The 55,993-nt window shown below is 53.5% G+C and carries 58 protein-coding genes and 2 tRNA genes (2 of these 60 only partly in view); 14 read left to right on the forward strand and 46 right to left on the reverse strand.

All coding sequences use genetic code 11. From position 1 onward, the window contains the following. Window positions 1-182 carry the 3' portion of a YceI family protein gene (locus tag E2L00_RS05465; RefSeq protein WP_167609613.1) on the forward strand. Its footprint begins 391 nt before the window's first position, so 182 of the gene's 573 nt are visible here — the last part of the coding sequence; its start codon lies off the left edge, out of view; the stop codon is at window positions 180-182. A gap of 203 nt (window positions 183-385) precedes the next feature. Here the strand turns inward: E2L00_RS05465 and trhO are convergent, their stop codons facing one another. Beyond that, the gene (trhO, locus tag E2L00_RS05470) at window positions 386-1,435 is read right to left on the reverse strand and encodes an oxygen-dependent tRNA uridine(34) hydroxylase TrhO (RefSeq protein WP_167608127.1); all 1,050 of its coding nucleotides are present in this window, start codon (window positions 1,433-1,435) and stop codon (window positions 386-388) included. A gap of 227 nt (window positions 1,436-1,662) precedes the next feature. Between trhO and E2L00_RS05475 the strand changes: the two genes are divergently transcribed. The 3 genes from E2L00_RS05475 to E2L00_RS05485 all read left to right on the forward strand — a co-directional run bounded on the left by E2L00_RS05475 (window position 1,663) and on the right by E2L00_RS05485 (window position 4,468). Beyond that, complete coding sequence (locus E2L00_RS05475) at window positions 1,663-2,586, forward strand: Kdo(2)-lipid IV(A) acyltransferase (RefSeq protein ID WP_167608130.1); 924 nt, start codon at window positions 1,663-1,665, stop codon at window positions 2,584-2,586. A gap of 162 nt (window positions 2,587-2,748) precedes the next feature. After that, the gene (mdtG, locus tag E2L00_RS05480) at window positions 2,749-3,975 is read left to right on the forward strand and encodes a multidrug efflux MFS transporter MdtG (RefSeq protein ID WP_167608132.1); all 1,227 of its coding nucleotides are present in this window, start codon (window positions 2,749-2,751) and stop codon (window positions 3,973-3,975) included. A 118-nt stretch (window positions 3,976-4,093) separates the two neighbouring features. After that, window positions 4,094-4,468, forward strand: coding sequence for a MysB family protein (locus E2L00_RS05485; RefSeq protein WP_167608135.1), 375 nt, complete (start codon window positions 4,094-4,096; stop codon window positions 4,466-4,468). A gap of 3 nt (window positions 4,469-4,471) precedes the next feature. Here E2L00_RS05485 and E2L00_RS05490 read toward each other — a convergent pair whose 3' ends face one another. The 3 genes from E2L00_RS05490 to mdoG all read right to left on the reverse strand — a co-directional run bounded on the left by E2L00_RS05490 (window position 4,472) and on the right by mdoG (window position 8,855). Further along, window positions 4,472-4,702, reverse strand: a complete 231-nt coding sequence (locus E2L00_RS05490; RefSeq protein WP_167608138.1) for a YceK/YidQ family lipoprotein — start codon at window positions 4,700-4,702, stop codon at window positions 4,472-4,474. Between the two features lie 93 nt (window positions 4,703-4,795). Continuing rightward, on the reverse strand, window positions 4,796-7,327 hold the full coding sequence (mdoH, locus tag E2L00_RS05495) for a glucans biosynthesis glucosyltransferase MdoH (protein WP_167608141.1): 2,532 nt from the start codon (window positions 7,325-7,327) through the stop codon (window positions 4,796-4,798). Further along, the gene (mdoG, locus tag E2L00_RS05500; protein ID WP_167609616.1) at window positions 7,320-8,855 is read right to left on the reverse strand and encodes a glucans biosynthesis protein MdoG; all 1,536 of its coding nucleotides are present in this window, start codon (window positions 8,853-8,855) and stop codon (window positions 7,320-7,322) included. Before mdoG ends, mdoH begins: the two co-directional genes overlap by 8 nt. Before the next feature lie 294 nt (window positions 8,856-9,149). Between mdoG and mdoC the strand changes: the two genes are divergently transcribed. Continuing rightward, the gene (gene mdoC, locus E2L00_RS05505; protein ID WP_167608143.1) at window positions 9,150-10,310 is read left to right on the forward strand and encodes a glucans biosynthesis protein MdoC; all 1,161 of its coding nucleotides are present in this window, start codon (window positions 9,150-9,152) and stop codon (window positions 10,308-10,310) included. On the opposite strand, the gene E2L00_RS05510 is transcribed toward mdoC, so the two are convergent. From E2L00_RS05510 to csgB, 23 genes are all read right to left on the reverse strand, one after another. After that, complete coding sequence (locus E2L00_RS05510; protein WP_420808839.1) at window positions 10,311-11,798, reverse strand: phospholipase D family protein; 1,488 nt, start codon at window positions 11,796-11,798, stop codon at window positions 10,311-10,313. After that, on the reverse strand, window positions 11,749-12,273 hold the full coding sequence (gene ymdB / locus E2L00_RS05515; protein ID WP_167608148.1) for an O-acetyl-ADP-ribose deacetylase: 525 nt from the start codon (window positions 12,271-12,273) through the stop codon (window positions 11,749-11,751). Before ymdB ends, E2L00_RS05510 begins: the two co-directional genes overlap by 50 nt. Before the next feature lie 123 nt (window positions 12,274-12,396). Further along, window positions 12,397-13,002, reverse strand: coding sequence for a 4'-phosphopantetheinyl transferase superfamily protein (locus tag E2L00_RS05520; RefSeq protein ID WP_167608151.1), 606 nt, complete (start codon window positions 13,000-13,002; stop codon window positions 12,397-12,399). After that, window positions 13,002-14,231: a beta-ketoacyl-ACP synthase gene (locus E2L00_RS05525; protein WP_167608153.1), complete on the reverse strand. Its 1,230-nt coding sequence runs from the start codon at window positions 14,229-14,231 to the stop codon at window positions 13,002-13,004. The genes E2L00_RS05520 and E2L00_RS05525 overlap by 1 nt, the downstream gene beginning before the upstream one ends. Then, complete coding sequence (locus E2L00_RS05530) at window positions 14,228-14,959, reverse strand: 3-ketoacyl-ACP reductase FabG2 (RefSeq protein WP_167608156.1); 732 nt, start codon at window positions 14,957-14,959, stop codon at window positions 14,228-14,230. The genes E2L00_RS05525 and E2L00_RS05530 overlap by 4 nt, the downstream gene beginning before the upstream one ends. Window positions 14,960-15,115: 156 nt before the next feature. Continuing rightward, entirely contained in the window at window positions 15,116-15,574 is a 459-nt protein-coding gene (locus E2L00_RS05535; RefSeq protein WP_167608159.1) for an ApeP family dehydratase, read from the reverse strand. Continuing rightward, window positions 15,567-16,724, reverse strand: a complete 1,158-nt coding sequence (locus tag E2L00_RS05540) for a beta-ketoacyl-[acyl-carrier-protein] synthase family protein (protein WP_167608161.1) — start codon at window positions 16,722-16,724, stop codon at window positions 15,567-15,569. Before E2L00_RS05540 ends, E2L00_RS05535 begins: the two co-directional genes overlap by 8 nt. Beyond that, a complete protein-coding gene (locus E2L00_RS05545; protein WP_167608164.1) occupies window positions 16,721-17,302 on the reverse strand; it encodes a DUF3261 domain-containing protein in 582 nt (193 codons plus the stop codon). Before E2L00_RS05545 ends, E2L00_RS05540 begins: the two co-directional genes overlap by 4 nt. After that, window positions 17,299-19,620 carry an MMPL family transporter gene (locus E2L00_RS05550; RefSeq protein WP_167608166.1) on the reverse strand — a complete coding sequence of 774 codons (2,322 nt, stop codon included), beginning with the start codon at window positions 19,618-19,620 and terminating at the stop codon, window positions 17,299-17,301. Before E2L00_RS05550 ends, E2L00_RS05545 begins: the two co-directional genes overlap by 4 nt. Next, window positions 19,592-20,197 (reverse strand): outer membrane lipoprotein carrier protein LolA, encoded by a 606-nt coding sequence (locus E2L00_RS05555; protein WP_167608169.1) that lies wholly within the window; start codon window positions 20,195-20,197, stop codon window positions 19,592-19,594. Before E2L00_RS05555 ends, E2L00_RS05550 begins: the two co-directional genes overlap by 29 nt. Then, entirely contained in the window at window positions 20,194-20,616 is a 423-nt protein-coding gene (locus tag E2L00_RS05560; protein ID WP_167608171.1) for an acyl-CoA thioesterase, read from the reverse strand. Before E2L00_RS05560 ends, E2L00_RS05555 begins: the two co-directional genes overlap by 4 nt. After that, window positions 20,610-22,334 (reverse strand): glycosyltransferase family 2 protein, encoded by a 1,725-nt coding sequence (locus E2L00_RS05565; RefSeq protein ID WP_167608174.1) that lies wholly within the window; start codon window positions 22,332-22,334, stop codon window positions 20,610-20,612. Before E2L00_RS05565 ends, E2L00_RS05560 begins: the two co-directional genes overlap by 7 nt. Next, the gene (locus E2L00_RS05570) at window positions 22,325-22,675 is read right to left on the reverse strand and encodes a 3-hydroxyacyl-ACP dehydratase FabZ family protein (protein WP_167608177.1); all 351 of its coding nucleotides are present in this window, start codon (window positions 22,673-22,675) and stop codon (window positions 22,325-22,327) included. The genes E2L00_RS05565 and E2L00_RS05570 overlap by 10 nt, the downstream gene beginning before the upstream one ends. After that, a complete protein-coding gene (locus E2L00_RS05575) occupies window positions 22,662-23,993 on the reverse strand; it encodes an AMP-binding protein (protein WP_167608180.1) in 1,332 nt (443 codons plus the stop codon). The genes E2L00_RS05570 and E2L00_RS05575 overlap by 14 nt, the downstream gene beginning before the upstream one ends. Continuing rightward, complete coding sequence (locus tag E2L00_RS05580) at window positions 23,986-24,561, reverse strand: COG4648 family protein (RefSeq protein WP_420808832.1); 576 nt, start codon at window positions 24,559-24,561, stop codon at window positions 23,986-23,988. Before E2L00_RS05580 ends, E2L00_RS05575 begins: the two co-directional genes overlap by 8 nt. After that, a complete protein-coding gene (locus E2L00_RS05585; RefSeq protein WP_167608183.1) occupies window positions 24,561-24,809 on the reverse strand; it encodes an acyl carrier protein in 249 nt (82 codons plus the stop codon). Before E2L00_RS05585 ends, E2L00_RS05580 begins: the two co-directional genes overlap by 1 nt. A 23-nt stretch (window positions 24,810-24,832) precedes the next feature. Then, window positions 24,833-25,105, reverse strand: coding sequence for a phosphopantetheine-binding protein (locus tag E2L00_RS05590; RefSeq protein ID WP_167608185.1), 273 nt, complete (start codon window positions 25,103-25,105; stop codon window positions 24,833-24,835). A gap of 15 nt (window positions 25,106-25,120) precedes the next feature. Next, on the reverse strand, window positions 25,121-25,903 hold the full coding sequence (locus tag E2L00_RS05595; protein ID WP_167609622.1) for a lysophospholipid acyltransferase family protein: 783 nt from the start codon (window positions 25,901-25,903) through the stop codon (window positions 25,121-25,123). Next, window positions 25,903-26,625: a beta-ketoacyl synthase chain length factor gene (locus E2L00_RS05600; protein WP_167608188.1), complete on the reverse strand. Its 723-nt coding sequence runs from the start codon at window positions 26,623-26,625 to the stop codon at window positions 25,903-25,905. The genes E2L00_RS05595 and E2L00_RS05600 overlap by 1 nt, the downstream gene beginning before the upstream one ends. Before the next feature lie 214 nt (window positions 26,626-26,839). Then, on the reverse strand, window positions 26,840-27,151 hold the full coding sequence (locus E2L00_RS05605; protein ID WP_236127683.1) for a hypothetical protein: 312 nt from the start codon (window positions 27,149-27,151) through the stop codon (window positions 26,840-26,842). Window positions 27,152-27,284: 133 nt separating this feature from the next. Then, window positions 27,285-27,614, reverse strand: coding sequence for a curli assembly chaperone CsgC (gene csgC / locus E2L00_RS05610; protein WP_167608190.1), 330 nt, complete (start codon window positions 27,612-27,614; stop codon window positions 27,285-27,287). A gap of 63 nt (window positions 27,615-27,677) precedes the next feature. Further along, window positions 27,678-28,037 carry a curlin gene (locus tag E2L00_RS05615; RefSeq protein WP_167608193.1) on the reverse strand — a complete coding sequence of 120 codons (360 nt, stop codon included), beginning with the start codon at window positions 28,035-28,037 and terminating at the stop codon, window positions 27,678-27,680. Window positions 28,038-28,084: 47 nt separating this feature from the next. Then, window positions 28,085-28,540: a curli minor subunit CsgB gene (csgB, locus tag E2L00_RS05620; RefSeq protein ID WP_167608195.1), complete on the reverse strand. Its 456-nt coding sequence runs from the start codon at window positions 28,538-28,540 to the stop codon at window positions 28,085-28,087. A 778-nt stretch (window positions 28,541-29,318) separates the two neighbouring features. Here csgB and csgD point away from each other — a divergent pair. The 4 genes from csgD to csgG are packed head-to-tail and all read left to right on the forward strand — an operon-like array spanning window position 29,319 to window position 31,662. After that, a complete protein-coding gene (gene csgD, locus E2L00_RS05625; protein WP_167608198.1) occupies window positions 29,319-29,969 on the forward strand; it encodes a biofilm master transcriptional regulator CsgD in 651 nt (216 codons plus the stop codon). 4 nt (window positions 29,970-29,973) lie between these two features. Next, window positions 29,974-30,363, forward strand: a complete 390-nt coding sequence (gene csgE, locus E2L00_RS05630) for a curli production assembly/transport protein CsgE (protein WP_167608201.1) — start codon at window positions 29,974-29,976, stop codon at window positions 30,361-30,363. Between the two features lie 9 nt (window positions 30,364-30,372). Beyond that, a complete protein-coding gene (csgF, locus tag E2L00_RS05635; RefSeq protein WP_167608204.1) occupies window positions 30,373-30,789 on the forward strand; it encodes a curli production assembly/transport protein CsgF in 417 nt (138 codons plus the stop codon). 39 nt (window positions 30,790-30,828) lie between these two features. After that, a complete protein-coding gene (gene csgG / locus E2L00_RS05640) occupies window positions 30,829-31,662 on the forward strand; it encodes a curli production assembly/transport protein CsgG (protein ID WP_167608207.1) in 834 nt (277 codons plus the stop codon). 41 nt (window positions 31,663-31,703) lie between these two features. Here csgG and E2L00_RS05645 read toward each other — a convergent pair whose 3' ends face one another. From E2L00_RS05645 to ghrA, 4 genes are all read right to left on the reverse strand, one after another. Next, window positions 31,704-32,180, reverse strand: a complete 477-nt coding sequence (locus tag E2L00_RS05645) for a DUF1097 domain-containing protein (protein WP_167608210.1) — start codon at window positions 32,178-32,180, stop codon at window positions 31,704-31,706. Window positions 32,181-32,284: 104 nt separating this feature from the next. Continuing rightward, window positions 32,285-32,839, reverse strand: a complete 555-nt coding sequence (locus tag E2L00_RS05650) for a TorD/DmsD family molecular chaperone (RefSeq protein WP_167608212.1) — start codon at window positions 32,837-32,839, stop codon at window positions 32,285-32,287. Between the two features lie 26 nt (window positions 32,840-32,865). Further along, a complete protein-coding gene (locus E2L00_RS05655; RefSeq protein WP_167608215.1) occupies window positions 32,866-33,603 on the reverse strand; it encodes a phosphatase in 738 nt (245 codons plus the stop codon). Between the two features lie 80 nt (window positions 33,604-33,683). After that, the gene (ghrA, locus tag E2L00_RS05660) at window positions 33,684-34,625 is read right to left on the reverse strand and encodes a glyoxylate/hydroxypyruvate reductase GhrA (protein ID WP_167608218.1); all 942 of its coding nucleotides are present in this window, start codon (window positions 34,623-34,625) and stop codon (window positions 33,684-33,686) included. Window positions 34,626-34,830: 205 nt separating this feature from the next. Here ghrA and E2L00_RS05665 point away from each other — a divergent pair. Together E2L00_RS05665 and E2L00_RS05670 are read left to right on the forward strand one after the other, a co-directional pair. Beyond that, window positions 34,831-34,918 (forward strand) — tRNA-Ser (locus E2L00_RS05665). Window positions 34,919-35,576: 658 nt separating this feature from the next. Next, window positions 35,577-35,664: transfer RNA gene (locus E2L00_RS05670), tRNA-Ser, on the forward strand. Window positions 35,665-36,095: 431 nt separating this feature from the next. Here the strand turns inward: E2L00_RS05670 and E2L00_RS05675 are convergent. From E2L00_RS05675 to putP, 12 genes are all read right to left on the reverse strand, one after another. Further along, the gene (locus tag E2L00_RS05675) at window positions 36,096-36,440 is read right to left on the reverse strand and encodes a nitrous oxide-stimulated promoter family protein (RefSeq protein WP_167608221.1); all 345 of its coding nucleotides are present in this window, start codon (window positions 36,438-36,440) and stop codon (window positions 36,096-36,098) included. Between the two features lie 171 nt (window positions 36,441-36,611). Continuing rightward, window positions 36,612-37,373, reverse strand: a complete 762-nt coding sequence (gene chbG / locus E2L00_RS05680) for a chitin disaccharide deacetylase (RefSeq protein WP_167608224.1) — start codon at window positions 37,371-37,373, stop codon at window positions 36,612-36,614. 52 nt (window positions 37,374-37,425) lie between these two features. Beyond that, the gene (locus tag E2L00_RS05685) at window positions 37,426-38,769 is read right to left on the reverse strand and encodes a 6-phospho-beta-glucosidase (protein WP_167608227.1); all 1,344 of its coding nucleotides are present in this window, start codon (window positions 38,767-38,769) and stop codon (window positions 37,426-37,428) included. A gap of 100 nt (window positions 38,770-38,869) precedes the next feature. Further along, on the reverse strand, window positions 38,870-39,706 hold the full coding sequence (gene chbR, locus E2L00_RS05690; protein WP_167608230.1) for a transcriptional regulator ChbR: 837 nt from the start codon (window positions 39,704-39,706) through the stop codon (window positions 38,870-38,872). 14 nt (window positions 39,707-39,720) lie between these two features. Continuing rightward, window positions 39,721-40,065: a PTS N,N'-diacetylchitobiose transporter subunit IIA gene (chbA, locus tag E2L00_RS05695; RefSeq protein ID WP_167608232.1), complete on the reverse strand. Its 345-nt coding sequence runs from the start codon at window positions 40,063-40,065 to the stop codon at window positions 39,721-39,723. A 66-nt stretch (window positions 40,066-40,131) separates the two neighbouring features. Then, window positions 40,132-41,490 carry a PTS N,N'-diacetylchitobiose transporter subunit IIC gene (gene chbC, locus E2L00_RS05700; RefSeq protein WP_167608235.1) on the reverse strand — a complete coding sequence of 453 codons (1,359 nt, stop codon included), beginning with the start codon at window positions 41,488-41,490 and terminating at the stop codon, window positions 40,132-40,134. Between the two features lie 83 nt (window positions 41,491-41,573). Then, window positions 41,574-41,894: a PTS sugar transporter subunit IIB gene (locus tag E2L00_RS05705; protein WP_167608238.1), complete on the reverse strand. Its 321-nt coding sequence runs from the start codon at window positions 41,892-41,894 to the stop codon at window positions 41,574-41,576. A gap of 276 nt (window positions 41,895-42,170) precedes the next feature. Next, complete coding sequence (gene phoH, locus E2L00_RS05710) at window positions 42,171-42,959, reverse strand: phosphate starvation-inducible protein PhoH (RefSeq protein ID WP_201279317.1); 789 nt, start codon at window positions 42,957-42,959, stop codon at window positions 42,171-42,173. Window positions 42,960-43,491: 532 nt separating this feature from the next. Then, on the reverse strand, window positions 43,492-44,775 hold the full coding sequence (gene efeB / locus E2L00_RS05715; RefSeq protein WP_167608240.1) for an iron uptake transporter deferrochelatase/peroxidase subunit: 1,284 nt from the start codon (window positions 44,773-44,775) through the stop codon (window positions 43,492-43,494). Between the two features lie 5 nt (window positions 44,776-44,780). Continuing rightward, window positions 44,781-45,905, reverse strand: a complete 1,125-nt coding sequence (efeO, locus tag E2L00_RS05720; protein WP_167608243.1) for an iron uptake system protein EfeO — start codon at window positions 45,903-45,905, stop codon at window positions 44,781-44,783. A 61-nt stretch (window positions 45,906-45,966) separates the two neighbouring features. Further along, entirely contained in the window at window positions 45,967-46,800 is an 834-nt protein-coding gene (gene efeU / locus E2L00_RS05725) for an iron uptake transporter permease EfeU (protein ID WP_167608246.1), read from the reverse strand. Window positions 46,801-47,187: 387 nt separating this feature from the next. Further along, on the reverse strand, window positions 47,188-48,696 hold the full coding sequence (gene putP / locus E2L00_RS05730) for a sodium/proline symporter PutP (protein WP_167608248.1): 1,509 nt from the start codon (window positions 48,694-48,696) through the stop codon (window positions 47,188-47,190). A 436-nt stretch (window positions 48,697-49,132) separates the two neighbouring features. On the opposite strand from putP, the gene putA reads away from it, so the two are divergent. Both putA and E2L00_RS05740 read left to right on the forward strand, forming a co-directional pair. Continuing rightward, window positions 49,133-53,095 carry a trifunctional transcriptional regulator/proline dehydrogenase/L-glutamate gamma-semialdehyde dehydrogenase gene (gene putA, locus E2L00_RS05735; protein WP_167608251.1) on the forward strand — a complete coding sequence of 1,321 codons (3,963 nt, stop codon included), beginning with the start codon at window positions 49,133-49,135 and terminating at the stop codon, window positions 53,093-53,095. A 60-nt stretch (window positions 53,096-53,155) separates the two neighbouring features. After that, window positions 53,156-53,554, forward strand: coding sequence for a lysozyme inhibitor LprI family protein (locus tag E2L00_RS05740; protein ID WP_167608253.1), 399 nt, complete (start codon window positions 53,156-53,158; stop codon window positions 53,552-53,554). Here the strand turns inward: E2L00_RS05740 and rutR are convergent. The 3 genes from rutR to E2L00_RS05755 all read right to left on the reverse strand — a co-directional run bounded on the left by rutR (window position 53,551) and on the right by E2L00_RS05755 (window position 55,525). Then, complete coding sequence (rutR, locus tag E2L00_RS05745; RefSeq protein ID WP_167608256.1) at window positions 53,551-54,195, reverse strand: HTH-type transcriptional regulator RutR; 645 nt, start codon at window positions 54,193-54,195, stop codon at window positions 53,551-53,553. The two genes, E2L00_RS05740 and rutR, sit on opposite strands and share 4 nt — an antisense overlap. 49 nt (window positions 54,196-54,244) lie before the next feature. Next, complete coding sequence (locus E2L00_RS05750; RefSeq protein ID WP_167608259.1) at window positions 54,245-55,168, reverse strand: DMT family transporter; 924 nt, start codon at window positions 55,166-55,168, stop codon at window positions 54,245-54,247. A gap of 174 nt (window positions 55,169-55,342) precedes the next feature. Further along, complete coding sequence (locus tag E2L00_RS05755) at window positions 55,343-55,525, reverse strand: con-10 family general stress protein (RefSeq protein WP_121267345.1); 183 nt, start codon at window positions 55,523-55,525, stop codon at window positions 55,343-55,345. Between the two features lie 394 nt (window positions 55,526-55,919). On the opposite strand from E2L00_RS05755, the gene wrbA reads away from it, so the two are divergent. After that, window positions 55,920-55,993: the beginning of an NAD(P)H:quinone oxidoreductase gene (gene wrbA / locus E2L00_RS05760; protein WP_167608262.1), read on the forward strand. 523 nt of this gene lie beyond the right edge of the window; 74 of the gene's 597 nt are visible here — the first part of the coding sequence; the start codon lies at window positions 55,920-55,922; the stop codon falls past the right edge of the window.

Genomic DNA, 55,993 nt, shown 5'->3' on the forward strand with positions numbered 1-55,993 from the left:
CAAAACCGGTCACGCTTGAAGCCAAATTAATTGGCCAGGGCGACGATCCGTGGGGCGGCGTGCGCGCTGGTTTTGAAGCGGAAGGCAAAATTCGACTGAAAGACTTTAATATCACCACCGATCTGGGACCTGCGTCGCAGGAAGTGGATCTGATTATTTCTGTGGAAGGCATTCGCCAGTAAGCGAAATAAATGTCTCCCTTCACAGGGAGACATGAGACTGATGACAAACCTCATCGCTTACGAAGTTCTGAAAAATGTCACCCGAAAATTAACGGCAAAATCAATTGATTGATTTTCGGCAAATAATCACAAAGAAGGAAAAACCACGTTTTTTCCTTCTTTGTCAGCAACCTGATGTCTCCCTTCACAGGGAAACATCGATTTTATTCCGGGTCAGGAATCCCCAGCGTGGTATTTAGCGCGCCACGAGATTTATTGAAGATTTTATTGCCGTTTTCACGCCCGGCACGACGCCGACGCTGCTCTTCAGGTGAGAGCGCAAGCTCTTCCTTGCACAATTCACTGCAACAACCGTGGAATTTCTCCGCACAGCTCGGGCACTGAATAAACAGCAGATGACAGCCGTCATTTTTGCAGTTGGTGTGGCTGTCGCAGGCGGTGCCGCACTGATGGCAGTGCGCAATCACGTCGTCTGAAATTCGCTCGCCCATACGCTCGTCAAAAACAAAGTTCTTGCCAACGAAGCGAACCGGAATGCCCTGTTCACGGGCGCGACGCGCATATTCAATAATGCCGCCTTCAATGTGATAAACATTTTTAAAGCCGTTATGGCGCATCCAGGCGCTGGCTTTCTCACAGCGGATACCGCCGGTACAGTACATGACGATTTTTTTATCTTTATCGTCCTGTAGCATATCAACGGCTTTCGGCAGCTGCTCGCGGAAGGTATCCGCCGGAATTTCCATCGCATTGTGAAAATGCCCCACTTCGTATTCATAGTGGTTGCGCATGTCGATAAACACGGCTTCAGGATCGTCCAGCATGCTGTTAACTTCAGCCGCCTTGAGATAGGCACCCACGTCGCTGGCGTCAAAAGATGGATCGTCAATGCCGTCGGCGACAATACGGTCGCGCACCTTCATCCGCAGCACCCAGAACGACTTTCCGTCATCGTCCAGCGCCACGTTCAGACGAAGGTTGTTAAGCGCTGGATGAAAGGCATACAGCATTTCACGAAATGCATCCACGCGGCTTTGCGGCACGCTGATTTGGGCATTGATCCCTTCACGGGCCAGATAAACACGGCCAAATACATCCAGCGAGACAAACGCTTTGTAGAGCGCATCGCGGGTGGTCTGTGGTTCATCAATTGTGAAATATTTATAGAATGAGAGAGTGGTACGCGGCTCGGTTTCGGCCAGCATGCGCTCACGCAGTTCCTCATTCGATATACGGTTATGTAACACTGGCATGGTGTTCGCTCGGCTATCGTTGATAAAAAAGTGGGCAGCATCATAAAGCAATTAACGTTAATTTACATCCCTGCTTTTTACGTTACATTTGCCTCAACCATTGGCATAAAGAACAACATCTGTTGAATTATCAGGCATTCTGCCGCCGTTAATTTTGGCTGGACAGCAAAAAATGTCACAATAGCCCAATTACGAAGATCCGGCATTTGCCGTCACTAAGGTTTTACATGACGAATTTACCGCAATTCTCGCGTGCGCTGCTCCATCCCCGCTATTGGGGAACCTGGTTTGGAATTGGTTTGCTCTATTTAGTTACTCTGCTTCCTTATCCTGTTATTTATCGCCTCGGGCTAGGACTTGGTCATTTAGCCCGGCGGTTTATGAAACGCCGCGTGAGGATCACACGCCGCAATCTTGAGCTGGCTTTTCCGCAAAAGAGCCCGCAGGAACGCGAGCATATCCTGCTTAAAAACTTTGAATCCGTGGGCCTTGGCCTGATGGAAACCGGCATTGCCTGGTTCTGGCCGCTCTGGCGTATCCGGCGCTGGTGCGATGTCAGCGGCGTTGATCAAATCCATGCGGTTCAGGAAGCAAAGCGCGGCGTGCTGCTCATCGGTATCCACTTCCTGTCGCTTGAACTCGGCGCCCGCATGTTCGGCATGAATACACCCGGTATCGGCGTCTATCGCCCAAATGACAATGCCCTGCTCGACTGGCTGCAAACCTGGGGCCGCATGCGCTCCAATAAAAGCATGATTGACCGCAAAGACCTGAAGGGAATGATCCGCGCCCTGAAACAGGGAGAGATAATCTGGTACGCACCGGATCATGATTACGGCCCTCGCGGCAGCGTTTTTGTCCCCTTCTTCGGCGTGGATGAAGCCGCCACCACGACGGGGACTTACACGCTTGCGCGTATGTCCGGGGCAGCTATTGTTCCTATGGTGCCGCGCCGCAAACCCGATGGTCAGGGATACGAGCTAATTATCCTGCCTGCCGAATTTTCACCACCGCTTGAAACGCCCGAAGGTACGGCGCTGTGGATGAACCAAATTATTGAGCAGTGCATTTTAATGGCGCCAGAGCAATATATGTGGCTCCATCGGCGTTTCAAAACACGGCCACAAGGCACTCCTTCTCGTTATAAATAAACGGCTTAAGTCTTCTCCTTCGTAAGAGGGAGAAAGCATTTTCATTTAACTAAAAAAGCTTTCCGGTTTGCCTCTTTCCACACTTCAGGCGCATACTTAGCAGGTTAATATTTTCTTTTCCCAGCCTTTTTCGCGCTGGTTTTGCCGATTGTCTGGAGCGTTATGACTCCCCCTGAGAGCAGCATTAACTGGAAACGCAACCTCGCCATCGCCTGGCTGGGATGTTTTCTGACGGGCGCAGCCTTTAGCCTTGTGATGCCATTCCTGCCGCTTTATGTCGAGCTCCTCGGCGTAACCGGCCACAGTTCCCTGAATATGTGGTCCGGGGTAGTGTTCAGCATCACCTTCCTGTTTTCCGCTATCGCATCTCCCTTCTGGGGCGGCCTTGCCGACCGCAAAGGCCGAAAGCTCATGCTGCTGCGTTCAGCGCTGGGCATGTCTGTCGTGATGGTGCTGATGGGGTTTGCCCAGAATATCTGGCAGTTTCTTGCCCTGCGCGCCCTGCTTGGGTTACTGGGCGGATTTGTCCCTAACGCCAATGCGCTGATCGCCACTCAGGTTCCACGGCATAAAAGCGGCTGGGCACTGGGCACGCTTTCAACGGGCGGCGTAAGCGGCGCCTTGTTAGGTCCCTTAATCGGCGGCCTGCTTGCCGACAGCTACGGCCTGCGTCCGGTATTTTTCATCACGGCTTCGGTACTGTTCGTCTGCTTTATCCTGACGCTCTTTTGCATTCGTGAGGTGTTCACGCCGGTTCCTAAAAAAGATATGCTTCACGCGCGCCAGGTACTCACTTCGCTCAAAAATCCCCGTCTGGTACTTAGCCTGTTCGTCACTACCATGATCATTCAGGTGGCCACCGGGTCGATTGCTCCTATCCTGACGCTCTACGTACGCGACCTCGCCGGTAACGTGAGCAACCTGGCATTTATCAGCGGGATGATTGCCTCGGTGCCGGGCGTGGCGGCGCTGATCAGCGCTCCGCGCCTTGGCAAACTAGGCGATCGCATCGGGCCGGAGAAGATCTTAATCTGCGCGCTGACGATCTCCGTTGCGCTACTGATCCCGATGTCGATGGTGCAAAATCCCTGGCAGCTTGGCATTCTGCGTTTTTTACTGGGCGCGGCGGACGGGGCGCTGTTACCTGCGGTGCAAACCCTGTTGATATACAACGCCAGCAACCAGATTGCCGGACGAATCTTCAGCTACAACCAGTCCTTCCGTGATATCGGCAACGTTACCGGTCCGCTAATCGGCGCGGCGATTTCAGCCAGCTACGGCTTCCGAACCGTTTTTATCGTTACCGCGAGCGTCGTGTTGTTTAACGCCTTTTACTCCTGGGTTAGCCTGCGCAGCCCGCCGGAAAGAATCCGTCTTCCAGGCGAGTAATCGATCATTTTATCGTCATTTAAATTCTCAGACTTGCAACTTTGCGAACAGCGTCAACAATTAACATGAAATTGCTACGGAGCATCCGCTCCCTGACCTCTGCCATAAGGAGATTTTCATGAGCATGTACGCAACGCTTGAAGAAGCCATTGATGCCGCACGAGAATTATTCCTCGCCGATCATCCGGATGTGGATGAAGAGTCTGCCAGCGTGCAGCAACTTAACGTCCAGAAATACGTTCTGCAGGATGGCGATATCATGTGGCAGGTAGAGTTTTTTGCTGACGACAGCGAAACCGGTGAATGTTTACCTATGCTGAGCGGTGAAGCCGCACAAAGCGTTTTTGACGGCGATTATGAAGAGATTGAGCTGCGTCAGGAATGGCTTGAGGAGAACACGCTGCACGAGTGGGATGAAGGGGAATTTCAACTGGAGCCGCCTCTGGATACCGAGGAAGGCCAGACCGCAGCCGACGAATGGGAGGAAAGATAAGCCTTATTCGTAAGGACCGTGGCTGGCGTCAATGGGCAACAGCAGAGTGTCAAAGACCAGCGAGAACGGTAAGTCCAGCACCGTGATATAGCGCCACGCGCTGTCACGCACGTCCCACTGCACGCCGGGGTAATACTGATTCCCGTGTCCCTGCCCCGGCACCGCACGGCTGATAATACTGCCACAGCCGCTCAGCGTGCAGGCCACCATAATGACCACTAGCGCTTTTAACAACGTCTCTCTCCTGTTGTGTTCCGGCTGAGTAAATCTCCGGCGTTGAGCGTAAAAAAATGCCGACCCGGAGGTCGGCAGTTTCACATCGTCTTTTTACTTTGTCCGTAACGCGGCCGGGTTCAGCGACAGCGCGTTGTAATTGTCCACCCACGAAGAGTAACGCTGTGGATTAGACCAGACGCGGTAATGCAAACGAGACATCGTCACCGGGTCGCTAAGCAGCACCAGACGACGGTCGCGGTTGAGTTTATCCGGCGTTTCGTTAAGCGCCTGCTCAACGTGGCGATCGCGGGCTATCTCAAGCACCTGGCTTGCGCGGTGACGCGCCGTTGCCATCGCTGTCGCCAAGGCGTTAAACGACGGGTTAAATACCGCGTGCATAAAGCCATCTTCCAGCGTACGGCTGCGGTTGAGCTTCAGATAGTTGTCGGTATCCACCAGCACCTGAGGAGGAGAATACTCTTCCGGGATCAGGAACAGCTTCCAGCGTTTGGTGCGCAGGCCCACCGTGCTACGGCTGGAAATCACCGAGACAAACGGCGAAAGGATCAGCGAGAACACGATTGGCGCAAGCCAGAACAGGAAACGCAGATCCAGCCACGCCATGCCGACCGCCCACACCAGACCCAACAATAACTGAGAACCGTGGCGCATAAAGGCTTCACCCCAGGGAGTGGAGTCGTCATCGCGCTGCGGAGAGTTCCAGACCACTTCCCAACCCAGAAACGCGCTGACCACAAACACCGTATGGAACAGCATGCGCACCGGCGCCAGCAGCACGGAAAACAGCACTTCGAGCAGCAGAGAAAGCGTGACCCGCAGGAAGCCGCCGTATTCTTTCGAGCCTTTGCACCAGATAAGGATGATGCTCAGCAGCTTAGGCAGGAACAGCAGCACCATGGTCGAGGCAAACAGCGCAATCGCCAGTTCAGGACGCCACTGCGGCCACACCGGGAACAGCTGACGCGGCTGCAGAAAGTACTGCGGCTCCGTCAGGGCATGCACCACCTGCAACGCGGTAGACAACGCCAGGAACATAAACCACAGCGGCGCCGACAGGTAAGACATGACGCCGGTCAGGAATACCGCACGGTGAACCGGGTGCATGCCTTTAACCAGGAACAGACGGAAGTTCATCAGGTTACCATGGCACCAGCGGCGGTCACGCTTCAGTTCATCGAGCAGGTTTGGCGGCAGCTCTTCATAAGAGCCCGGCAGATCGTAGGCAATCCACACGCCCCAGCCCGCACGGCGCATCAACGCCGCTTCCACGAAGTCATGCGACAGAATAGAACCCGCGAACGATCCTTCACCCGGCAACGGCGCCAGCGCACAATGCTCGATAAACGGCTTAACGCGGATGATAGCGTTATGGCCCCAGTAGTGGGACTCACCCAGCTGCCAGAAGTGCAGGCCTGCGGTAAACAGCGGCCCGTACACACGGGTTGCGAACTGCTGGCAACGCGCATACAGCGTGTCCATACCGGATGCTTTCGGCGAAGACTGGATGATGCCGGCATTCGGATTCGCTTCCATCAGGCGCACGAGATTGGTCAGGCAGTCGCCGCTCATCACGGAGTCTGCATCCAGCACCACCATGTAGCTGTACTGGTTGCCCCAGCGACGGCAGAAGTCATCGATGTTGCCGCTCTTACGTTTTACACGACGACGACGACGGCGATAGAAAATCTGCCCTTCACCCTGCACTTCCGCAATCAGTTCCATCCACGCCTTTTGCTCGGCAACGCAGATATCCGGGTTGTAGCTGTCGCTCAGGATGTAAACGTCGAAATGCTGCTGCTGACCGGTGGCTTTCACCGACTCCCAGGTAGCACGCAGCCCGGCAAACACGCGGTCCACATCTTCGTTACAGATAGGCATAATCAGCGCGGTGCGGTGCGCCGGATTGATAGGCTCATCCCCAACGGTCGAGGCGGAAATACTGTATTTGTCTTTGCCCATCAGCAGTTGCAGGAAGCCCATAAGCGCAGTCCAGAAACCGGCGGAGACCCAGCAGAAGAGGATGGCGAACAGAATCAGAATGCCGCTTTGCAGCACGTACGGCAGCAGCTGCATAAAGGACACCCACACATCCTGGCCAACCATGTCGGCAGGATTGATAAGCGCCCAGCCCTGGTACGGCAAAATAGTCTTCATGTACCAGGTTGCAACCACGGTCTGCGCAAGCGTCAGGATCAGCAGGATGTAACGGCGGATAGTCCCGACGGTACGCCATTTCTGCTCGGCTTCGGCTTCTTCCTTCGACAGATAACGCGGATTAATTTCCCGCCCGCGTAACCGGTCCCAGAAGCGACCGATCGGGTTGGTGCGCCACGGGTCCGGGAACATGGAAGAACGCGTTGCTTTTGGCATTGCCTGCAGCTGGGTACGCCCTTCGTCATCGTCGATGAGCTGACTGCCGCCCAGCGAATCCGGCCAGCTTGCCTCAAGGCGAGCTTTTACGGACCCTAAGGGAGCGTCGTCGTCGCGATCGTAACGGTGCCCTGACGCATCCAGCGCTTCGTGCACCGCTTGCAGATCGGCTGCCGGCAGAGCCGCCTTTTCGGCGGCCGTAAGGGGAAGTGCCTTGATATAGTCAGGCGCTGTATCGGTAGACTTATTCATTAGCAGGTAACTGGTAGCTCCAGGTTTCACTCAGTGTCCGATCGCCGTTGACCAGGGCCGCGCGCATTTCCGTCGGCTTTTTGTCGTCTTTGACTTTCACACGCATTGTCAAACGCCAGCCTTTGGTAACCGGGTTATAGCGCACCTGGTTATCAACGATTTCACCGTTATCGCCGATGCTGACCTGTGCGGTGATCGGCGTATCTTCCGGCAGATCTTTCATCGCCGCGCCGGTGTAATCCACCACAAAGGCGATAGTGCCATCTGGCTGACGAATCAGGTTCGACTGCTTCACATCACCCGTCGAACGGCGAGTCTGGGCAACATAGGCGTTATCCGGCGCATGCATTTTGTCTTCATCGCGGCTGAAGGTGATGGTGTATTTAAAGTTCATCTCCTTGCCCGGCTCCGGAAGCTGATCCGGGGTCCAGTAGGCCACGATGTTGTCATTAGTTTCGTCGTTGGTTGGGATTTCTACCAGCTCAACGCGACCTTTGCCCCAGTCGCCCTGCGGCGTAACCCAGGCGCTTGGTCGCTGGTCGTAGCGATCGTCCAGATCCTCAAAGCGCGAGAACTCGCGGCCACGCTGCAGCAGGCCAAAGCCCAACGGTTTTTCGGTAGCAAAGGAGCTTACCGCCAGGTGCTTTGGATTATTCAGCGGACGCCAGATCCACTCGTCGTTACCGGCATGGATGGACAGACCGTTGGAATCATGCAGCTCAGGACGGAAATTGGTGGACGGCGACGGCTGATTCGGCCCAAAGAGGAACATACTGGTCAGCGGAGCGACGCCCAGCTTGCCCACTTTATCGCGCAGATAAACTTTAGACTGCACGTTTACCACGGTGTCACGCCCGGGCGTAATCACAAAGCGATAGGCGCCGGTTGCTCGCGGGGAATCAAGCAAAGCGTACAGCGTAAGCGTTTTCTCGCCGGTCTTTGGTCGTTCAATCCAGTATTCGCGAAAACGAGGGAACTCTTCGCCAGAAGGCAAAGCGGTATCGATAGCAAGGCCGCGCGCGGACAGACCGTAAACCTGGCCTGAGCCTATTACGCGGAAGTAACTCGCCCCGAGCATGCTGACAATTTCGTCGTTCTTATCTTTGCTGTTGATCGGATAGAGCACTTTGAACCCGGCAAATCCGAGGTCCTTCACGGTGTCTTTATCGTGTTTAACGTTACCGAAATTAAAATAATCCGGGCTGTACTTGATCTTGTGGACAGCGCTTGCGGTCACTTCATTGATGGCAACCGGCGTGTCGAAGTACATGCCCTGATGGTAGAATTCAAGCTTGAACGGGGTCTTAAGCTTACTCCAGTAGGCTTTGTCATGGTTGAACTGGATCTGCTGATAGTCCGCATATTTCATATCGCGAAATTGCGAAGGCAGATTGCTTTTCGGTGCTTCGTAGCTTTTGCCCGCTAATGTTTTCGCCTGTTTTGCGACATCATCGATAGTGAAGGCCCAAACCGTAGTAGTATAAAGGGACAACATCACTGCAATGCCCAGCCCACACATTTTCATCATTTTTGGTTTATGTTTCATATTAACCAGCACATCCCCCTTTGTGTGCTTAAAGCAATCCAATCCATTTTAATGGAAACTTCCGCTTTCCGACAACCAAATACCCGTATTGTTCAGCACGCTGGCTCAGGCTTTAAGCAAAAAAAGACAACTGCTTACGCTTTAAGACGTTACCCTGAAGACAGAATGTCACGGTTAGTGTAGGGTTGCCACGGAAAGTCATCCAAATTAGCCGTAGAGCCTGAAGGATAGCTATCTTAAGGATAAGACGATTAGTCCGATAATGTCTGGAGTATTATGAGTAACGCACCTCAGCAACGCGAATTTTTTCTGGATTCTATCCGGGCCTGGTTAATGTTATTGGGCATTCCATTCCATATCTCATTAATCTATTCAAGCCACAGCTGGCACGTGAACAGCGCCCTGCCCTCCTGGTGGCTGACCCTGTTTAATGACTTTATCCATGCCTTCCGCATGCAGGTATTTTTTGTCATTTCGGGTTATTTTTCTTATATGCTTTTTTTGCGCTACCCGCTTAAACGCTGGTGGAAAGTGCGCGTTGAGCGCGTCGGCATCCCAATGCTTACGGCAATCCCTCTGCTCACGCTGCCGCAGTTTCTGATGCTGCAATACGTTAACGGCAAAGCGGCGAACTGGCACAGGTTAACGGCTTATGAAAAATACAATACGCTGGTCTGGGAACTGATTTCACATTTATGGTTTTTACTGGTGATGGTCGTATTAACGACAGTTTGTCTTATTTTGTTTAAAAAGATGAACAGATACGTTACGCGGCATAAAGAAAATAACAGCGCATCCCTTTCCTTAGGAAGACTCTCAATTTTATTTCTCGCCTGCGGAATTTTATACGGCGCAATTCGCCGCCTGATTTTTATTATTTACGCCCCGTTATTAAGTGACGGGCTGTTTAATTTTGTGGTGATGCAGACGCTCTTTTACCTGCCGTTTTTCCTGCTCGGCGCGCTGGCCTTTACCCGCCCGAAACTGAAGTCGTTATTCACCACGCCTTCTCCGTGGTGCTTCGTTGGCGCAGCGCTGGCCTTTGTCGCCTATCTGCTGAACCAACGCTATGGCAGCGGCGATGCGTGGATGTACGAAACCGAAAGCGTGATTACCATGCTGATGGGGCTATGGATGGTCAACGTGGTGTTTTCTCTGGGCCATAAATTGCTTAACTTCCACTCTCCACGCGTGACCTATTTCGTGAATGCATCGCTGTTTATCTATCTGGTGCATCATCCCCTGACGCTATTTTTCGGCGCGTTTATCACGCCGCATATCACCTCTAACACGCTTGGATTTATTGCCGGGTTAATATTTGTGGTGGGCATTGCTGTCCTGCTTTACGAAATGCATCTGCGCGTACCCGTGCTGCGTTTCCTGTTCTCTGGCAAGCCGCAGAATAAAGCCGCCAATGCGTCAAAATCCGCCGGATAATTATAACAGCCACTCTACCGGCAAACGGTAAACCAGCCTTACCAGCACCCGCTGCCAGAAGCGGGTGTGGGGTTCTTTCTTCCAGACAATTTCTTTACCGCCGTGGTTTTCTACCCAGTTCACTCGACCCCAGCGATCGAGACGCAGCGTCCAGGCGGCGTCTCGTTGACTTTGACTAAAACGCGCATGGATATCTTCGGCAAGCGTGGCGCTTTCGATGACAAACCCCATTTCGGTATTCAGCATGGCAGAGCGCGGATCAAAGTTAAACGAGCCAATAAAAACCTGTCGCTTGTCCACGCTAAAAGTTTTGGCGTGCAGGCTCGAGCCCGAATTGCCGGTCAGCCCGCGGTCGTGGGGAATATCCCCTCCCTCATGCTGCGGCTTTAACTCGAAAAGCTTGACGCCGTGACGCAACAGCTTCTTTCGCCAGCGGGCATAGCCTGCATGTACGGGCGCCACGTCATTGGCGGCGAGAGAGTTGGTCAGAATGGCGATTTTCACCCCTTTGCGTACCAGCCCCAGAATCTGCGCAATGCCCGCGCGGGTGGGCACAAAATAGGCTGAAATAATATCGATTTCCTGCTGCGGCTGCCCGATAACCTTCAGCAAACGTTGAGGCAGCAGCGTATGGTTGCGCGCTCTGCCCTGCCCTTTACGCGGATCGTCGCTTAGCAGTCTTGTTTTCGCCCAGTACATTTTTAGCGTGCGGGAAACCAGGTGCGTCGCAAACTGGCTGGTGGCCAGCCTGTCGAGATAGCGCCGGGCTATCGGATCTTCCCGCCAGTCATCAGGTAGCTGCACGCGCTGTTGCAGCGCTTCTTCGTCCATATCGAGCACTTTGTCCAGCGTCGAAACCGACTGGCAGCGCCAGTAACGCTCAAAATCCTGACACACCTCCGCGACAACCGGCCCCACGGCCAGCACGTCAAGATCGGAAAACAGCGGCTGTTCCCCTGCGCCAAAGTAGGCGTCGCCCACGTTGCGTCCGCCGATAATCGTTGTCTCACCGTCTACCGTGAAGCTTTTATTGTGCATGCGCCGGTTCAGGCGTGCGAAATCCGTAAGGTAGCCAATCGCACGGAACAGGCGAAACGAGAAAGGATTAAACAGGCGGATTTCAATATTCGGATGCGAATTCAGCAGCCGTAACGTGTCATCAAGACCGTTGGTATTGTTATCGTCCAATAGCAGGCGCACGTGCACGCCGCGTTCGGCGGCGGAGAGTAAGGCGCTGAATAACAGTCTGCCGGACATGTCGTCTTCCCAGATGTAATACTGCACATCGAGCGATTTTTCCGCCATGCCGCACAGCATGTAACGCGCGGCGAAGGCATCCAGGCTGTCCGCCAGCGTGTGGATCCCGCTGAGGCCGGGATGTTCAGCCGTCGTTGGCGCTATTGCCCGCCCCAGGCGGGTTGCGTGCTCATCTGTCATATTAAAGCTGAGCAAGATAGCGTTCATAGATGCGGGCGTTTTCATCGTCAAAACAGACAAAAACCACCTCTTCAGGTAACGGCCTGATGCCGATATATTTATAAACTACATCAACCGCAATGCGCGCCGCCTGCTCCTTAGGGTAGCCGTACACGCCGGTGCTGATAGCGGGAAAAGCAATGGTGCGATAGCCGTTTGCCGCGGCTAAATCCAGGCAGTGACGATAGGCCTGCGCAAGCAATTCGGCTTCTTGATGTTCACCGCCGTGCCATACCGGCCCCACCGTATGAATTATCGCTTTTACCGGAATATTCCCGGCTTCGGTAATCACCGCGTGACCCGTGGCGCATTCGCCCTGCTGCGCAACGACTGTTTTGCAGGCCGCCAGTAGCGCAGGGCCAGCAGCCCGATGAATGGCGCCGTCCACGCCGCCTCCGCCCATCAGAGATGAGTTGGCCGCATTCACAATGACATCCACGTCGACGTTTGTGATATCGCCCTGAATTACCGACATTCGTTCACTCATTGGGAAACCTCCAGTTAGTCTTTGATAATAGTCTAAACTTAGCCAGCAACTTTCGTATATTACTTACTGTCTGTGTTTGCTGGAGCCTTGCGCAATGACGCTGGAAAAGTTAAACGGCGTTCCTTAACAGAGTTCAAGCTCGGGGGAAAATTGCGCAGGAAAAGACTTAGTGCCGCAGCAGGCAATCAGCGTGTTATGAACGGTTAAGTGGGTAAGGTGACGGCCCGGCGGACAAAGCGTTTCAAGCGGAAGCCTTAACGAATCCATTTGCCAGACCGTTCCGCCCTGCTGTTTTAGCACGGCTTCATGGGCGGTCCATAATGTCCAGAACGCGGGAAGCTGCTCGTCAGACGGCAACGCGGCCAGCCAGGCGTAAAGCGCCGGAGCAAAGCTGTGCTGCGCCACGGCCAGAAAACGCTTTCGCGGGCGCAGCAGCTCAATATCGCAGCCTACCGCCTCTTTGCCCACCAGCACCGCAACGCTGGTCGCGCTATTGCTGATATTAAAATGCGGCAGTTGAGGATGGTATGGTTTGCCGTGCGGGCCTGCCGCAAGCTTCGGCAGCGCCTCTTCTTCTAACAGCATCGCCAGCAGAATTCTGCCTGCAAGCCAGACGGGACGACGTTTCCCATCCGGCGCCGTTGCGATTAATTCAGGCGAGAGCCAGCGTGCAGCCTGTTCGTTATCACTCAGGCGCGCAACGGAGCCAAACGCCAGCCGGTAACCCATTACGGCCAGCGGCGCAGCACGAGCGAAGTGTTGATGCCGCCGAAGGCAAAATTATTGCTCTGCACAAATTCTGTCTCCAGGCGACGCGCGCTGCCCATAATGTAATCCAGCTCGCCGCAGGCATCGTCGGGGTTATGCAGGTTCAGCGTTTCGGCAAACCAGCCTTCGTTCATCATCCCGATGCTCATCCAGGCTTCTAACGCGCCGCACGCTCCCAGCGTATGGCCCAGATAGCTTTTCAGCGAGGAGACTGGCGTGTTTGCGCCAAACACGGCGGCGGTCGCCTGCGTTTCCGCAATATCACCGCGATCTGTCGCCGTGCCGTGCGCGCAGACGTAGCCAATATCACTTGCGGCAAGCCCGGCGGTATGCAGGCCGCGCTCGATACAAACCTGCATGGTTTCTTTCTGCGGCTGAGTGATGTGCGCGGCATCGCAGTTAGTGTGAAAACCGATTATTTCTGCATAGATCTTCGCTCCGCGCGCCTGCGCATGGTCGAGATCCTCCAGGATCAGCGTCCCCGCGCCTTCACCGATTACCAGCCCGTCGCGCTGCTTGTCGAACGGCGAAGGCGTGCTATGCGGGCGATCGTTGCGCTGACTGGTGGCAAACAGCGTGTCGAATACGGCCGCTTCCGACGGACAAAGCTCTTCGGCGCCTCCCGCCACCATCACGGTTTGATAGCCATGACGGATAGCTTCCCAGGCGTAGCCGATAGCCTGGCTGCCGGACGTACAGGCGCTGGAAGTCGGGATCACTCGTCCACGCAGGCCGAAAAACAGCCCGGTATTTACGGCTGCCGTGTGCGGCATCATCTGCACGTAAGTTGTGCCGGTGATATTGCGGGTGTGCTTTTCGGTGAGCATAGTGGCAAATTCGCTGACCGGCCCGGTGCTGCCCGTTGAAGAGCCGTAGGCGATGCCCGTAGCGCCGCTGGTTAGCACCGGATCGTCGAGCAAGCCTGCCTGCTCAAGCGCCAGCTCCGTTGCCCGCGTTGCCATCAGCGAAACACGACCCATGGCGCGAATACGTTTACGGGTATAGTGAGCCGGCAGCGCAAAATTATCGGCTGGCGCGCCAAGCAGAGTGTTCAGCCCGTCGTAAACCTGCCATTCCGGCATGCTACGTACGGCGTTTTTGCCCGATCTCAGCCCGCTGGAAACGTCCTGCCAGTTTTCGCCAAATGCGGTGACGCCGCCCATACCTGTTACGACTACGCGACGGATCACAGCATACCTCCGTTAATGGAGATGACCTGGCGGGTCACGTAGCCCGCCACAGAAGACATCAGGTAACGCGCAAGCCCGGCGACCTCTTCCGCTTGCCCCATGCGTTGTAAAGGGATCAAACGCATCGCTTCCTTGAGCGCGGTCTCTTCCATCTCAATCATGCCGGTATCGATAAGCCCGGGTGCGATGCAGTTAACGGTAATTTTACGTTTCGCCAGCTCAACGGCCAGCGCTTTGGTAGCGCCAATGATGCCCGCTTTCGCCGCGCTGTAATTCACCTGGCCGCGATTGCCCATCAGACCGGAAACGGACGACAGCGTAATAATTCGCCCGCCGTCGCGCAGGCCGATCATCGGCATCACGCACGGCTGGATAACGTTATAGAAGCTATCAAGATTGGTATGAATAACGCCGTCCCAGTCTTCTTCGCTAAGCGCCGGGAACGCGCCGTCGCGCGCCACGCCTGCGTTATTGACCAGGCCCCAGTACGCGCCGTGAGCGTCTATATCCGCCTCAAGCGTCGCACGGCATTGGGCGCGGTCGCGGCTGTCGAACTGTATCAGCCGCCCCTTTCCGCCCTGCTCTTCAATCTGCGTTAGCGTCTGCTGCGCGCCTTCCCTGTCGCGGTGATAATGCACCAACACGCTAAAGCCGTCGGCCGCAAGTCCACCGGCAATCGCCCTGCCGATACCTTTGCTGGCACCGGTCACCAGTACTGTTCTTGTCATATCTGCTATCCCATCAAATTGCTGATAAAAAAAGAAAAAACGTGGTTTTTCCTCTTTGCAGTTATCAGCAGCAAATCAATCAATTGATTTTGCTTGTTTTTTAAATGACGACACCCTTTAATTTTGTGACGCCCGGAGGTTTGTCATTCGTCTCAATTAAAATAGTTGTTCTAATTCGTTTTTATCCGGCTGATAGGTATTTACCCGCCCGCTAGCCATAAGCTGGTTATTGGCGAGAATCGCCCCTTCAAAACTGCCTATTTTTTCATCGCGCATTAAAAGCGTAACCTGGCAGTCCAGGAGCGTATTCGCCGGGAATTTACCCTCCGGACAACGCAGCCCGCGTCCACCAAGCAACATGCCTACCCCAACCGACGCCTCACCCGCGTTCATAGTATGCCAGCCCGACCACACGCCTACCGTCTGCGCGATAATTTCAATGGCAAACCAGCCGGGCAGCATACCTTCGTCATCCAGGAAAGGGGCCAGCACGCCGTCGGCGCTCACGCTTACCTGGCAATGGGCCGAATCCGGCGTAACGTCAATAACCCTGTCCAGCAGGCACATCGGCGCTTCGTGGGGCAAATAGCGTTGCGGGGCAAGGTAGTCAGTCACGAATGGCTCCCAGAATCAGAGTGGCGTTGTTGCCGCCAAAAGCAAAAGAATTGGACAGCATTACCGGTTTGTAATCGGCCCGCGGCGTGGTTAATAAACCACAGGGCGTGAGTTCAGGATCCTGCGTTGCATCGGTAAAATTCTGTGCAGGCAACGGCAGGCCGCGAGTCAACATTAAATAGCAAAGCACCGCTTCACAAGCGCCCGCAGCTCCCAGCGTATGTCCGGTAAGATGCTTGGTTGAACTGCCCGGCACGCTTTCGCCAAACAGCTTGTGGATAACGTTGGCTTCAATCTCGTCATTTAAGCGCGTGGCGGTGCCGTGCATATTGATATAACCGATATCAGCCGCGGTTAAGCCCGCGTGCTGCATGGCCATTTCAATAGCGCGGATCGCGCCCAGACCTTCAGGATGCGGGGCCGACATATGCCAGGCATCGGATGATTCGCCCACGCCAAGCAGCTGCACCGGGCCATGTTCACGGCTCAGCAGTATCAGCGCGGCAGCTTCGCCGATGGTGATGCCGTTACGTTCGGCGCTGAAAGGCTGGCAGAGTCGCTCGCTCAGGGATTCCAGGCTGTTAAAACCGTTGACGGGCATGCGGCTTAACGTGTCCGCGCCGCCGACAATCGCAGCATCCACCATGCCGGAATCAATCAGCCGCTTACCGGTAATGACCGCCCGCGCGCTGGATGAACAGGCCGTAGAAATCGTCAGCGCCGGGCCGAAAAGCTCAAGGTATTCGCTGACGAAACGCGACGGATCGCCCAGCTCCTGCTGGCCGTAGTGATATGTATCGTTACGCCCGCTCACCTGGCGATCGGCTTCATCCAGCCCGGATGTGCTGGTGCCCAGCACCACGGCCACGCGATCCCGTCCATAGCGGGCAATAGCTTCGTCAACCTGCGGCTGAATCTGGGCGAGCGCGGCCAGCAAAAGCCGGTTGTTGCGGCTGTTATACTGAGGAAGATGTTCGGGAACGGCCGGCAGCTCGCCCGTGACGCGCCCGACCCAGCATTCGCCCTGCTGCAACCAGCTATCTTTGTCTGGCGCCATGCCCGGCGCCTCTCCTGCGACCAGGTTGGCGGCAATTTCATCAAGCGTATTTCCCATCGCGTTGAGCATGCCGACGGCGGTGAATGAAATCATGATTGATTGTCCAGATGTTGGATAGCGATGGTGTAGCCAAAGCGATGATGCTGAATACTGACCGGCTGGCGGCTACCGTCACGGATCAGGTACTGCACCGTCTCGATAAGCCCGTTATTCTCATCGCGCAGCTCACGGCGCGAGCCGATATCTTTTAGCGTCCAGCCTTCCGGCAACTGCGGCTGCCAGGCGGCAATCGGCCAGTAGCTCAGCATGATATCGGCAAGCACCTGGCTTGCCGGCGGCAGCTCCGGCAGGGTAATGGACTGCTCGGTTTGCACACCCTTGCTGTCATAGGTAAGGCGGAACAAACGGATCCCCAGCGGCGACAGCCCGGCCAGCATAATTTTCTGATTATCGGCATTGAGCAGAACCATCAGCGACTGCGTTTTCCCTTTCACCCGCGCGGTCAACAGCTGCTGCTGGCTGATGGCTGGCGTGATGCCCGGCGCGGGGAGCGTCACCAGCGTACCCGCTTTGAGCCATGCCTGCGGTCGGGTCGGATCCTGTTTCGGCGTGCTACAGGCGCTGAGCAAGATGGCGCTGAGCAGCAGGATCAGCGTGCGTAGTCTGGTCATGGATTTCCCTTTTCCTGAGCGGGTAAAGCCAGGGGAGCGGTCAAAAATGCGCAGAATATCCCGCAGCTCAGCACAATCCCAAAGCCTGAAATGGCCTGCGTTGTGCTAAAGACCAACATCCCCAGCGTAAATAAAGTGGTCAGCAAGGCGACGCTTACCGCCAGCATTGACGTTAACGGCGTGCCGCGCGGGTTGCTGAAAAATATCGTGTAGTTAATGCCGATGCCCAGCACCAGCACCAACGCCAGCAGCGAAAATAAATTCAGCTCGTGCCCGCTAAAGGCTAATGCGGCAAGTCCCCCGCCAAGCGACAGCAGCGAAGGCACGACGTTGGTAAGCCCCCGCCTGACACCCAGACGCAACATGTAGCTTACGGCAATCGCCGCAACGGCTGCGGCCAGCAGACCTGTTAACAAGGCGCGATAAAAGCCAAACAGCGCATTGAAAGCGCTTTTACGATCGACCCAACTGACGCCCGGCAGCTTTTGCGCAAGGGCGCTTAACGCCGCGCCGTCATGCACGCCGCTTACCGGCACCAGCGCGCCGCTTTGCCCGTTAGCAAGCGTAAGCCACAGCAAACGCCAGCCGCTGCTGATAACGCTTTGCTGCCAGACGTCCGGCGTGACCGGCATTTGCTGTAAGTTCGGCGCCGTCACGCTAAGGCCCGTCTGCGCCAGACGCTTTTGCAACGCCGGCGCCGCTTCGCGCAGCAAACGCAAATCCGCCTGCTGGCGCTCAAGGGAAGCTAGCGGCAGCAGACGATAGTCGTCGATAATCTTACGCTTGCGCAAAGCGGCCAGTTCCGGCGCCAGCTTCTCAAGGCGCTGGAGCGTCTGTTCCGCGCTGGTGCCGTAAACCACGAACCATTTTTGATCCATGCCCTGCCCGGTCAGCGCGGTAATGCGCTGCTCTTCACGCAGTAAATCCTGCGGCAGGGCCTGTAAGGTGGAAATGTCGTCGTTCACGCGCAGCATCGTCAGGCCCACGACGCTGATAGCCAGCAGAGCCAGCGGAATACCAAAGCGCACGAATTTATTGGCCTGCCAAGCCGAAAGCCAGGCGGAAAGGATTGTCTGGCCGGGCGTTACGCGCACCGGCAGACCGCGCACCGCGTAGGGATACCAGCAAATAACCGTCAGGCAGGAAGCCGTTAAGCCGCTGGCGGCAAAAACCGCAAGCTGACGAATGCCGGGGAACGGCGCGAGGATCATAATTAGATAAGCCAGCACCGTAGTACCCAGCGCCAGCAACAGCGCAGGCAGAACCTTGCGCAGGCTGTTCAGGGGCGAGCTTTCCGCTCCGTGCACCATGCGCTCGGTGAGATAATAAAGCGTGTAATCCGCAGAGACGCCGACAATACCGAGGCTCATTACCAGCGTCATCAGATGCAGCTCGCCGAAGCAAAGCAGCGTGACTGCGGTGCCCGCAAGCGCGCCAATGCTAACGGAGACGATGCATAACAATAATGGACGAACGGAGCGGAAAACGATAAGGATCAGCAGCAGCACGCCAATAACCGTCGCCAGGCCCAGCGTCGATACATCATGCTTCGCCTGTTGGCTGGCATAATCGCTGTAAAATAGCGTACCGCGCGACATCACTTTAGCCTGCGGAAACTGCTGCTCCAGCTGATGCTGCAACGCCCGCAGCTGGCTCACCGTTTCCCGGCCGCGCCGCATATCAAACGAGGAACCGTTCAGTTCGCCGTGCAGCATGTACCAGTAGCGGCCCTGTTTATCTTTCGCCACCAGCCAGCCGTCTATCATGCGCAACTGGCTGGCACGCTGTTGCAGGGCAAGCTGTGAACCGCGCACCAGCATCAGCGGATCGTTCGCCAGCTCTTTGCCGCTGACGCCAGAAAACGCCGAATAAAGCTGGGATAAAACCCACTGCGCCTGCGCATCACCGCCGTTTTGCAGGCGGGCGCGGGTTTGTTCATCCACCAGGCCGTTACGATGTTCAAAGTAGAACTTGCCCCAGGCCTGCTGGCCTGCGGCATCTATCGGCCCCTGAATTTTCTCCAGCCAGGGCTGCTCTTGTAGCTGCGCTTGCCACCACTGAGCGGCGCGCGCATCAGGCGTTGCGCCCGGGCTGACCAGCCAAAGCAGCTGCCTGTCGAGCCGTTGCAAAAAACCCGCTTCAATTTCAGGCGGTATCTGCCCCAGGCTCTGCGCAGGCAAAAGCGACAGCACGCTGCTGTCGAGCCGGGCCTTCGGCAGCAACGCGCACAGCGCAACCACCAGCAGCGCTACAGCGGCAAGCCAGCCCCAGGCCAGCCGGCGGTGCCGGTCAGAAAACGAAACGCTGCTGTTCTTCATGCGTCAATTTTCGCGGTTCCGGGCGGTGGTTGCTGAAGGTAATTTCCGTGAAGTCGCCCTGCTTATCATTCAGCTCAATGCGGTTGAGGAACTTTTCGCCCTGCAGAGTAATGGTGCTGAACAGCATGTCGAGCGGCGTGGTGGTGGGCGTTAAGATCAGCCGCCACTGCCCTTTTCCCAGGTCGGTAAACCGGCTGGTGAAGTTCTCGTCCAGCACTTTCCTGTCGGCCTGGAACAGGGCGCGCAACAGATGGTTAAACTGGAACATCTGCGGATTGCTGTCGGCGGTGATCACCTGCGGCGCCTGGCTACCCATCACCTGCACCATATGGCGGTCATCAAGGATCAGGGTCATTGGAAAAGGATGCTGTTGCTGCCACCACAGGCCTTTGCTTTTGGCAATCAGCACCTCGCCGCTTGAGTGCAGCGGCTGGGCCATGCCGCTAATCTGGCGCTCCTGCTGGAAGGCGGCGCGAACAACCTGCTGGGCGGCAAAACGTTGTTGAACGTCATCCAGCGTAACCGCATTCGCGGCGCTGCTTATCAGCAAGGCCGCGGTCAGTAAAAGTTTTTTCATGGCGTTATTCCCATGCGTGCAAATAAAACAGCCGGCGAGACGTAGCACATCTCCCCCGTCGCGGCATCAACCGCTACCTGAATGGTGTAGCCCGTGGTGGTACGTTTGCCGCTGGCGGCATCGGTGATTTGATAGCCAATCTTCAGGCGGTTTTCGAACTCTTCCACGTTCGCCCGCACCAGTATTTGCTGCTCAAACGTCACCACATCACGATATTTCACCCGCGTATCCACTACCGGCCAGACATAGCCGGACGCCTTCATGGCGCGGTAACCGTAACCAAACTGGTCAAGCAGCGCTTCACGCGCCACTTCAAAATAGCGAAAATAGTTGCCGTGCCAGACCACGTTCATCGAGTCGACATCGTGGAAGGGTACTTTGATACTCACTTCAGCGGTAAAGCGCGGGTCGCTTAACATCCGGACTCCAGGTCTTTCGGCAGCTGCCAGAAATCATAAAAATTAAACCAGTCGAGCGGCGAGCGTAAAGCGTAGGCTTCAAGCCGCTCGGCATAACGATCGATGGCCTGCTGTAAAGCCTGCTGGCGTGTCGCTCGCGGCAATATCAGGGGGTCGGCAAAAGGCTCCGCGTGGATAAGCAGTTTGCCCTGCTCGCGCAGCACCATCATTAAAACAATCGGGCAGCGTAATGCGGCAGCCAGGATAAACGGCCCCTGCGGGAACGGCGCTGGCGCGCCCATAAACTGGCTCCAGCATACGCGACGATCGCCGCCGCGCTGAGCATTAACCGCAATTCTGTCGCCGACGATCGCCACCCATTCACCTGCATCAAGTTTATCCTGCAACATCATGGCGGTTTCAGGACCAATGTGCGTGACGGGCAACAAATTCACCGCCGCCTGCGGGGCTATGCCTGCCAAAATCTGGCGGAACCGTTGGGCGTTATCGGTAAAGACCAGCGCGTTGATAACCAGCCCGGCCTCGACCTGCGCCAGCGCCCGGCTGGCTTCAATATCGCCAAGGTGCGCGGCCAGGATAAGTTTTCCGCACCCCGCCTGCGGTTGCAATACTTCGCGGCTGCCGGGCGCAAAATTAATATCGCGCCCCCATTTGATATCCCCTCGCCAGGCGGCGATTTTATTGAGCATCGCATCGCCAAACCGCAGAAAATGACGATAGCTGTTTAAACCTTCGGGCAGGTCGACCTGCCTGATTTGCGCCCGTTGCCGCACGCGCGCCAGCCAAAGCTGTGAGGCACGACGCTGCATTCCCCCGGTCAGCCACATCCAGGCCACCACGGGATACAGCAGAAGCGTGAAGGCTCCCCGCCCCAAAATTTGATAGATACCCAGCATCAGGCGCATTCCCGCCAGCCCTTTTCTTTCCGGCACTTTCGCCCAGTGCGCGCTTTTGCGATGCCGGGAAAGCAAGGCAGGGATCCGCGGCAGCATGCCGAAGAATAACCTCGTATGCATCCAGGAAATACGCAGGTTGTCACGCAGGGCGTCAAAGTGCGACAGGCCGTCGGGCGGATAAGTTACGCGGGTACGCAGAAAACGGCTTTCCACGCCGGACCAGTACAGACGCACCATGATTTCAGTGTCGAAATCCATACGCTTGCCCGGCGGATGCTGCGCGATAACCGCAAGCGTTGCGGCCAGAGGATAAACGCGAAACCCGCACATGCTGTCTTTAAGCGACAGCGAAAGCGTTTCAACCCATACCCAAAAATGGGTTACGTAGCGCCCGTACAGGCGGGATTTGGGCACCGAATCGTCATATTCCGGCTGGCCGGATATCAGGCTTTCAGGATAAAGCCCCGCTTCCTGCAAAAAACGCGGAACGTCTTCAATACGGTGCTGGCCGTCGGCATCAAGCTGAATGGCATGGCTGAAACCAGCCTGCTGAGCGGCCCGCAAACCGGCAATCACGGCCTGCCCTTTTCCACCGTTGTTTGCCAGGCGCACCAGCGTTACGCCGGTGCGGCCTGCCGCCAGAAGTTCAAGCTGTTGCGCTGTCGCCTGTTCGCTCCCATCGTCAACGATAATGCACGGCAACGAAAACGGAGCCAGACGCGCGAGCACGCCGGGCATGGCTGCCCCGTGGTTATAACAGGGGATCACCACGCAGGGGCGAAAATCCGCACGGGCTGCGGAGACGTTCTGGATCAGGGACATAGCTTGATTTTCCCGCTGCTGACAGGCTGCCGTTTTTCTTCCTGCAACAGGAGATATTCAAAGCTAAGCAAACTACGGGCGGCATCCCAGCGCAGGTTCAGTTCAAGCAGGCTTGCGGGCAATACCGGGCGCTGGAACTTCACGCTGTCAATCGCACAAAAGCGCATGCCCGGCGCGAGTTCCGCCCCGTAAGCTATAACCCAGTCAAGCTGCGCCACGCCGGGAAGCAGCGGCTGGGTCGGAAAGTGACCGCGAAACCAGCTCAGGTTCGCCGGAATATGCAGATGCAGACACAACTGATTTTCAGCCGACTGTGTACGCCATTGTTCAGTGGGTTTCATCAAATAATTCCTGTAGTTGCGCCCAGGCCCGCTTGCTCTGGCTGTTGAGCGGAATGCTTGCAACGATACGCCAGTAACGCGGGATAGCCACAGGCTCAAGCCACTGGCGAAGCGTCTGTCGCCATTGTGTTTTATGTTTCGCAGGCAGGATAGCGGAGCCATCAGGCACCACAACGGCCCCAAGCGTCATACGTCCGGCGCGAACAATCGGCACCACGGCCGCGTCCTGTACGCCCGGCAGCGTCATCAGGCGACGTTCAATTTCGCTAAGCGAGACGCGTTTTTCTTCAATCTTCACAATGCGATCGCGACGCCCCAGCAGCCGGAACCCGCCCTGCGGCGTAAAGTTCAGCTTGTCATCAAGCGGGCATTCACCTGCATCTATCAGCGGCGATCGTACCGACCATTCCTCTTCACGGGCAATAAATTCCACCTCAGGAAAAGGCTGCCACGGCGGCGCGACGCTGTGATGGTGCCGCCAGGCGAGGACGCCCGTTTCCGTGGTGCCATAAATTTCGCAAACCGCCTCGCCGAACCACCGCGTGACCCGCTGCGCCGTTTCGTCGTCCAGCAACCCTGCCGCTGAGATAATTTTACGGCACGGCGGTGCCGTCAGGCTGGTATCGAGGCGCTTCAGAAAGGCCGGGCTGCTGATAAACAGCAATGGATGGGAGGTATGCGCTGCCAGCTGCTCGGGAAAATGAATCATCGATACATCGCAGGCCAGACCCAGCGTCATGGGCAGCATGATGCGGAACGTCAGGCCATACATGTGTTGATGGCTAACCGATGCCACGACACGACAATCGCACAGATCGCTTCCCCAGAGCTTCGTCAGCCAGACGCTCTCTTCATTCAGGGCATTAACGCTTTTAAAAATCTGCGCAGGCTCGCCCGTTGACCCCGAGGTGAACAAAATCACGCCTGCGTCATGCGCAACGGGCGGCAGTGTTTGTGGCGTCTGTGAGGATAAAGTTTGTGGATTGATAAGCGGACAGTTTAGTCCCAAAGGCAGATCGGTTAACACGCCGCTAAACAAAGCTTGCTGTTCGCGCAGCTGCGCTTCCCGGCAGTGGCCCGGCAGCAGCGGCGTTTTGCCCGCGTGCAACGTGGCGAGCAGCGCGACGATAAACCAGTAGCTGTTGTCAAAACAGAGCGCCCATCGCTCGCCGGTACGGGTATGCAGCTCGCTATAAAGCTGCTGAACATCGCGGACAAGCGTGGCCTGTGTCCAGCTTTTTGTGCCATCAAAGGCTACGATGCAATCGGGTCCACGAGCATCGCTAAGCCACTCATTAAGCGGCAGCGGCTTATTCATGATGGCGTTTCAGTCGCTGGCGCACTAACCATTCACCCGCAAACAGCGTGCCCATTAGCATATAGCTGAGCATGCCGTTCCACAGCGTCCAGATATGCAAGTTGCCGTGCAGGCAGGTCCACAGAGAAACGGCACCGTTAATGATAAAGAACCCGCACCAGACCTGCGTTACACGGCGCGTATAGCGAACCGCTGCCGGAGAAAGCTCGCCTTCACGCCAGCGCGCAAGGCGTTCAATTAACGGCATACGACTGAACAGCGAGCCACCAAACAGCGCAAGCATGACGCTATTTACCACCAGGGGATACCACAGAAGCAGACGCGCCTCGCGTAGCCAGACGCTCGCAAGCGTGAGGATAATCCCCATTGCGGCCAGGGCCTGTGCCACACGGCTCAGCGCGCCTGTTTTGCCGCGCAGCGCAGCAAGGCGCAGCACGAAACAGAGCGCCAGCAAAGGCAGCAGAATATGTAAATGCGGATAGCTCAGCGCCAGCCACACGGCAAAAGGCCAGCCAATAACGACCAGCCCTCCGGCGATATTCAGCACGTTTGCTGCCCGCACGCGCATCAGGAACCTTGCTGCAGCCGTTCTACCGCTTCGACAACATCCTGTACGGTGCGGACTGCTTTAAAATCTTCTGGTTTAATTTTCTTGCTGGTGCGTTTTTGCAAATGAACGACCATGTCGACAGCATCAATACTGTCGAGATCTAAATCTTCGTAGAGGCGGGATTCAGGCGTAATAAGTTCTGCGTCGAGGTCGAACAACTTAACCAGTAGACCTGTAACTTCCTGATAAATATCTTCTTTATTCATAACTTACTCGTTCTTTTAATTATTCAGGCGTCGTGCGCCGGATGTAGACTGGCAATAAAAGCGGCCAGCGTTGCCACAGAGTAAAAATGCTGACGCATGGTTTCGTTTTCGGCGGATAACGCCACGCCATAACGTTTTTTAACGCTCAGGCCCAGTTCGAGAGCATCAATAGAGTCAAGCCCCAGTCCCTCGCTGCCGAACAGGGGCGCCTCGCTATCAATGTCGTCCACGCTTATCTCTTCAAGGTTCAGCGTGTCGATAATAAGTTGTTTAATATCGTTCTTTAGGGAATCCATATTTGCATCCGGGTCTTAACGAGAGTCAGGCACTAGCTCCTGACGTAAATAATGGCTCAGGCGCCGCGCGGCAAGGGCCGGGGTATCGTCCTGTGCTGTGACAAAATCCAGGCTCTCTATGCGCTGCTGCACAGAGACCGTAATCATCGGTTTGCGCGCCGGGATTTGATACCAGCGGCTTTGCTTATCGAGATAGCGCTGGTCGCAATGAATATGCACCAGCCGCAGGGGGCAGCCGCTGCGAACGGCAATTTGCGCGGCCCCACGCTGGATAATCAGCGGCTCTCCGGGACGTGTACGCGTACCTTCTGGGAAAATAAGTATTGTCTCCCCCGCCGATAAGCGCTGCTGGCTTTGCGGCAATAACGTTTCGCCCTGGCTGTTAATTAAATAATCTGCCGCGCGAATAACCCCTCTGAAACACGGATTATTTACCAGGCTTGCTTTGACCAGGCAGCCAATTTCAGGCGCCTGTGAAGCAATAAAAACATAATCCAGCAGCGTGGGATGATTCGCAACAACCAGAAAGCCTTTATCGCTGCGCAGGTTTTCTGCACCGCTGAACTGATAATCAAAAACGCCCAGACAGCGCCCAATGCGTAAAAATAACCGGAAACTGGCGGCAATGCTGCGACGGGCAATATTACGGCGCTTATTTCGATTGGGTACGGTTATCAGCAGTAAATTAAACCACAGCAGCGACAGCGCAAGGCCGCCGCTGCCAAAAAGAATAAACAGCCAGCCGGTCATGACGACTCGCCAGAACCAGTTGAGGCGTTGCAGGGCTTTGCGCCACATCACCCGCGGCTCCACTGCCACAGCAGCCTTTCTCCATCGAACGCAAACGCAGGTGCTTTGCTCAGCCAGGCATGTAAAAAAACGAGGCTTTGCGGTAGCGCCGCTGCCTCGCCATTAGATGCAGGAACGCTTTCGGCCCGCAGCTGCGAGCCTGCTTCCAGCAGTAATGCTACGGCGAACGGGAAAGCCTCATGCTTGCTTGCCAGCCAGGGCTGATAAAAATCGGGAATGGCGCCGTCAAAATCCACCATCAGCACCCGCTTATAACCGGCGTGATGAAAAGCGGCCACTTCAACCAGCGCCTGAGCGAAGGTATCCTGACCGGCGGATACGGAGGATGAAACCAGAGGTGCTTTCGCAGCAATAGTGGTGTTGCCAACCGCCGCATTGTGTACCGACATAGCAAAATCTGTTGGCGAGACCGTTTGCTGTTCAGCCAGAGCGCTCAGGATCTTAAAATTGCGTTCCAGTTCACCATGACGGCTGGCGAAAACCAGCGCATCAGCGCGGCAGCGCTCCAGCACGGCCAGCGCGCTGTCTACCGCAAGGCGACTGCCCGACGCCAGACGGCGCGCGGTCATCATAGGTAAATATGTGCATCTGGCGAGCGTGGCTGACGCATCAATTACCGGGGATGCTTTGCTCCAGGCCAGCCACTGCGCGGCGTCGGAAAGGCCGGGGGCGCTGGCCTGCCAGTCGACAAGGTTAAACGCTAACTTCATTCTCGCTACCATCATTCATCTGCTGCAGCCCACAGTTATATCTTTTATATTGTTATGGGCTATGGAATAACTCTCAATCCGGCTGGATTTTTCTTAAAAATATTTTTTGCGCCGCGGAAATTTGCGGCGGCGCAGAATAGTAACAAAACCCGCGATGAAATAAATCAGTATGCGGAAAAACTCATGATCTGGCGTGTTTACCGGACCATGTTATTTACTGCCATGTGACATTAACGATAGCCAGACGACGCTGCTGATCGAGGTACTGAATATCAGTTTGCATCAGGCTGTTGCTATGTATGGAGCCGCCGGCTAACTGGTTTAGCGCAACGGTGAAGGTTGTCGGTTTGCCTTGTTTATAGCAGGAAAACGCCACCTTCTGGCCCTGCGGCGAGATATCGCATCCTCCTTCGACAATCGCTCCCCTGAATTGAATTACCCCGCCGTACGCACCGGCCTGAGTCAAAGGAGAGAATACCGCCAGCACAGTAACACAGAGAAACTTTTTCAAAGTAGCTTTTGTCATAATCTGTACTCCTCACATGCAGTCTATAATGAAGATAATCGGCAGATATCGGCAGCGCTACAGTGAAACCTTCATACTATCGCTGAAATAAGCACAACAAGGCGGTTACACACATTAAATAACACCTCCAGGCTTATATCCTGCCAGTAGGAACCCACTGTTTTTCCAGGTTAATATCTTTTCCGTTGGTCAAAGTGACGGTGAGGGTCACGCTGTCGTCGGGATCGATATTCAGACTCAGCCTGGCTAATTTTATCGGTTCATTTGCTTTTATTGAGACGCTGGATCGCTGGCTACTGGTGCTTTGTCCGGCCTTTCCGGAACGCGTGGCGGTGAGCTTCATTGAACACTGGCAATCACTGGTCAGGGTGGCGACGGGTTCAATGGTATAAACATTGCCCTGTTGCTGGATATCGAAAGTAAGCTGGTTAGAGAGCGCCGCCAGCAAAATTAAGGTGTGCATGTCATCCCCCAATAAAAAAACAGGGCCAGGGCCCTGTTTTTATATAATAGTGCAGATTCTCAGCTAGTGCTGGTAAGCATTCGCATAGTTACCCCAGCCAACCTGGGTAACAGAGATGGTTGAATTATCAGCCATTTGGTTAGTAATTGCGGTATTTTTACCACCCTGAGACTGAACAACGAAAGTATCTGAATCAGAAGCGCCAGACTGATTTGCTTTCACATAGTTGTTATAACCATATGATTTAATATCAATTGTAGCATCAGGAGAAGAGCCTTGATCGGCAAGAGCAACGTTGTTCACGCCTTCCTGATAAATACTCAGGGTTTCATTACCCTGGCCATTTTGTACAGGAAAATGACCGGCCAAAGCGCTACCGGAAATAACTACCGCTGCTAATGCTGCCACTTTGAATAAATTCATGGTAAACCCCCATCGGATTGAGAATATTAGCCCAAATAGTTTGTGTATTATCGTTGGATAATACGAACCGCCATTTGTGACTGTTTCTGCACTACAACTGCTGTTTTTTGCGTACCGTTCTGGATAATACTTGCTTTATTACCAGAACCTTTCTGGACAATTAAAGCGGTATTACCATAATCGGTCTGCTTAATATCCGCATCGTTTGAACCGCCCGTCTGCGAAATATAAGCAAGGTTATAACTCCCTGATTGATCGACGTTTGCGCGATTGTTGCCTCCGTACTGCGAGACGACCGCTAGTTGCCGGGTCCCTTTTTGATCAACATCGGAACTATTACCAGAACCGTGCTGACCAATAATGGCTGCCTGATTAAAAGATGCTTTGCTTAATTCATTCACTGCAAAGTTATACTCTGAAGCAGCAAGATCGTGACCAGCTGCTATTACATAACCAGGCGCACCCAGCAATGCTAACACCATAAATAACGATGTGTTTTTCATGTTGTCATCCTGGACCTGGATGCTGCCAGGTAACTATGCCAAAATATTAAGTTGTTAACGCAAACAATGAAAAGTTGTTGCTGCGTTACGGAAATGAGTATGTCCTTCGACACATTTAAAATATCTCACCCGCATGGTGTATTTTTATATTTATATTCACCCCAAAGTATGAGTTCGATAAAAAAGCGTAACGCTAACAGGATGTCCTCCCGCCCAGAATTTAATTAACGCTAACGATCGCTAGATTGACTGACAGTTAAACTATCTCAACCGTCTTGCGAAGCCTCTTTTGCGAGGTGTTTGGCAATTTAACGAAGCAAGCCGTCACCACAACACGATTTCTTAAACAGGAAAAAAACGCCGTCGGAAAGGGAGGTTATTTACATATGTTAAAATGCAATGGATGATAACTTTTGAGATTATAAATATTTAGAATCAATAACTTATATTAAATTGTATGATTTTTAAAAACGATGCAAATTAATTAAAATGTACAACTTTAGCATCAAAATTTAATAGTGAAACTTTTACAGTGAAACACTTTAATATCCTGAGTTACATTATGTAACATCTTTAACACTTGCTTTAAGATTACTTCCCGCTAGATTGAATTCAGCAGTAACCATTTTATTTAACACAATGTCATCCGTATCAATGTACGCGTTTGACCGTGTTTTATTATTTCACACACAGCAGTGCAGCACTAATCAGTACCTCTGGTGAATTAACTTTCTGTTAATTCAGCTGATAGTGCATAAAAACCAGGTGGAGTTTCATCATGTTTAATGAAGTCCATACTTTAAATGGTCATACATTGTTATTGATCACAAAACCTTCGCTGCAGGCTTCGGCTCTATTACAACATTTGAAGTCGTCTCTGTCTATAAACGGAAAACTTCATAATATTCAACGCTCTCTTGATGAGATTGCGGGAAATGTTCTGGTTTTATTCGATATGGTCGAGGCAGATAAAAAGCTTATTAATTATTGGCAGGTCAGCTTAAGCCGCAAACACAGCAGCATAAAATTACTTCTTCTCAATACGCCAGAAGAGTATCAGTTCCGTGACATAGAGAACTGGCCTCACATTAACGGCGTTTTTTATACGTCTGAAGAAGAGCCGCGGGTTATCGAAGGCATCCGTGGGGTGATGGAGGGTGAATGTTATTTCTCGCAAAAATTAGCCAGCTACCTTATTAATCACTCAGGAAACTATCGCTTTAACAGCGTTGAATCTTCGCTGTTAACGCACCGCGAAAAGGAGATTCTTAATAAATTGCGTGTCGGCGCTTCCAATATTGAAATCGCTCAGTCGCTATTTATTAGTGAGAATACGGTAAAAACCCATCTCTATAATCTGTTCAAAAAGATAGCCGTTAAAAATCGAACTCAGGCGGTTTCCTGGGCAAACGATAATCTCAGGCGTTGAGGCAATGAAATTACAACCTGCTTTACTGCTGGCGACAGTTTTACTGTGCGCTTCCGGGGGCGCTCGCGCCGTAGAAGTTGAAATTCCCGGACTGTTGACGGATCACACCGTTTCTTCCGTGGGTCACGACTTTTACCGTGCCTTCAGTGACAAGTGGGAAAGCAGCTTTACTGGAAACCTGACTATAAATGAGCGACCCAGTGCCCGTTGGGGAAGCTGGATAACCATTACTGTCGAGCAGGACGTTGTTTTTCAGACTTTTTTATTCCCCATTAAACGCGACTTCGACCGCAACGTCGATATTGCACTGGCTCAAACAGATGAGGCAATTAAACGTCGGCAGATAGATAAGGCCTTATTAGGCACCGGCGATTTAAGCCATGATGAATTCTAGGAGGCTGTCATGCGTATAGCTCATGCGGTTGTTTCCCTGCTGGTTTTTACACCGCTGGCATGGGGCGGCAATATGACCTTTCAGTTTACTAACCCGAATTTTGGCGGTAACCCAAACAACGGCCCTTTCTTACTTAATGAAGCTCAGGCCCAGAACTCTTATAAGGACCCCAGCTATAGCGATGATTATGGTATCGAAACGCCCTCCGCGCTGGATAACTTTACACAAACTATCCAGTCGCAACTGCTGGGCGGCTTGCTCACCAATATCAATACCGGTAAACCCGGGCGCCTGGTGACTAATGACTTTATCGTAGATATTGCCAACGCTGACGGGCAATTAACGATGAACATCACTGACCGCACAACAGGAAAAACCTCAACCATTCAGGTCGCTGGCTTACAAAACAATTCTACTGATTTCTAGTGGGCTTAAACATTCAAAAGGTATTTAAGGATAAACATCATGCAGCGCTTTCTTCTCATCGTAGCAGTGTGTTTATTAAGTGGTTGTTTGACCGCACCACCTAAAGAAGCCGCTAAACCTACATTAATGCCTCGGGCCCAAAGCTATCGCGATTTAACGCATTTACCAGAAGCGGCGGGAAAACTGTTTGTCTCGGTATATAACATCCAGGATGAAACAGGTCAGTTTAAGGCTTATCCGGCAAGTAACTTTTCAACGGCCGTACCGCAAAGCGCCACCGCTATGCTGGTTACGGCATTAAAGGATTCACGCTGGTTTATACCGCTGGAACGTCAGGGATTACAAAACCTGCTCAACGAACGTAAAATAATCCGCGCGGCCCAGGAAAACGGTACCGTTGCGGCGAATAACCGCCAGGCTCTGCAATCGTTAATGGCGGCAAACGTCATGATTGAAGGTTCAATTATTGGCTATGAAAGCAATGTGAAATCAGGCGGCATCGGGGCGCGTTACTTCGGTATTGGCGGTGAAACGCAATATCAACTCGACCAGATAGCTGTCAACCTGCGCGTGGTTAACGTCAGCACCGGCGAGATATTATCATCGGTTAACACCAGCAAAACCATTTTATCTTATGAAGTGCAGGCCGGGGTATTCCGCTTTATTGATTACCAGCGTCTGTTAGAAGGTGAAGTTGGCTTTACCACCAACGAACCGGTGATGATGTGTCTGATGTCGGCTATCGAGACAGGCGTTATTTATCTGGTCAATGACGGTATCGCCCGTGGACTCTGGGATCTTAAGAACCCGGACGACAAAAATAATCCGATACTGGTAAAATACAAAGAAATGTCCGTGCCGCCGGAAGCCTGATGGCAAACCGGAAATAAAAAAACCAGCTTCGGCTGGTTTTTTTATTCGGCGATAGTCGATGCCTGTCTGGATTTTCGCGCCGCAAGCCACAGGCCGCTGTTCTTCATGGCAAAGCCAAACACCAGACCCAGCAGCAAAGAAGGCACTACTATCCGCCACTCGCCCTGGTTGGCGAAGGTTGCACAGGCGCCGATAAAGGTGCCGGGTACGAACGACAGCAGCACATGTCGAGCCTGGACACACATCAGAAAAGCAACGACGCCCGTCACAACATAACCAAGGATTTCCAGATGCGGAGCCAGTGCGCTGCCATGAATAATAACCTGCGCCCAAAGCACGCCGCTGCACAATGTGCAAAGCGAGATAAATAACCCTTTAAGGCCGCCCTGCGGGCAGGCGAAATAAGCGGTACAGCCGAGAAAACCTGCCCAGCTTAGTAAACCAAGGCTCACAGCCACCCAGCCCCAAAGGCCTGAAAGGATACCGGTCGTCAATGCAAGAGAAATGAGTATGTTCATGGCGGCGTATCATAGCAGAGCCTTTCGGCCCAACTACGATCTACCGCACACTTTCTGCAAGAAACAATAAATTATTACATTAATAATGTGATGTGATTCACTCTTTATTCTTCTTCGGATTCCTCAAGCTCATCGCGCATAGCCTGAATAGCTTCACGGCTTATGGCCGCCAGCGTGCGGTAGAAAGGCGTTGCCGCATGGGCTTCAACCTTACCAAGGAAGGTGCCGCACCACGGGAGAAGGTACTCATCAAACAGCGTGGCCTGAGCTTCATACTCATCTTCCTGCGACTGGTCTTCCAGCCACGACGCGGCCAGCAGCAGAGTACCAAAGTGATCGGCCGGCGTCTGGGCAAGGGGCATGCCGCGTTCTTTCAGGAATTCGCGGATCTCGCCTTCCTGGCTCCCCTCCTCCCATGCCGAGCGATATGGCGGAACGCTGCACTCATCACCGACAAAGAGCGCGTTATAATCCGCGGCAAGCAGCTGCGGATCGCAACTTTGCTGCAGACGAGACAGCAACTCGTCCTGCTCCAGCGGCCAATTTGCCGCCAGCTTTCCTTCGTGGATCATCGTCAGCAAGGGTACTAACAGCGGGTCCTGCGGCTGACGGTAAAACAGCGATCCCAGAATACGGCAAATAATTGAGAACTCATTCATGCTAACAATCCATTCAAAGATAGAAATTATAGTGTGGCAAATTCGGCGACAGGCGTCATGCCACGGGCTTCAAGGAAACCTAACAGGCGACGCGGCGTAACGTTTAAAATGCGATCTTCCGGAAAGTCCACTTCCGCCAGAACCTTACGACATTCGTTAAAATCACCCAGGCTAAATGCCGTATGGGAATCAGAGCCCAACGACAGCCAGCCGCCCGCGTCACGTACCGCAGCAGCGATAGCGCGACAGTTCGGCCCGCTCCCTTTACGGGAATGTGTGAAAGAAGAGTTGTTCAGCTCAAGGGCCACATTATATTTAGCCGCAGCCTGAGCGATGGCCGGAATATCAACCGGGAATTTCGGATTCCCGGGATGACTGATGATATGCGCATCGCCGTTAGCCATCGTCGCAATCATCGCTTCGGTATGCGTAGCTTCATCCTGCGGCGGGAAAACGGGTTCGTGGAAACCAGCGATAATCAGATCGAGCGCGTCCAGCATTGGGCCAGTGCAGTCAATTTCGCCGCTGGTATTTTTAATATTCGCTTCAATACCGCGCAAAATACCAACGCCATCGACCATGCGCGGCCAGATGCGCATATTCACAAAGTGCCAGTAGTGCGGCGCGTCGGCCATATCGGGGCCGTGATCGGTGATGGCAAACAGTTTAATGCCCTTGCTTTTGGCAACGGCAATGTAGTCATGCAGGGTGCTGTAGGCGTGAGTACTGGCGACGGTGTGCATATGAAGGTCAACGGGATACATAACTCTCTCCTTTTCTCTTTCCCGCAAGGATAGCAGCTATTACCGTTGAGTTTTAGCCCGGCGGGGAACCGGGCCTGGGTTTAGTAGCCGTGTTGCAGGGAAACCTCGCCCGTCGGCGTTTCACCTTTTTCAATCTGGCGAATCGTTTTGGCAATGTAAGCCATTGCCTCATCGGCGCGCGTAACCGCCGCGACGTGAGGTGTTATTGCCACACGAGGATGCTTCCACAGCGGGCTGTCAACCGGCAGAGGCTCCTTAGAGAATACGTCCAGCATCGCCCCTTTCAGTTTACCGCTATCAAGCGCGGCCAAAAGATCGGCTTCCACCAGGTGAACCCCTCGCGCCAGGTTAAGCACATATGCTTCGTCTGCCAGACGCGCCAGCAGAGATGCATTAATAATGCCGACGGTCTGCGGCGTATTTGGCAGCAGGTTAATAAGAACACGGGTGCCGTTCAGGAAATCGCTGAGCTGCTCAACGCCTGCAAAGCTTGTGACGCCAGGATAATCTTTTTTTCTACGGCTCCAGCAGCGGACCGGGAAGCCCCACGCGGTCAGGCTTTCTGCTACTTTTCTGCCGAGCACGCCTGCGCCGAGAAGGCCAATAGTAAAGTCTTCGCGACGGTAATCATCAAGAGGCTGCCAGTTCGCCTGTTGCTTCTGCGCCTGGTAATCGTCAAAACGTCTGAACCAGTGCAGTACCTGGCTGACAGCGTACTCCTGCATTTGCAGCCCCATGCCAGTATCCTCAAGGCGAAATAGCGGCACGCCTGCTGGAAGCATATCGGGATAGGCCTGCAGCTTGCTGAGAATCGAATCCACGCCTGCGCCAAGCGCGAATACGCCCTTGAGCTGGTGGCGGCCAGCCAGCATTTCCACAGGGGGATGCCAGACTAACGCATAATCAGCGGGCCGATCGTCGCCTTCGCGCCACTCACGTATGCGAGCGTCAGGGAGTTGTTGCTGCAAACCTGCCAGCCAGGATTGGGTATCGAATGTTGGGTGATAGAAAATAATATCCACGCTTCCTCCTTTTTCCTTAGGCTTACGCGAAACGCGAATCAATTCAAGTAATGAATATAATAAAAAAGCAGCGCCCTTTGTTGGTTTAAAAAGCAAGTTGTCTGAAGTTTGTCTAAACGCGCTGAATATAGTGAAAAGTGCATTGACGTGTTTAGCGCTTTTCCCTACATTAGCGCCCGTTCCTGCAGCGCTGGGGCAACAATATGGTGAGGTGTCCGAGTGGCTGAAGGAGCACGCCTGGAAAGTGTGTATACGGCAACGTATCGAGGGTTCGAATCCCTCCCTCACCGCCATATTTCATGGGAAAGCCTGAATTCACGTTCGGGCTTTTTTATTGCCCGTAACCCGTAGAGGGACGGATGAGAACCCTCGACAGGGTTCGACAACAGGCTTCAGCCTGTTGGACGTCAGGGGCATTCATGACCATGACGCCCGTAGGGAGAGCGCAGCGAATCAATCCCTCCCTCACCGCCATATTTCATGGGAAAGCCTGAACTCACGTTCGGGCTTTTTTATTACCCGTAACCCGTGTAGGGACGGATGAGAACCCTCGACAGGGTTCGACAACAGGCTTCAGCCTGTTGGACGTCAGGGGCATTCATGACCATGACGCCCGTAGGGAGAGCGCAGCGAATCAATCCCTCCCTCACCGCCATATTTAAAGAAGAGTTCGCATATCTATGCGGGCTTTTTTTCGCATATTGCACGCAGAGGGACGGTGAGAACCCTCGACAGGGTTCGACAACAGGCTGAGCGAATCAATCCCTCCCTCACCGCCATCTTTAAAGAAGAGCTCGCATATCTATGCGGGCTTTTTTTTCGTGCAAAATTCCTCATCGCTCAAGGCTTAACCGAACAAACCATAAAGAGAAAATTACACTTGACCGAATGAGGCTGACTCCCTATAGTAGCGCCCCGTTGCCCCCGTAAGCGGGTAACAAAAAACAATATGGTGAGGTGTCCGAGTGGCTGAAGGAGCACGCCTGGAAAGTGTGTATACGGCAACGTATCGAGGGTTCGAATCCCTCCCTCACCGCCATATTTAAAGAAGAGCTCGCATATTCATGCGGGCTTTTTTTTCGCATATTGCACGCAGAGGGACGGTGAGAACCCTCGACAGGGTTCGACAACAGGCTTCAGCCTGTTGGACGTCATGGGCATTCATGACCATGACGCCCGTAGGGAGAGCGCAGCGAATCAATCCCTTCCTTACCGCCATATTTAAAGAAGAGCTCGCATATCTATGCGGGCTTTTTTTCGCATATTGCACGCAGAGGGACGGTGAGAACCCTCGACAGGGTTCGACAACAGGCTTCAGCCTGTTGGACGTCAGGGACATTCATGACCATGACGCCCGTAGGGAGAGCGCAGCGAATCAATCCCTCCCTTACCGCCATATTTCATGGGAAAGCCTGAATGCACGTTCGGGCTTTTTTATTGCCCGAAACCCGTAGAGGGACGGCTGGGAAATTACTTATTCCGCTGATACTTTTCCGGCAGCGGAGGCACGGGCCGCCTGTCATCGATTAAATGCAGAATCGTCAGTATTGGATGGCGAAACAGCATCCGGTGGCCTGCCCAGCGCATGATCTGCTTCATCTCTTCTCTCCGGGCGGGCTGATAACAATGGATCGGGCAGTGTTTACAGGCGGGTTTTTCGTTCCCGAAGGCGCAGCGATCCAGCCTTTTTGACGCGTAACTGAACAGAGATTGATAGTGCTCCGGCGTTTTATCGGCCGTCGGGTTGTTTTGCTCGTACAGGTTGAGCATTTTTTGAATGGTTTTTTTCTCTCTCTCGATTCGTTTCTCTGACATAGCGATACCTGAAGATTGATCGGCCCCGGCGGCAGGTTGTTAAATATGCATTTATAATACACCTTATCATGGGGAAAAATATAAGCGTGCCTGGAGAAAACATATGGCACGGGGATTGCTGCAAAAAAGAAGAAAGCCTGAACGCATCTTCAGGCTTTTTAATACAACGGCTTAAATATCGCTGAATGTGCCCAGACGATACCCACGCTCGGCAATCGCGTATTTCAGGGAGGCCGACGTCAGCACATCCAGCTCGGCGAGGCGCGGATAGTTGTATTTGCTCGCCAGAATGGTGTTATCAATAAAAGAAGGATGACACATAACTTCAAGCGACTGCTCCTCACGCGCCATAGCGCGATCCAGCGTATCCAGGAACAGCGTTTGAGTGATGGCTTCGCCATAGAAGCCACTGTCGAAACCCTGCGTACTCCGGGCCCCGTGCAATTCCAGTTCGCTCTTTCTTACTTCGTCATGGTCGATACGCATGGCGACGCCCTGCTCTTTGGCAAAGGCTGCAACGAGAGGAAAAATCTGCGGGATCATATGTACGTGATGGTGACTATCAATATGGGTTGGCCGGCGGCCAAAGAACCTGATAAAGCGCGCAAACTGGCACTCCAGCTCCTGCTGGATCTCCGCAAGCGGCAGCGTTCCCGCTTCTGCCCTTTCCCAAATCCATTTACCCAGTGCGCCCTTCTCGTCTACCAGGCCCGGCATCGCAGAAAGTGGGCGCCCCAGCGTCAACACAAAGTGCATACCGACCGCCAGTTTTGGGTGCGCCGCGCTCAGGGACACCGCATGGCCGATGCCTGCCGCATTAACCATCGCCGTGGTTGACGTCACGACGCCATTATTAAATGCCTCGATAATGCCGTAGTTCTGCGCTTTACACAGTCCAAAATCATCCGCATTTACGATCAACAACTTATCCATAAGCGCTTCCTTTAAATTGCCTTCCCCGCACGGGAAAGGCTCAGCTCATTGGCTATTTCAGCGCCGCAATCGTTTGTGCAAACTCAGGCAGCAACGCCTCGTGTGCTAACAGCATGTCACGCGCAAGTTTTTCCGCATCTTTATCGGAGTGGATGAGCGGGCTCAGGTTTAGCGCCAGCAGCACGTCATTGAGCTTACCGCTTAACGCAGCTTCGCTGGCGGCAATTTCAAAGCCTTTAATGGTATAAATCAGGCCGAGGACTTTTTCATCAAAGTGTGTGATACGCGGCGTTGGCGTGGCGCCGTCGCTTCCAATCGTACAGGTCATTTCGATAGCCCAGTCTGTCGGGATATTATCAATGTGGCCTTTATGCGGGAAGTTGACGTAATGCTCGGTTTGCTTGTTGTTGTAGATAGCGCTAATCACTTCACAGGCCGCGTCTGAATAATAAGCCCCGCCGCGCAGCTCAAGCTCTTTCGGCTTCACGTTCAGCTCAGGATTTTTGTACAGATCGAAGAGCTGTTTCTCAATTTTCTGCACAACCGTCGCTCGCGCGCCACCTTTATAGAATTCGCCCATCTCGATGGCCAGCATCTCTTTTTGCTTGAAGTAATAAAGCAGGTAGGAGCACGGAATGAGATTCAGAGAACGCAGCAGCCCCTCACTGAACGGCAGATCGAAGATATTCTTCACGCCGCTTGCCTTCAGCGTGCCGGCGGCAACGCCGTCAAGCAATTCAGCAAAGCGCGATTCACCATTAACCAGTACATCTTTGATGAACACCATGTGGTTCAGGCCAAAAAGATCAATCGCCAGGTCATCCTGCGGCTGTATCTTCAGCACGTCCTGAATGAACATTTTCATCCCCACCGGAATGTTACACACACCGATGAATTTCTTAAATTTGGTGTGGCGGAACACCGCCTCGGTTACCATGCCGGCCGGATTGGTAAAGTTAATCACCCAGGCGTGCGGGCAAATCTCTTCCACATCTTTGATGATGTCAAAAATCACCGGAATAGTGCGCAGCCCTTTGAATAGCCCGCCCGCCCCGTTGGTTTCCTGGCCTAAATAGCCGTGGCTCAGAGGAATACGCTCATCAAGTTCACGCGCTTTTAACTGACCTACTCGTAGCTGAGTAGTGACGAAATCTGCGTCCAGCAGCGCTTCGCGGCGATCGAGCGTTTTGTAGATCGCAATGGGCACCCCGGCACGCTCAACCATGCGCAGGCAGAGCTCGAAAATAATATCCTGCTTCTCTTTGCCCGCTTCCACATCGACCAGCCATAATTCAGTGATGGGCAATTCATCGTAACGTTTAATAAAGCCTTCGAGTAATTCTGGGGTATAGCTACTTCCGCCACCAATAGTCACGACTTTCAGTTTTTTGCTCATAGGAACTCCCGTACAATATCATTGCACTGCAAATTAAAGACAGCGATATAAATGAATGAGTGCAGATTATGAAGAAAATCCACATTGATTCACCTACAGGTTAACTAATACTAAACAACTGTTTCCGGTACTGCTTCGGTGTAAATGAAGTTAGTTTCTTAAAGTTTTTAATAAACATACTCGGGCTGCTGTATCCTGATTCAAATGCAATGTCCGTAACCGAGTAATTTGTTATCTCCAGTTGTTTCCTGGCAAAGTCTATGCGTATTTCATTGATGATTTTCATCGGCGTTTTGCCATAATGGCGTTGCGTTGCGCGGGTCAGATATTCCTGCGACTTGCCGGACAGCGTTACCATATTAGACAGGGCCTTATCACCAAAGCGGGCTTTGTCGTGCATCTTTTCAACGGTTACCTTCAACCAGACCGGGATATCCGTTATTACTTCCGATTCGCGATGATGACGCAGCCGGTTAACAATATAGAACGTCACCATTTCCAGAAATTCGTTAAATTCACCGTTTCTGAAGTTAAGCGAGGCAATCACCGACTCAATATAAGCCATAAACTCATTCTTGATTTGATATACCTGCGACGCGACAAAGCGTTGTGGTAATAAAGATAAATAGTGCTGTTCAAAAAAGGCTTTACTGATACCTACGTTTAATATTCTGGTAGCGCCAAATTCATAAAAACTTTGGTGATGTGAACCCAGCGGAATAAAAACAAAATCTCCGCGTTCTAACAGCACTCGCTTACCATTAATATCCTGATAATATCGCCCGGTAAGTACTATGGTAAATTCGTAGTAATCATGCTGATGCAGCCCGGAGATGCTTTCTACTTTGTTGTAGATAAAAACGTGGAAATTTTGACCATCGAAGAGTTGATTTTCGCGTGCTGTCTTAATTTCCATACTCAATACCGGTGGCTGCATTATGACTCCCTACGTTATTTTATTTTTTCGTGTAGCTCAATGAGCTCCGTCACGAGTTCGCGTGCAAGCATTGAGGTCATCAGGTGGTCCTGCGCGTGTACCAGCACCAGGCTGACTTTGGTTTTGCCTTCGCCCTGGTCATCTTCAATCAGCTTTGTTTGTACCAGGTGCGCTTCATTCAGCGACCGGCGCGAGTTGGCCATCAGATCGCGAGCCTGTTCAAAATCGCCTTCTTTCGCCTTTTTAAGTGCGGCATAGGCCAGGCTGCGGGCCTGACCTGAGTTTATGATCAACCCCATGACCACTTCTTCGAGATCCTGTGCTTCTTCTGTTTCAACGACGTCAACTAAATCAAACATCTTTATTTCTCACCCTTAAGTTGGTCAGCGCCGGAGAGGTGGTTCTCCCTCCGGCAGTAGTCCGGATTAGAATTTCAGCGCGTTGGCAATATCTTCTTCGCTTTCTTCTTCTTCAATAACGCTCTGCGCCTTATTGGAGATGGCAACGAAAGGAAGATAAATCAGCGTGGCAACGCCCAGGTTAAACAGGGCCAGCAGCAGCGCGGCAATGCTTCCGTTAGTGTTAAAGAAGGCGCCCAGGCCAGCAGGCATTGTCCACGGTGCAATGTTGGTAATCGGCGGGATAAGCCCCAGGTAGTAGGCCACAAGCGTAATCGCGGCCAGAATCGGTTGAATCAGTACAAACGGAATAAACATCACCGGATTCATAATGATTGGCAGCCCGAACAGGATAGGTTCGTTAATCTGGAAGATGCCGGAAGGCAGGGCAAGCTTTGCCACCTGACGATGATCGGCGCGACGCGAACCAATAAAGATGGCGATGATTAAGCCAAGCGTTGCGCCGGTACCGCCGAGGAAGATATACGAGTCGAGCATCGGTTTCGCCCAGACATGGAATGTCTTACCGGCTTCAAGCGCCGCATCTACTGAACCGTACTGGGTATAGATGGCGACGTTTTCCAGCGCCCACGGCGTCATAATGCCGCTGTCGAGCGCTGCCAGCGCCAGAGAGCCGTGCACGCCAAAGAACCACAGCAGGGAAGTGAAGATAACGTACGCCCAGCCCACTACCGCACCCATCGACGCCAGCGGCGTGGAGATGGAGTCCATAATAATCTGGTGGAAGTTGCTGCCAAAGGAGGCCAGCGCCCAGGAAATAATCCCGAAGATGGACAGAATAATAAAGCCCGGAATTAACGCAGAGAATGAGCGCGATACCGAAGCGGGTACGCTATCGGGCAAACGAATAACCCAGTTGCGTCGAATAACGAAGGTAAACATTTCGGCAACAATAAGGCCAATAATAATACCGGAAATAATATTTGCGCCGCCTAGCCAATTAGCGCCCACGGCATAAGCTTCGCCTACGCTATAAGGCGTTACGGTCATAAAAGCAGCCACGGATAATAAACCTGCGGCTAGCGAGTCAACTTTACGTTCTTCGGCTAAGGCCATCCCTATAAAAAAGGGAGCCATCAGCGACATAATGCCCAACGTACCGTTGTACACATTGCCACCGATGGCTTTTAACCCATTAAGCGTTTCAATGGTCGAAGGGTCTAAACGAATACCTAATGAATAAAAGAAAGATCCTGCGCCAAAACTCAAAAAAACGTTATTGATAAGAACAAACATTGCCCCCGTCAGGGTTAACGGCATTAGCTTGATAAAACCATTTTTAATTGCGTTAACGTGCGGTTGTTTTCCTATTTTGACGGCAAAAGGAAGGAGAACCTTTTCAAGTGAATCAATGACTTTACTCATTTGCATTTTCCTTTAACGCCGCCAGTCGGCGGCCAGGGTGTGTAAGGTCTTTCTTTGACGGAAAAATAAAACAATAATTAAAATTAACCGTTTGCTGCTTTTTTGATCGATGCGACAGCGGCTTTCAGGACGCCCAGTCCATCCACTTTGCCGTACAGGGCGGAATCAATTACTTCAACCGGCTTGTTTGGTAATACCTTTTTAATTTCAGGCAACATATAGGCGATTTGTGGTCCCAGCAGAATGAGATCTGCCGCACCACCCTTTTCGCCTGCCAGGGTTTCAGGAAACGCTTCAATAATGACCGGAACTTCATATTTCGCGGCCTGTGCTTTCATTTTCGACACCAGCAGCGAAGTAGACATTCCGGCGGAACAAAATAGATAGATAACTTTCTTTTCCATAGGAAATCCTCATATTCCAGATAAGTTGCAGATTAGACAAACGTCCTTTTTTGTCTGCTGTGTTGACGGGCCAATAGCCGAAAGTTTAAAAAGTACTGCTTGTCTTTGCGTGAAATGAGTATACGGCATGCGGTTAGACGGGGATAATTCTGCAGCAGCCAAAATTGTCTCTCCTTGACCGGGCCTTATGACCACCCTCACATTTCAGGCAAATAATTCGCGCAAAGAAAAAAGCCCAAACCAGGTTTGGGCTTTTAAAATTATCTACAGGCGCGATCAGTCGTAAGCGTTTAACGTCCGCTGACACAGGGCCGAACGGACACAATCCTGTTTGCCAAAACGCACTACACCAATCATTTCATCTTCTTCGAAACGTGCCAGCGCATCGCTTAAGCCTGACTGTACGCCAGCAGGCAAATCACACTGCGTAATATCGCCATTCACGATCACCGTCACGTTTTCCCCAAGGCGCGTCAGGAACATTTTCATTTGCGCTGCGGTAACATTCTGCGCCTCATCAAGAATCACCACCGCATTTTCAAAGGTGCGCCCGCGCATATAGGCGAACGGCGCAATCTCTACCTTACCGATTTCGGGCCGCAGACAGTACTGCATAAAAGACGAGCCCAGCCGCCGCACCAGAATGTCATACACCGGGCGGAAATACGGTGCGAACTTTTCCGCGATGTCGCCGGGCAAGAAGCCGAGATCTTCGTCAGCCTGCAGGACCGGGCGAGTAACAATTATCCTGTCGACGTCCTTATGTATCAGGGCCTCAGCGGCTTTTGCCGCGCTGATATAAGTTTTGCCGCACCCCGCTTCCCCGGTGGCGAATATCAACTGCTTTCTCTCGATGGCGTTAAGATAGTGCTCCTGAGCCTCGTTTCGCGCGGCTATTGGTGAATTGTCGCGGCAATCCCTCGCCATACCAATAGATTCTACGCCGCTCATCTGCACAAGCGTGGTGACCGATTCCTCTTCGCGTTGCCGGTGGCTCCGCGAATCTCGTCTTAGTACACGTTTTGCTTCACGACGAGCTTTGATCACTGCTTTCTGTCTTCCCATGGATGGCACCTTACAGTTGGTTTCATTTCCCGCGTCACCTGTCTGGACGCGATTATGCTTACTAACGGATGAGGTTTGGCTTCCTTGTAAGCCATGAACTGCCGGTTGAGATGATGCGCCAGTCAGGCGACAGGCGCCGCTTAGCGCATCGTTGACACGTTGTAGTGTGGTGGAATCAGGAAATGTAGCGGTGAGGATAGCGAAGCCGGAGGAAGTACCTCCGCGCCGGGATGTGCGGGTAAGATGTTTTTTCAATCGTCCAGTACAGGACCCTACCATTCGCGATCTCCATTGTGATTGAACTTCACAGCCGGGAACTACCGCTCATGCTTTAAGTACATCAAAAATTATCTAAAATGCAACATTAAATTTACTTAAAATCAACATTGCCGCACTCCCGGCTGGGTCAGAACGTTATGCCATACTTATATTACATTTTTATATCAATGGGATGCATACGAGCAATACTGACGCATGATTTTCACCCGAATTGTTAGCAAATGAAAAATTAGCAGGAAAAGGAAACAGCCGTTCAGGCCTCGATCAGCCCCTGTCCCAGGTAATGCTGCTTATCTGGCGCACCCGGCAGCGCAAAGAAATATCCTCCGCCCAGGGGCTTCACATACTCCTCCAGCGCTTCACCGTTAAGGCGCTTTTGCACGGCGAGAAAACCTTTCTCCAGATCGTGCTGATAGCAGACGAACAGCAGGCCCATATCCAGCTGCCCGGATTTGGAGACGCCAAGCGAGTAGCTGTAGCCGCGGCGCACCATCAGATTTGCCTGCGTTTCTTTAGTGCGCGGGTTAGCCAGGCGTATGTGGGCATCCAGCGCAATCACGTTGCCATCGGGATCGGCGGCATAATCAGGTTCATCGTGCTCGTTTTTCATGCCCAGCGGCGCACCGCTGTGTTTCTCGCGGCCAAAAATCGTCTGCTGCTCTTTAAGCGGCGTACGATCCCAGGATTCCACGTGAAACTGGATGATGCGAATCGCCTGATAGCTTCCACCTACGCTCCACGCGGGTTCGCCCTGCTCTTTTGTCACCCACACGACAGCATCCATCAGCCCGGCATCGCTGCTGTCCGGGTTGGCGGTGCCATCTTTAAATCCAAGCAGGTTGATCGGCGTCTCCTTGCCGCGGCTGCGGGCAGCATGGTTCGAAATAAAGCCTTCACGCTTCCAGCGCACGCTCAGCAAATCCGGCGTGTGCTTGATGATGTCACGCAGGGCGTGAATAACCGTATCGGCAGTGTTGGCGCAAATCTGCAATAACACATCACCATGGCACAGGCTGGCATCAAGGGAATCGTTAGGAAAACGCTCCATCTTTTGCAGTTTTTTCGGCATCTGCGCCTGCAGGCCAAAGCGATCGTCAAACAGCGTGACGCCTGCCGACAACGTTATCGTCAGGTTATCTGGAAAAATTTCCGCGCCAAGAATGCCGGAGTCCATCGGCGGCATACGCGGGTTCGGCGTTTCCGGCGCAGCGCCGCCGGTTGTGAGAAAATCGAAACGCGCCGTCAGCAGCCGAAACAGACGTTCAAGATCGGCTTTATCGGTCGCCAGCACATCAAAAGCTACCAGCATCATTGCTGCCTGCTGCGGGGTAAGAATACCTGCCTGATGTGGCCCGTAGAACGGCTGCTTTTCCATTCGCGCATCGGGTGGAAGCGTGCCCGGCGACGTTTCCGTTTTTGCCGCATGAGCAACCGGGCAGCCGCCAGTAACGGCAAAGGCGCCCCCGAGGGCGCCCAGCGTTTTCAGTAATTGACGACGTGCAGGTTGCTGCACGCCGGATTTAGTTTTCTCTTGCATCTTACTTAGTCCAGGCCCAGCACACCACGAAGCTGCGACAGATCTTCCGCCAGCGCGGTTACCGGTCCTTTCAACGCGTTACGGTCAGCGTCGGTCAGTTTGTCGTAGGTTTCAAAGCCGTCTTTAGTGCGGTATTTCGCAAGGATGGCGTCCACTTTTTTAAAGTTGGCATCAACTTTTGCCAGCAATGGCGCGTTCTCTTTGCTCAACAACGGACGAAGCAGGTTAACGATTTTCTGCGCGCCATCAACGTTTGCCTGGAAGTCCCACAGGTCCGTATGGCTGTAACGGTCTTCTTCCCCGCTGATTTTGCTGGCTGCAACTTCTTCAATCAGGCCCGCTGCGCCGCCCACCACTTTGCCCGGCGGGAAGGCCAGTTCAGAGATGCGCGTTTGCAGATCCAGCACGTCGGTGTTTAACTGCCCGGCGTATTTTTCCATGCCTTTAGTGGAATTGTCGCCAAACAGCGCTTTCTCCAGGCGGTGGAAACCGGTGAAGTTCGGATCGTTCGCTTTTTGCTCGTAATCATCTTCACGGGCATCGATGCTGCCGTCCAGATCCGAGAACAGCTCAGCAATAGGTTCGATACGCTCATAGTGCTGACGCGTTGGGGCATACAGCGACTTCGCTTTTTCGATGTCCCCTGCTTTTACCGCATCGGTAAAGGCTTTGGTGCCTTTGACCAGCTCGGCCACTTCAGCCGTCACGTAAGTTTTGTAGTCGGTAATCGGCCCGGTCAGCGCCATCAGATCGTTCTTCGGGGTTGCCTGCTCGCCAGCGGCTTTTACTACCAGCTTACCTTTCGGATTGCTGAGCAGACCGCAGGTCATATCGTACTCGCCCGCCTGCAGGTTAGCCGTCATCTTCTGCGAGAAGCCGGGTGCGATATTTTCACGCTCTTCAATCACCATTACCCCTTTCAGAATTTCCCACTCCAGCGCTTTCTGGCTGTTGTTCTGAATAATGAACTGGGTTTTGCCGGCGTTTACCGTGATGTTCATCGGCTCGCACTGTTTATCGGTAACGGTGACTTTTACCTGAGGAACATCCGCCGCGTGAGCGGCAAAAGCGGAAGAGACAAGAGCAAACAGCGCAATGTTAAGCGCCTTAAGACGGAACTGTGCGGTCATGGGCAATCCCTTTAAGCTATTAGTATGTTGTAACTAAGTGGCGAACCCCGCCACAAGATGGTTAACGAACGCTATTTGTCGCCTGATTGTTCAGGCGCGGCGGCATGGCAAACAGCACCAGGGCCGGAATCAAATAAATGAAATACATCGCCACTTCGCTGACGGTTGGCGTTTCCTGATAGCCAAAGATCCCTTCGAGCAACGTTCCGGTCAGGGAATGGGTGGAAAGCACATTGCTGAGATCAAAGGCGATATTCTGGAAATGGTTCCACAGGCCAGCTTCGTGGAAAGCACGAATCGCTCCCGCCGCAAGGCCTGCCGCGACCAGCAAAATAAACAGGCTCGTCCATTTGAAGAAAGCGCCCAGATTCAGGCGAATACCGCCCCAGTAAATCAGGAAGCCAAGCACGATAGCCGTTGCCAGCCCAAGCATCGCGCCGAGCGGCGGCATTATTCCCACATCCTGCTGGAAGGCTGCCAGCAGAAAGAATACCGATTCAAGTCCTTCACGCGCCACCGCGAAAAAGACCATCAGGATCAGCGCCCAGCCGTGGCTGCCCTTGCTGTGCAGAGCGTTATCCACCGCCTGCTCAAGCTGCACTTTTACGTTGCGCGAAACTTTGCGCATCCAGAACACCATCCAAGTGAGGATCACAACCGCAACCACCGCCACGATGCCCTCGAATAGCTCCTGCTCTTTTTGCGGGAACTCGCCGGTGGTTTCGTTGATAAAGATCCCAAGCGCCAGGCATAAGGCGGCGGCGGCCACCACACCAATCCACATTACGCCAATCCATTGACCGCGCCGGGTGCGTTTTAAATAGCCGGCAATAAGGCTGACAATCAGCGCTGCTTCCAGGCCTTCGCGTAACATGATGAGAAACGGGACAAACATTCCTGACACCTCAAGTGTGAAACCAGGTCAACCGACGTAAAGAAAGGTAAACCAGAACGATAGTGATTATCATTACCGCAAAAAGAAATACAAGCGGGTTTGTCATGTTATTTATATCGGGATGTAAAAAAGGCCGGGAATCCCGGCCTTCAGATTGCTGGCAAAGAAGGAAAAAGCGTGGTTTTCTCTTCTTTATGGTTATCTGCCGAAAATCAATAAATTGATTTTGCTGTTAATTTTAGAGTGACATTTTTCAGAACTTCGTAAGCTATGAGATTTGTCATTAGTCTCAAGGCCGGGAATCCCGGCCTTACGTTTGAATAGTTGTTATCTGTTATAACGGGACGCTGGAATCAGCCTCCCGGAGGAACAAGGCTCAGGACTGCATTATTCGGCTTGCAGCTTCGTCGGCGGCGCAGAATGATAAACCGCATCCGCATCCGCAAAGCGGTTGAGCATAGCCTGCGACGGCGCTTTCCCCAGCAGGCTTACTACTACAATCCCGATGCTGGCAAAGATGAAGCCGGGGATAATTTCGTACAGGCCCAGCCATGCGAACTGTTTCCAGACGATGACCGTCACCGCACCAATAATCATGCCGGCAAGCGCGCCGTTACGGGTCATACGAGACCACATAACAGAGAACAGAACGACCGGGCCAAACGCCGCACCGAAGCCTGCCCATGCGTAGCTCACCAGCCCCAGGACGCGGTTTTCCGGATTAGCGGCCAGAGCGATGGCAACCAGCGCGACTATCAGCACCATCACGCGCCCTACCCATACCAGCTCTTTCTGCCCCGCACCTTTGCGGAAGAACGCCTTATACAAATCTTCGGTAATGGCGCTGGAGCAAACCAGCAGCTGGCAGCTCAGCGTCGACATCACCGCCGCCAGAATGGCGGAAAGCAGGATACCGGCAATCCATGGATTAAACAGAATCTGCGCCAGTTCGATAAACACCCGCTCGCCGTTCTGGGTGACCGCCCCAGCCTGCGCCGGGTTGTTAGTGAAGTAAGCGATACCGAAGAAGCCCACCGCACAGGCGCCAGCCAGACAAAGGATCATCCACGTCATGCTAATGCGACGCGCATTAACAATGGTGTGGTGAGAATCCGCCGCCATAAAACGCGCCAGAATATGCGGTTGACCAAAGTAGCCAAGGCCCCAGCCCATCAGCGAAATAATAGCGACAAAGTTAAGCCCTTTGAGCATATCGACGTTTTCGATGCTTTTCTGTTTGATAACCAGCAGGGAGTCATCAAGGCCGCCAACGGCCATAATCACCATAACCGGCGTGAGGATCAGCGCGAAAATCATCAGGCTGGCCTGCACGGTATCGGTCCAGCTTACGGCCAGGAACCCACCGACGAAGGTATAAAGGATGGTTGCAGCGGCACCCGCCCAAAGCGCGGTCTCGTAGCTCAGGCCGAAAGTGCTTTCAAACAGACGCGCTCCCGCCACGATGCCGGATGCGCAATAGATGGTGAAGAACAGCAGAATAACCAGCGCGGAGATAATACGCAGCAGACGGCTTTTATCCTCAAAACGACCGGTGAAATAATCCGGCAGCGTCAGGGCGTTATTGTTCACTTCGGTATGAACGCGTAAACGGCCTGCGACCAGTTTCCAGTTAATATAAGCGCCAACGGTTAAACCAATCGCAATCCAGCTTTCGGAAATGCCGGAAAGAAATATCGCGCCGGGTAAACCCATTAATAACCAGCCGCTCATATCAGAAGCACCGGCGGATAACGCTGTGACCAGACTCCCCAGACTGCGGCCACCGAGAATATAGTCATCGAAGTTTTTGGTTGAGCGCCAGGCGATAAACCCTATCAATATCATGCCAAAGATATAAACAAGGAAAGTCACCAGCATTGGTGTACTCATGGTCATGCAAGTTCTCCAGATTCGTTTACCGGTTTTTTTTATAAGAAATAAACCGCTGTTGCCCCACCGGAACGCAGCGCGGCTTGTTGTGATGTCAGTTCGCGACCGTATCCTGCAGGAAGCTAGTTTTATTCACAAACGATTTAACACGGCATTCACAAGAAATTCACCCCGCAAAAAACACCTTTTTTACGGAGGTTGCACTCGCTCACGCTTTTTTCGGTTGCACCTTAAGAAAGTGTTAACTCTGTCGGTAAATATCCCCGGACTGCAAATAATTAGCCTGCTCATTTTCTTATAGTAAATTTAACAAATTTATTCTTTTTCCGGCCTGTTATCTGGCTCACGTTAAACACGGTTGCACAAAGTTGCAACATAGTAGATATTGCCGGTTAACTTTTGCCGTTACTTATTTTAAATCTTGCACAAGGGAGTCTTTGGCATGGGCACCACGACAATGGGCGTTAAACTCGACGAGGCGACTCGCGAGCGTATTAAGCTCGCCGCTTCACGTATTGACCGCACGCCGCACTGGCTAATTAAACAGGCGATTTTTAACTATCTTGAACGCCTGGAAAATAATGATGAACTGCCAGAATTACCTGCTTTGCTTGCGGGTGCCGCTAATGAAAGTGAAGAAGCCGCGCCGGTTACGGAAGAAACGCATCAGCCCTTCCTCGATTTTGCCGAACAAATCCTGCCCCAGTCCGTTAACCGTGCCGCGATTACCGCTGCCTGGCGCCGCCCGGAAACCGACGCGGTTCCAATGATCCTTGAGCAGGCGCGCCTGCCGCAGCCGCTTGCCGAACGGACCCACAAACTCGCCTGGCAGCTGGCCGAAAAACTGCGCAATCAGAAGGGCGCATCGGGCCGGGCGGGCATGGTACAAGGTTTATTACAGGAATTCTCGCTTTCTTCCCAGGAAGGCGTGGCGCTGATGTGCCTGGCGGAAGCCTTACTGCGCATTCCGGACAAAGCGACCCGCGATGCGTTAATCCGCGACAAAATCAGCAACGGCAACTGGCATTCCCACATTGGCCGCAGCCCGTCGCTGTTTGTGAACGCCGCCACCTGGGGATTGCTGTTTACCGGGCGTCTGGTGTCCACGCACAACGAAACCAGCCTTTCCCACTCGCTTAATCGCATCATCAGCAAGAGCGGCGAGCCGCTGATCCGCAAAGGCGTGGATATGGCGATGCGCCTGATGGGCGAACAGTTCGTCACCGGCGAAACCATTGCTGAAGCGCTGGCTAACGCCCGCAAGCTGGAAGAAAAAGGTTTCCGCTACTCTTACGATATGCTCGGTGAAGCCGCGCTGACCGCCGCCGACGCACAGGCGTACATGGTTTCTTATCAGCAGGCCATTCACGCCATCGGTAAAGCCTCTAACGGGCGCGGCATCTACGAAGGTCCGGGCATTTCAATCAAGCTTTCTGCCCTGCATCCACGCTATAGCCGCGCGCAATACGACCGGGTGATGGAAGAGCTGTATCCGCGCCTGAAATCCCTGACGCTGCTGGCGCGCCAGTACGACGTGGGAATTAACATTGATGCCGAAGAGGCCGATCGTCTGGAAATTTCTCTCGATCTGCTTGAGAAGCTTTGCTTCGAGCCGGAGCTGGCCGGCTGGAACGGCATTGGCTTCGTGATTCAGGCTTACCAGAAACGCTGCCCGTTCGTTATTGATTATCTGATAGATCTCGCCACCCGCAGCCAGCGCCGCCTGATGATCCGCCTGGTGAAAGGGGCGTACTGGGACAGCGAAATTAAACGTGCCCAGATGGAAGGCCTTGAGGGCTACCCGGTTTATACCCGCAAGGTTTACACCGATATCTCCTATCTGGCCTGTGCAAAAAAATTGCTGACGGTGCCGAATCTGATTTATCCGCAGTTCGCGACGCACAACGCCCATACGCTTGCGGCAATTTACAACCTCGCCGGGCAGAACTATTACCCCGGCCAGTACGAATTCCAGTGTCTGCACGGCATGGGCGAGCCGCTCTATGACCAGGTCGTAGGTAAAATTGCCGACGGCAAGCTGAACCGTCCTTGCCGTATTTATGCGCCGGTGGGCACGCACGAAACGCTGCTGGCTTATCTGGTGCGTCGTCTGCTGGAAAACGGGGCGAATACCTCATTTGTTAACCGTATCGCTGACAACACGCTGTCGCTGGATGAACTGGTGGCCGACCCGGTTACGGCAACGGAAGCACTTGCCAGCAAAGAGGGCCAGCTTGGCCTGCCGCACCCGAAAATCGCGCTGCCAAAAGATCTGTATGGCGAAGGTCGCAGCAACTCCAGCGGGCTGGATCTGGCGAACGAACATCGCCTTGCATCCCTCTCCTCCGCCCTGCTTAACAGCGCAACGCAGAAATGGCAGGCGTTACCGATCCTTGAAGAAGCCGTTAATCCCGGCGAGCTGGTGGAGGTTAAAAACCCGGCCGAGCCAAACGATATTGTCGGTTTCACGCGTGAGGCTACCGGCGATGAAATTTCCCGTGCGCTGGAAAATGCGGTTAACAATGCGCCAATCTGGTTCGCAACGCCGCCACAGGAGCGCGCCCTGATCCTTGAACGCGCCGCCGTGATCATGGAAGGCCAGATGCAGCAGTTGATCGGCATCCTGGTTCGTGAAGCCGGTAAAACTTTTAGCAATGCTATCGCGGAAGTACGCGAAGCCGTTGATTTCCTGCATTACTACGCAGGCCAGGTGCGTGACGATTTCGATAACGAAACGCATCGCCCGCTTGGCCCGGTAGTGTGCATCAGCCCGTGGAACTTCCCGCTGGCTATCTTCACCGGCCAGATTGCGGCCGCACTTGCCGCGGGTAACAGCGTGCTGGCAAAACCTGCGGAGCAAACCCCGCTGATTGCCGCTCAGGGCGTTGCAATTCTGCTTGAAGCCGGTGTGCCTGCGGGCGTGTTGCAACTGCTGCCAGGCCGCGGTGAAACGGTTGGCGCTCAGCTAACCGGCGATGCCCGCGTGCGTGGCGTAATGTTTACTGGTTCGACAGAAGTTGCGACCCTGCTGCAACGTAACATTGCCGACCGCCTGGACCCGCAGGGTCGTCCGACGCCGCTGATTGCCGAAACCGGCGGTCTGAACGCGATGATTGTGGACTCTTCAGCCCTGACAGAGCAGGTAGTGGTCGATGTCGTCGCCTCCGCGTTCGACAGCGCCGGACAACGTTGTTCCGCCCTGCGCGTGCTGTGTGTTCAGGAGGAAGTAGCCGAGCACACGCTGCAAATGCTGCGCGGCGCGATGGCAGAATGCCGTATGGGTAATCCTGGCCGTCTGACAACCGATATCGGCCCGGTGATTGACGCCGACGCGAAGGAAAACATCGACCGGCACATTCAGGCGATGCGCGCCAAAGGGCGCAAAATCTTCCAGGCCGCGCGTGAAAACGCTCAGGATATGAAAGAGTGGCAAAGCGGCACCTTTATTGCGCCAACGCTTATTGAGCTGGAAAGCTTCGACGAGATGCAAAAAGAGGTCTTCGGGCCGGTGCTGCACGTGGTGCGCTACAACCGTAACAACCTTGCAGCGCTGATTGAGCAGATTAACGCGGCAGGTTACGGCCTGACCCTTGGCGTGCACACCCGTATCGACGAAACCATCGCTCAGGTGACCGGTTCTGCCCACGTCGGCAACATGTACGTGAACCGCAATATGGTTGGCGCGGTTGTCGGCGTGCAGCCGTTCGGTGGCGAAGGCCTGTCCGGCACGGGGCCAAAGGCCGGTGGCCCGCTCTACCTGTACCGTCTGCTGGCTAACCGCCCGGAAAACGCGTTACAGAAAACCTTTACTCGTCAGGACGCAGAGCTGCCTGTCGATACCACGTTAAAAGCCAGCCTGCAGGAAGCTCATCAGGCATTGACCCAGTGGGCAACAAACCGTGGTGATATTCAGGTTATTTGCGAACGTTTCGCTGAACAGGCACAGAGCGGCACGCTGCGCCAGCTACCCGGTCCAACCGGCGAGCGTAATACGTACGCGTTGATGCCTCGCGAGCGCGTGCTGTGCGTGGCGGATAACGAACAGGATGCGCTGGTACAGCTAGCGGCGGTGACAAGCGTCGGCAGCCGGGCGCTGTGGGCCGATGACGCCCTGCATCGCGATCTGGCAAAACAACTGCCGTCGCAGGTTCAGCAGAAGATTGATTTTGCGAAACCAGAAGCGCTGATCGGTCAGCAGTTTGATGCGGTGATTTATCACGGTGATTCAGATCAGCTGCGAGAACTGTGTGAAGAAGTTGCCGCCCGCGACGGAGCGCTCGTCTCGGTGCAGGGCTTTGCCCGGGCAGAAAACAACCTGCTGCTTGAGCGTCTGTACATGGAACGTTCGCTAAGCGTGAACACCGCGGCAGCCGGAGGCAACGCCAGCCTGATGACAATCGGCTAAGGCTTCGCTACGCTTGAAGGGCTCCTTAAAAGGAGCCTTTTTCTTTGAGGAGTTATCATAATGAAACGCGTAACGCTGTTCCTGGCGAGCCTGCTGTTAAGTGCCGCAGCCCATGCGATTGATTGCGAAAAAGCCAATACGCAGCTTGAAAGCAACGAATGTTATAGCGCGCAGTACAAACAGGACGACCAGCTGCTTAACCAGACGTATAAAAAAGTGCTGAGTCTTGCCACGCCCGAACAGCAAAATTTGCTCAGGCAGGCTCAGCTGGCGTGGATAAAGGTGCGCGATGCCGACTGTAAATTTATCAGTTCCGGCAGCGAAGGCGGCACTATCGCGCCGATGATTCACAGCATCTGTCTCTCAGACCGCACCAAAGAGCGTACCGCCTTTCTTGAATCGCTCACCCAGTGTGAGGAAGGCGACATGAGCTGCCCTTTACCGCCGCAGCAGAACTAGCGCACCCGGATCCCTTCAATAATCATCCGCTGCACGTTTTCCACCGTGCGGCGGAAAAAGTCTTCGTCACTGAGATTGCTGCCCGTCACCGCCTCGACCTGGCTTGCGAAGTCCGCGTAATGCTGTGTGGTTGCCCACAGCATGAAGATTAAATGATGCGGGTCAATCGCCGCCAGTTTTCCAGCCGCTACCCAGCCGGCAATTATCGCCGATTTATCCTCCACCAGTGATTTCAAATCACCGGTTAGCTCATCTTTTAATAGCGGCGCGCCCTGCAGCATCTCAAGACAAAACAGCCGCGAGGCCTGAGGATGATCGCGCGACACTTCAAGCTTCAGACGGACGTATTCACCGATAGCCGCCAGCGGCTCCAAATCTTCACGAAACGCACGCAGCGGCGCGAGCCAGATAGCAAGGATTTGCTTGAGCACGGCGATATAAAGCGCTTCTTTTGAAGGGTAATAATAAAGAAGATTGGTTTTGGACACCCCGGCGCGCTCAGCCACCTTATCAAGGCTGGTGCCGTGGATACCGTACAGCGAGAAAAATTCCAGTCCTGCCGCCAGAATGGCCTGTTTTTTGGCGGCTACGACAAGCGATCGCCGCCCGGTTTGTTTGGTTTGTACTGCGCCTTCCGCCATGTGGGCTCTTCCTGATCCGATGTGCCTCAAGCATAGCAAAAGCCGGGATTTACAACGACTCGTTTGCGTTTCCGGAGCGCAGATCCGCTGATTTTTCACGCTTAAGCTTCAGCTCGCTTACCAGCACGCCAAGGACAATCAGCGCGCCGCCAAACAGCGCCAGCACGGGTAAACGCTCCCCGGCGATACGCCCGAAAATCCCTGCCCATACCGGTTCGCCGGTATAAATAACCGTGGCGCGAGTCGGTGAGACGCTGCGCTGCGCCCAGTTCATCGTTACCTGAATGATGGCGCTGAAAATACCCAATCCCAGCGCGATAACGACCAGCCCGGTGGTCATCGGCGGCATGCTTTCACCTGCCGGGATCATAGCAGCGAAGGCCACGACTGAAGCGGTTGCCAGTTGCACAACGGTCACACGCTTAATGTCCACCTTGCCCGCCCAGAGGCTTATCATGATTATCTCGGCAGCTATCGCCAGCGCGCTTAGCAGCGTGATGATTTCCCCCGCATCCAGCGTTAACGACGCCCCTTCCGGCCCGGCAAGAAACATTAAGCCAGCAAAGGCCAGCGCCACGCCCACCCATGACATAATTCCCGGCATTTTGCCCAGGCAGATCCACTGCAGCAGCGGCACTAAAGGAACGTACATGGCGGTAATAAATGCGGACTTACTGCTCGGAATGGTCTGCAATCCCCAGGTCTGCATGCTGTAACCCATGGCGATAGCAATACCAATTGCAACGCCCGCTTTCACTTCCAGCCATGTCAGGCCGCGCATGGATTTTATCGATAACAGGCCTACGGCGAGAGCGGCGGTAGCGAAACGCAGGCCGACAAAGAAAAGCGGCCCGCTCACGGTCATCGCATATTGCACGGCAAGGAAAGTGCCGCCCCAGAACATGGTAATGAGGATAAGGAGCGCTTCCTGCGGCTTCAGGGAAAATTTATAGCGGTGTAATGAAGCGGGCATGGCTATACCGACAATAATTCAGAAGATGTATAAAAGAGCTGACTATAGTGCGATCTGCCGAAATCTGGCGCAATGGGCGGCAGGAAATAAAAAACCGCCGGTAAAAACCGGCGGTCGGGACAGGCAATTAGCTATTAATAATCGGGCAGAGTAACTAATTGCGGTTAGCTACGGCTACTTGCTTTTGCTGCTACCGCTGCCGTGGCTATTTTTGCCCCCTTTCTGGCCTGCTTCTGATGCACGTTGTGGGTCATTTTTAAAGTTCCCACCGCTATGCTGGCCACCTTTACGGCCTGCTTCTGATGCTCTTTCACGGTCTTCAGCGAAATTACCTGAACCACCACGATGGTTTGCCATTTCTAACCTCCAGATTGGTGAAATCAATAAGTCATCATTCTGCATTCAGTCAAAGGGGATATCCTTTCACCGCACGGCTTTCGGCTTGCGCCATTATCGTTGCCGCGTGAAATTAAGCTTAGTGCAGCGGAGGTAATTGACCAGTTAACCGTAATATTTTGCAACATGTAATCGTCAGAACGGGTGATTTTTTTGCGCTGCGATTCATAAGACATTCTTATATTTAATGAAAGGATCTACGCGGAAAACTGTGACCTAATGCTACATTTTTCCCATGTCGCCACAGATTGTGTTAACGCAAGGAAACGGCACTCTGGTTTGCACTCTTGAGTACAGGGCATATCTTTAAAGGAGGGCAGCAAAACGCTGCGGTTTAATCCAGGAGTAAAGCAAGATGGCAAAAATACTGGTGCTCTATTATTCCATGTATGGACATATCGAGACTATGGCTCACGCCGTGGCGGAAGG

It is taken from the genome of Cedecea colo (assembly GCF_011808225.1).
GTDB classification, from domain to species: domain Bacteria; phylum Pseudomonadota; class Gammaproteobacteria; order Enterobacterales; family Enterobacteriaceae; genus Dryocola; species Dryocola colo.

Excerpts from the sequence above, each read along its gene's own strand:
- E2L00_RS05740 (WP_167608253.1), top strand. The coding sequence starts at position 53,156 with ATGAAACGCGTAACGCTGTTCCTGGCGAGCCTGCTGTTAAGTGCCGCA.
- E2L00_RS05650 (WP_167608212.1), bottom strand. The coding sequence starts at position 32,839 with ATGAATGAGTTCTCAATTATTTGCCGTATTCTGGGATCGCTGTTTTAC.
- E2L00_RS05750 (WP_167608259.1), bottom strand. The coding sequence starts at position 55,168 with ATGCCCGCTTCATTACACCGCTATAAATTTTCCCTGAAGCCGCAGGAA.
- rutR (WP_167608256.1), bottom strand. The coding sequence starts at position 54,195 with ATGGCGGAAGGCGCAGTACAAACCAAACAAACCGGGCGGCGATCGCTT.
- E2L00_RS05530 (WP_167608156.1), bottom strand. The coding sequence starts at position 14,959 with ATGACAAGAACAGTACTGGTGACCGGTGCCAGCAAAGGTATCGGCAGG.
- trhO (WP_167608127.1), bottom strand. The coding sequence starts at position 1,435 with ATGCCAGTGTTACATAACCGTATATCGAATGAGGAACTGCGTGAGCGC.
- E2L00_RS05605 (WP_236127683.1), bottom strand. The coding sequence starts at position 27,151 with ATGACAAAAGCTACTTTGAAAAAGTTTCTCTGTGTTACTGTGCTGGCG.
- csgE (WP_167608201.1), top strand. The coding sequence starts at position 29,974 with ATGAAATTACAACCTGCTTTACTGCTGGCGACAGTTTTACTGTGCGCT.
- efeB (WP_167608240.1), bottom strand. The coding sequence starts at position 44,775 with ATGCAAGAGAAAACTAAATCCGGCGTGCAGCAACCTGCACGTCGTCAA.
- E2L00_RS05685 (WP_167608227.1), bottom strand. The coding sequence starts at position 38,769 with ATGAGCAAAAAACTGAAAGTCGTGACTATTGGTGGCGGAAGTAGCTAT.
- csgF (WP_167608204.1), top strand. The coding sequence starts at position 30,373 with ATGCGTATAGCTCATGCGGTTGTTTCCCTGCTGGTTTTTACACCGCTG.
- E2L00_RS05645 (WP_167608210.1), bottom strand. The coding sequence starts at position 32,180 with ATGAACATACTCATTTCTCTTGCATTGACGACCGGTATCCTTTCAGGC.
- E2L00_RS05675 (WP_167608221.1), bottom strand. The coding sequence starts at position 36,440 with ATGTCAGAGAAACGAATCGAGAGAGAGAAAAAAACCATTCAAAAAATG.
- E2L00_RS05560 (WP_167608171.1), bottom strand. The coding sequence starts at position 20,616 with ATGTTAAGCGACCCGCGCTTTACCGCTGAAGTGAGTATCAAAGTACCC.
- putA (WP_167608251.1), top strand. The coding sequence starts at position 49,133 with ATGGGCACCACGACAATGGGCGTTAAACTCGACGAGGCGACTCGCGAG.
- csgD (WP_167608198.1), top strand. The coding sequence starts at position 29,319 with ATGTTTAATGAAGTCCATACTTTAAATGGTCATACATTGTTATTGATC.
- E2L00_RS05600 (WP_167608188.1), bottom strand. The coding sequence starts at position 26,625 with ATGAAGTTAGCGTTTAACCTTGTCGACTGGCAGGCCAGCGCCCCCGGC.
- E2L00_RS05575 (WP_167608180.1), bottom strand. The coding sequence starts at position 23,993 with ATGAATAAGCCGCTGCCGCTTAATGAGTGGCTTAGCGATGCTCGTGGA.
- E2L00_RS05590 (WP_167608185.1), bottom strand. The coding sequence starts at position 25,105 with ATGGATTCCCTAAAGAACGATATTAAACAACTTATTATCGACACGCTG.
- E2L00_RS05475 (WP_167608130.1), top strand. The coding sequence starts at position 1,663 with ATGACGAATTTACCGCAATTCTCGCGTGCGCTGCTCCATCCCCGCTAT.
- chbR (WP_167608230.1), bottom strand. The coding sequence starts at position 39,706 with ATGCAGCCACCGGTATTGAGTATGGAAATTAAGACAGCACGCGAAAAT.
- E2L00_RS05595 (WP_167609622.1), bottom strand. The coding sequence starts at position 25,903 with ATGTGGCGCAAAGCCCTGCAACGCCTCAACTGGTTCTGGCGAGTCGTC.
- putP (WP_167608248.1), bottom strand. The coding sequence starts at position 48,696 with ATGACCATGAGTACACCAATGCTGGTGACTTTCCTTGTTTATATCTTT.
- E2L00_RS05550 (WP_167608166.1), bottom strand. The coding sequence starts at position 19,620 with ATGAAGAACAGCAGCGTTTCGTTTTCTGACCGGCACCGCCGGCTGGCC.
- chbC (WP_167608235.1), bottom strand. The coding sequence starts at position 41,490 with ATGAGTAAAGTCATTGATTCACTTGAAAAGGTTCTCCTTCCTTTTGCC.
- mdoC (WP_167608143.1), top strand. The coding sequence starts at position 9,150 with ATGAGTAACGCACCTCAGCAACGCGAATTTTTTCTGGATTCTATCCGG.
- mdoG (WP_167609616.1), bottom strand. The coding sequence starts at position 8,855 with ATGATGAAAATGTGTGGGCTGGGCATTGCAGTGATGTTGTCCCTTTAT.
- E2L00_RS05585 (WP_167608183.1), bottom strand. The coding sequence starts at position 24,809 with ATGAATAAAGAAGATATTTATCAGGAAGTTACAGGTCTACTGGTTAAG.
- mdtG (WP_167608132.1), top strand. The coding sequence starts at position 2,749 with ATGACTCCCCCTGAGAGCAGCATTAACTGGAAACGCAACCTCGCCATC.
- mdoH (WP_167608141.1), bottom strand. The coding sequence starts at position 7,327 with ATGAATAAGTCTACCGATACAGCGCCTGACTATATCAAGGCACTTCCC.
- chbG (WP_167608224.1), bottom strand. The coding sequence starts at position 37,373 with ATGGATAAGTTGTTGATCGTAAATGCGGATGATTTTGGACTGTGTAAA.
- phoH (WP_201279317.1), bottom strand. The coding sequence starts at position 42,959 with ATGGGAAGACAGAAAGCAGTGATCAAAGCTCGTCGTGAAGCAAAACGT.
- E2L00_RS05705 (WP_167608238.1), bottom strand. The coding sequence starts at position 41,894 with ATGGAAAAGAAAGTTATCTATCTATTTTGTTCCGCCGGAATGTCTACT.
- E2L00_RS05545 (WP_167608164.1), bottom strand. The coding sequence starts at position 17,302 with ATGACCAGACTACGCACGCTGATCCTGCTGCTCAGCGCCATCTTGCTC.
- efeU (WP_167608246.1), bottom strand. The coding sequence starts at position 46,800 with ATGTTTGTCCCGTTTCTCATCATGTTACGCGAAGGCCTGGAAGCAGCG.
- E2L00_RS05555 (WP_167608169.1), bottom strand. The coding sequence starts at position 20,197 with ATGAAAAAACTTTTACTGACCGCGGCCTTGCTGATAAGCAGCGCCGCG.
- efeO (WP_167608243.1), bottom strand. The coding sequence starts at position 45,905 with ATGACCGCACAGTTCCGTCTTAAGGCGCTTAACATTGCGCTGTTTGCT.
- ymdB (WP_167608148.1), bottom strand. The coding sequence starts at position 12,273 with ATGAGTGAACGAATGTCGGTAATTCAGGGCGATATCACAAACGTCGAC.
- chbA (WP_167608232.1), bottom strand. The coding sequence starts at position 40,065 with ATGTTTGATTTAGTTGACGTCGTTGAAACAGAAGAAGCACAGGATCTC.
- csgC (WP_167608190.1), bottom strand. The coding sequence starts at position 27,614 with ATGCACACCTTAATTTTGCTGGCGGCGCTCTCTAACCAGCTTACTTTC.
- E2L00_RS05615 (WP_167608193.1), bottom strand. The coding sequence starts at position 28,037 with ATGAATTTATTCAAAGTGGCAGCATTAGCAGCGGTAGTTATTTCCGGT.
- E2L00_RS05655 (WP_167608215.1), bottom strand. The coding sequence starts at position 33,603 with ATGTATCCCGTTGACCTTCATATGCACACCGTCGCCAGTACTCACGCC.
- csgG (WP_167608207.1), top strand. The coding sequence starts at position 30,829 with ATGCAGCGCTTTCTTCTCATCGTAGCAGTGTGTTTATTAAGTGGTTGT.
- E2L00_RS05570 (WP_167608177.1), bottom strand. The coding sequence starts at position 22,675 with ATGAAACCCACTGAACAATGGCGTACACAGTCGGCTGAAAATCAGTTG.
- E2L00_RS05485 (WP_167608135.1), top strand. The coding sequence starts at position 4,094 with ATGAGCATGTACGCAACGCTTGAAGAAGCCATTGATGCCGCACGAGAA.
- E2L00_RS05540 (WP_167608161.1), bottom strand. The coding sequence starts at position 16,724 with ATGATTTCATTCACCGCCGTCGGCATGCTCAACGCGATGGGAAATACG.
- E2L00_RS05565 (WP_167608174.1), bottom strand. The coding sequence starts at position 22,334 with ATGTCCCTGATCCAGAACGTCTCCGCAGCCCGTGCGGATTTTCGCCCC.
- E2L00_RS05580 (WP_420808832.1), bottom strand. The coding sequence starts at position 24,561 with ATGCGCGTGCGGGCAGCAAACGTGCTGAATATCGCCGGAGGGCTGGTC.
- E2L00_RS05755 (WP_121267345.1), bottom strand. The coding sequence starts at position 55,525 with ATGGCAAACCATCGTGGTGGTTCAGGTAATTTCGCTGAAGACCGTGAA.
- E2L00_RS05520 (WP_167608151.1), bottom strand. The coding sequence starts at position 13,002 with ATGGGTTACCGGCTGGCGTTTGGCTCCGTTGCGCGCCTGAGTGATAAC.
- csgB (WP_167608195.1), bottom strand. The coding sequence starts at position 28,540 with ATGAAAAACACATCGTTATTTATGGTGTTAGCATTGCTGGGTGCGCCT.